At 74.9% G+C, this 57,332-nt stretch carries 50 protein-coding genes and 1 pseudogene (2 of these 51 cut by a window edge); 31 read left to right on the forward strand and 20 right to left on the reverse strand.

From position 1 onward, the window contains the following. Positions 1-204, reverse strand: partial view of a LytR C-terminal domain-containing protein gene (locus ACN27B_RS18010; RefSeq protein ID WP_172968013.1) — the beginning only. It extends 312 nt beyond the left edge of the window; only the first 204 of its 516 coding nucleotides appear in the window; its start codon is at positions 202-204; its stop codon lies off the left edge, out of view. A gap of 437 nt (positions 205-641) precedes the next feature. Between ACN27B_RS18010 and ACN27B_RS18015 the strand changes: the two genes are divergently transcribed. Both ACN27B_RS18015 and ACN27B_RS18020 read left to right on the forward strand, forming a co-directional pair. Continuing rightward, positions 642-938: a DUF4193 domain-containing protein gene (locus tag ACN27B_RS18015; RefSeq protein ID WP_013284790.1), complete on the forward strand. Its 297-nt coding sequence runs from the start codon at positions 642-644 to the stop codon at positions 936-938. A 269-nt stretch (positions 939-1,207) separates the two neighbouring features. Beyond that, on the forward strand, positions 1,208-1,936 hold the full coding sequence (locus ACN27B_RS18020; protein ID WP_172968012.1) for a hypothetical protein: 729 nt from the start codon (positions 1,208-1,210) through the stop codon (positions 1,934-1,936). A gap of 21 nt (positions 1,937-1,957) precedes the next feature. Here the strand turns inward: ACN27B_RS18020 and ACN27B_RS18025 are convergent, their stop codons facing one another. Beyond that, positions 1,958-2,449: a DUF3093 domain-containing protein gene (locus ACN27B_RS18025; RefSeq protein WP_422741051.1), complete on the reverse strand. Its 492-nt coding sequence runs from the start codon at positions 2,447-2,449 to the stop codon at positions 1,958-1,960. 85 nt (positions 2,450-2,534) lie between these two features. Here ACN27B_RS18025 and dut point away from each other — a divergent pair, with 85 nt between their 5' ends. The 4 genes from dut (at position 2,535) to ACN27B_RS18045 (ending at position 4,913) form a co-directional block, all read left to right on the forward strand. Next, entirely contained in the window at positions 2,535-3,032 is a 498-nt protein-coding gene (gene dut / locus ACN27B_RS18030) for a dUTP diphosphatase (protein ID WP_172968011.1), read from the forward strand. Between the two features lie 25 nt (positions 3,033-3,057). After that, the gene (locus ACN27B_RS18035; protein ID WP_099164709.1) at positions 3,058-3,693 is read left to right on the forward strand and encodes a DUF3710 domain-containing protein; all 636 of its coding nucleotides are present in this window, start codon (positions 3,058-3,060) and stop codon (positions 3,691-3,693) included. A 162-nt stretch (positions 3,694-3,855) separates the two neighbouring features. Further along, positions 3,856-4,236 (forward strand): OB-fold nucleic acid binding domain-containing protein, encoded by a 381-nt coding sequence (locus tag ACN27B_RS18040; RefSeq protein WP_091579534.1) that lies wholly within the window; start codon positions 3,856-3,858, stop codon positions 4,234-4,236. Continuing rightward, positions 4,233-4,913, forward strand: a complete 681-nt coding sequence (locus tag ACN27B_RS18045; RefSeq protein WP_099161986.1) for a DUF3159 domain-containing protein — start codon at positions 4,233-4,235, stop codon at positions 4,911-4,913. Before ACN27B_RS18040 ends, ACN27B_RS18045 begins: the two co-directional genes overlap by 4 nt. 15 nt (positions 4,914-4,928) lie before the next feature. On the opposite strand, the gene ACN27B_RS18050 is transcribed toward ACN27B_RS18045, so the two are convergent. Together ACN27B_RS18050 and ACN27B_RS18055 are read right to left on the reverse strand one after the other, a co-directional pair. Further along, positions 4,929-5,618, reverse strand: a complete 690-nt coding sequence (locus tag ACN27B_RS18050) for a potassium channel family protein (RefSeq protein WP_091579526.1) — start codon at positions 5,616-5,618, stop codon at positions 4,929-4,931. Between the two features lie 3 nt (positions 5,619-5,621). Then, positions 5,622-6,287, reverse strand: a complete 666-nt coding sequence (locus ACN27B_RS18055) for a potassium channel family protein (protein WP_091579521.1) — start codon at positions 6,285-6,287, stop codon at positions 5,622-5,624. 158 nt (positions 6,288-6,445) lie between these two features. Here ACN27B_RS18055 and ACN27B_RS18060 point away from each other — a divergent pair, with 158 nt between their 5' ends. From ACN27B_RS18060 to ACN27B_RS18080, 5 genes are all read left to right on the forward strand, one after another. Next, positions 6,446-8,494 carry an APC family permease gene (locus tag ACN27B_RS18060; protein ID WP_099161985.1) on the forward strand — a complete coding sequence of 683 codons (2,049 nt, stop codon included), beginning with the start codon at positions 6,446-6,448 and terminating at the stop codon, positions 8,492-8,494. A 43-nt stretch (positions 8,495-8,537) separates the two neighbouring features. Further along, the gene (locus ACN27B_RS18065; protein WP_422741052.1) at positions 8,538-9,779 is read left to right on the forward strand and encodes a class I SAM-dependent RNA methyltransferase; all 1,242 of its coding nucleotides are present in this window, start codon (positions 8,538-8,540) and stop codon (positions 9,777-9,779) included. Between the two features lie 44 nt (positions 9,780-9,823). Continuing rightward, positions 9,824-10,984: an anhydro-N-acetylmuramic acid kinase gene (locus ACN27B_RS18070; protein WP_422741053.1), complete on the forward strand. Its 1,161-nt coding sequence runs from the start codon at positions 9,824-9,826 to the stop codon at positions 10,982-10,984. Between the two features lie 48 nt (positions 10,985-11,032). Continuing rightward, on the forward strand, positions 11,033-12,979 hold the full coding sequence (dxs, locus tag ACN27B_RS18075; RefSeq protein ID WP_422741054.1) for a 1-deoxy-D-xylulose-5-phosphate synthase: 1,947 nt from the start codon (positions 11,033-11,035) through the stop codon (positions 12,977-12,979). 95 nt (positions 12,980-13,074) lie between these two features. Then, entirely contained in the window at positions 13,075-13,572 is a 498-nt protein-coding gene (locus tag ACN27B_RS18080; RefSeq protein ID WP_422741055.1) for a GNAT family N-acetyltransferase, read from the forward strand. 84 nt (positions 13,573-13,656) lie between these two features. Here ACN27B_RS18080 and uppS read toward each other — a convergent pair. Then, positions 13,657-14,355, reverse strand: a pseudogene (uppS, locus tag ACN27B_RS18085) (polyprenyl diphosphate synthase); the annotation flags it as partial. 37 nt (positions 14,356-14,392) lie between these two features. Continuing rightward, entirely contained in the window at positions 14,393-15,586 is a 1,194-nt protein-coding gene (locus ACN27B_RS18090) for a hypothetical protein (protein ID WP_422741056.1), read from the reverse strand. Positions 15,587-15,730: 144 nt separating this feature from the next. Between ACN27B_RS18090 and ACN27B_RS18095 the strand changes: the two genes are divergently transcribed. After that, positions 15,731-17,671 carry a hypothetical protein gene (locus ACN27B_RS18095; protein WP_422741057.1) on the forward strand — a complete coding sequence of 647 codons (1,941 nt, stop codon included), beginning with the start codon at positions 15,731-15,733 and terminating at the stop codon, positions 17,669-17,671. After that, positions 17,629-19,416: a hypothetical protein gene (locus ACN27B_RS18100; protein WP_422741058.1), complete on the forward strand. Its 1,788-nt coding sequence runs from the start codon at positions 17,629-17,631 to the stop codon at positions 19,414-19,416. Before ACN27B_RS18095 ends, ACN27B_RS18100 begins: the two co-directional genes overlap by 43 nt. 91 nt (positions 19,417-19,507) lie before the next feature. Here the strand turns inward: ACN27B_RS18100 and ACN27B_RS18105 are convergent, their stop codons facing one another. Then, positions 19,508-21,361 (reverse strand): hypothetical protein, encoded by a 1,854-nt coding sequence (locus tag ACN27B_RS18105; protein WP_172968010.1) that lies wholly within the window; start codon positions 21,359-21,361, stop codon positions 19,508-19,510. 91 nt (positions 21,362-21,452) lie between these two features. Between ACN27B_RS18105 and ACN27B_RS18110 the strand changes: the two genes are divergently transcribed. After that, positions 21,453-22,700: a PQQ-binding-like beta-propeller repeat protein gene (locus ACN27B_RS18110; RefSeq protein WP_422741059.1), complete on the forward strand. Its 1,248-nt coding sequence runs from the start codon at positions 21,453-21,455 to the stop codon at positions 22,698-22,700. Beyond that, positions 22,697-23,989, forward strand: coding sequence for a PQQ-binding-like beta-propeller repeat protein (locus tag ACN27B_RS18115; protein ID WP_099161977.1), 1,293 nt, complete (start codon positions 22,697-22,699; stop codon positions 23,987-23,989). The genes ACN27B_RS18110 and ACN27B_RS18115 overlap by 4 nt, the downstream gene beginning before the upstream one ends. Here the strand turns inward: ACN27B_RS18115 and ACN27B_RS18120 are convergent, their stop codons facing one another. Beyond that, a complete protein-coding gene (locus tag ACN27B_RS18120; protein WP_422741060.1) occupies positions 23,990-25,186 on the reverse strand; it encodes a C39 family peptidase in 1,197 nt (398 codons plus the stop codon). It abuts the gene before it with no gap. 158 nt (positions 25,187-25,344) lie between these two features. On the opposite strand from ACN27B_RS18120, the gene ACN27B_RS18125 reads away from it, so the two are divergent. The 4 genes from ACN27B_RS18125 to ACN27B_RS18140 all read left to right on the forward strand — a co-directional run bounded on the left by ACN27B_RS18125 (position 25,345) and on the right by ACN27B_RS18140 (position 30,530). Then, positions 25,345-26,010, forward strand: coding sequence for a response regulator transcription factor (locus ACN27B_RS18125; protein ID WP_099161975.1), 666 nt, complete (start codon positions 25,345-25,347; stop codon positions 26,008-26,010). Position 26,011: 1 nt separating this feature from the next. Continuing rightward, entirely contained in the window at positions 26,012-27,169 is a 1,158-nt protein-coding gene (locus tag ACN27B_RS18130; protein WP_172967828.1) for a sensor histidine kinase, read from the forward strand. Between the two features lie 207 nt (positions 27,170-27,376). Next, the gene (locus ACN27B_RS18135) at positions 27,377-29,917 is read left to right on the forward strand and encodes a malectin domain-containing carbohydrate-binding protein (RefSeq protein WP_422741061.1); all 2,541 of its coding nucleotides are present in this window, start codon (positions 27,377-27,379) and stop codon (positions 29,915-29,917) included. A 226-nt stretch (positions 29,918-30,143) separates the two neighbouring features. Next, positions 30,144-30,530, forward strand: coding sequence for a VOC family protein (locus tag ACN27B_RS18140; RefSeq protein WP_099161973.1), 387 nt, complete (start codon positions 30,144-30,146; stop codon positions 30,528-30,530). A gap of 55 nt (positions 30,531-30,585) precedes the next feature. Here the strand turns inward: ACN27B_RS18140 and ACN27B_RS18145 are convergent, their stop codons facing one another. From ACN27B_RS18145 to ACN27B_RS18160, 4 genes are all read right to left on the reverse strand, one after another. Then, positions 30,586-31,374 (reverse strand): hypothetical protein, encoded by a 789-nt coding sequence (locus ACN27B_RS18145; RefSeq protein ID WP_422741062.1) that lies wholly within the window; start codon positions 31,372-31,374, stop codon positions 30,586-30,588. A gap of 184 nt (positions 31,375-31,558) precedes the next feature. Then, complete coding sequence (locus tag ACN27B_RS18150; protein ID WP_422741063.1) at positions 31,559-33,622, reverse strand: 3-hydroxyacyl-CoA dehydrogenase NAD-binding domain-containing protein; 2,064 nt, start codon at positions 33,620-33,622, stop codon at positions 31,559-31,561. Then, positions 33,619-34,815 carry a thiolase family protein gene (locus ACN27B_RS18155; protein ID WP_099161970.1) on the reverse strand — a complete coding sequence of 399 codons (1,197 nt, stop codon included), beginning with the start codon at positions 34,813-34,815 and terminating at the stop codon, positions 33,619-33,621. The genes ACN27B_RS18150 and ACN27B_RS18155 overlap by 4 nt, the downstream gene beginning before the upstream one ends. A 118-nt stretch (positions 34,816-34,933) precedes the next feature. Then, on the reverse strand, positions 34,934-36,256 hold the full coding sequence (locus tag ACN27B_RS18160; RefSeq protein ID WP_099161969.1) for a ribonuclease D: 1,323 nt from the start codon (positions 36,254-36,256) through the stop codon (positions 34,934-34,936). 235 nt (positions 36,257-36,491) lie between these two features. On the opposite strand from ACN27B_RS18160, the gene ACN27B_RS18165 reads away from it, so the two are divergent. Continuing rightward, positions 36,492-38,012 (forward strand): trypsin-like peptidase domain-containing protein, encoded by a 1,521-nt coding sequence (locus tag ACN27B_RS18165; RefSeq protein ID WP_422741064.1) that lies wholly within the window; start codon positions 36,492-36,494, stop codon positions 38,010-38,012. Between the two features lie 52 nt (positions 38,013-38,064). Next, positions 38,065-38,895: a hypothetical protein gene (locus ACN27B_RS18170; protein ID WP_099161967.1), complete on the forward strand. Its 831-nt coding sequence runs from the start codon at positions 38,065-38,067 to the stop codon at positions 38,893-38,895. A gap of 78 nt (positions 38,896-38,973) precedes the next feature. On the opposite strand, the gene ACN27B_RS18175 is transcribed toward ACN27B_RS18170, so the two are convergent. Further along, positions 38,974-39,540, reverse strand: coding sequence for a DUF3000 domain-containing protein (locus tag ACN27B_RS18175; RefSeq protein WP_091579455.1), 567 nt, complete (start codon positions 39,538-39,540; stop codon positions 38,974-38,976). A gap of 173 nt (positions 39,541-39,713) precedes the next feature. Between ACN27B_RS18175 and hemE the strand changes: the two genes are divergently transcribed. From hemE to hemQ, 3 genes are read left to right on the forward strand one after another with little or no spacing between them, the layout of a single operon-like run. Beyond that, a complete protein-coding gene (gene hemE, locus ACN27B_RS18180) occupies positions 39,714-40,805 on the forward strand; it encodes a uroporphyrinogen decarboxylase (RefSeq protein WP_172967827.1) in 1,092 nt (363 codons plus the stop codon). A gap of 8 nt (positions 40,806-40,813) precedes the next feature. Then, entirely contained in the window at positions 40,814-42,220 is a 1,407-nt protein-coding gene (hemG, locus tag ACN27B_RS18185; protein WP_422741065.1) for a protoporphyrinogen oxidase, read from the forward strand. Next, positions 42,217-42,918, forward strand: coding sequence for a hydrogen peroxide-dependent heme synthase (gene hemQ, locus ACN27B_RS18190; protein WP_091579442.1), 702 nt, complete (start codon positions 42,217-42,219; stop codon positions 42,916-42,918). The genes hemG and hemQ overlap by 4 nt, the downstream gene beginning before the upstream one ends. 93 nt (positions 42,919-43,011) lie before the next feature. Here hemQ and ACN27B_RS18195 read toward each other — a convergent pair whose 3' ends face one another. From ACN27B_RS18195 to ACN27B_RS18215, 5 genes are all read right to left on the reverse strand, one after another. Beyond that, entirely contained in the window at positions 43,012-44,118 is a 1,107-nt protein-coding gene (locus ACN27B_RS18195) for a lytic polysaccharide monooxygenase auxiliary activity family 9 protein (RefSeq protein ID WP_422741066.1), read from the reverse strand. 115 nt (positions 44,119-44,233) lie between these two features. After that, complete coding sequence (locus tag ACN27B_RS18200) at positions 44,234-44,680, reverse strand: GNAT family N-acetyltransferase (RefSeq protein WP_422741067.1); 447 nt, start codon at positions 44,678-44,680, stop codon at positions 44,234-44,236. Positions 44,681-44,689: 9 nt separating this feature from the next. Continuing rightward, positions 44,690-45,613, reverse strand: a complete 924-nt coding sequence (locus tag ACN27B_RS18205) for a cytochrome c biogenesis CcdA family protein (RefSeq protein WP_422741068.1) — start codon at positions 45,611-45,613, stop codon at positions 44,690-44,692. A gap of 1 nt (position 45,614) precedes the next feature. Then, the gene (locus ACN27B_RS18210; RefSeq protein WP_099161961.1) at positions 45,615-46,193 is read right to left on the reverse strand and encodes a TlpA family protein disulfide reductase; all 579 of its coding nucleotides are present in this window, start codon (positions 46,191-46,193) and stop codon (positions 45,615-45,617) included. A gap of 58 nt (positions 46,194-46,251) precedes the next feature. Continuing rightward, the gene (locus ACN27B_RS18215) at positions 46,252-46,512 is read right to left on the reverse strand and encodes a Prokaryotic metallothionein (RefSeq protein ID WP_091579424.1); all 261 of its coding nucleotides are present in this window, start codon (positions 46,510-46,512) and stop codon (positions 46,252-46,254) included. Positions 46,513-46,665: 153 nt separating this feature from the next. On the opposite strand from ACN27B_RS18215, the gene ACN27B_RS18220 reads away from it, so the two are divergent. Further along, a complete protein-coding gene (locus ACN27B_RS18220) occupies positions 46,666-46,941 on the forward strand; it encodes an isoamylase early set domain-containing protein (RefSeq protein WP_091579420.1) in 276 nt (91 codons plus the stop codon). A gap of 6 nt (positions 46,942-46,947) precedes the next feature. Here the strand turns inward: ACN27B_RS18220 and msrB are convergent, their stop codons facing one another. Beyond that, positions 46,948-47,358 carry a peptide-methionine (R)-S-oxide reductase MsrB gene (gene msrB, locus ACN27B_RS18225; protein ID WP_091579416.1) on the reverse strand — a complete coding sequence of 137 codons (411 nt, stop codon included), beginning with the start codon at positions 47,356-47,358 and terminating at the stop codon, positions 46,948-46,950. A 47-nt stretch (positions 47,359-47,405) separates the two neighbouring features. On the opposite strand from msrB, the gene ligD reads away from it, so the two are divergent. The 6 genes from ligD (at position 47,406) to ACN27B_RS18255 (ending at position 56,961) form a co-directional block, all read left to right on the forward strand. Further along, positions 47,406-48,431 (forward strand): non-homologous end-joining DNA ligase, encoded by a 1,026-nt coding sequence (ligD, locus tag ACN27B_RS18230; protein WP_099161960.1) that lies wholly within the window; start codon positions 47,406-47,408, stop codon positions 48,429-48,431. Between the two features lie 27 nt (positions 48,432-48,458). Continuing rightward, the gene (locus ACN27B_RS18235; protein ID WP_157779105.1) at positions 48,459-49,208 is read left to right on the forward strand and encodes a hypothetical protein; all 750 of its coding nucleotides are present in this window, start codon (positions 48,459-48,461) and stop codon (positions 49,206-49,208) included. Positions 49,209-49,342: 134 nt separating this feature from the next. Then, on the forward strand, positions 49,343-52,501 hold the full coding sequence (locus ACN27B_RS18240; protein WP_422741069.1) for an FtsX-like permease family protein: 3,159 nt from the start codon (positions 49,343-49,345) through the stop codon (positions 52,499-52,501). 40 nt (positions 52,502-52,541) lie between these two features. Next, complete coding sequence (locus tag ACN27B_RS18245) at positions 52,542-55,256, forward strand: FtsX-like permease family protein (RefSeq protein WP_422741070.1); 2,715 nt, start codon at positions 52,542-52,544, stop codon at positions 55,254-55,256. Next, on the forward strand, positions 55,256-56,248 hold the full coding sequence (locus ACN27B_RS18250; RefSeq protein WP_091579393.1) for an ABC transporter ATP-binding protein: 993 nt from the start codon (positions 55,256-55,258) through the stop codon (positions 56,246-56,248). Before ACN27B_RS18245 ends, ACN27B_RS18250 begins: the two co-directional genes overlap by 1 nt. Then, complete coding sequence (locus ACN27B_RS18255; protein WP_099161956.1) at positions 56,248-56,961, forward strand: ABC transporter ATP-binding protein; 714 nt, start codon at positions 56,248-56,250, stop codon at positions 56,959-56,961. The genes ACN27B_RS18250 and ACN27B_RS18255 overlap by 1 nt, the downstream gene beginning before the upstream one ends. Positions 56,962-56,979: 18 nt before the next feature. Here ACN27B_RS18255 and ACN27B_RS18260 read toward each other — a convergent pair whose 3' ends face one another. After that, positions 56,980-57,332, reverse strand: the 3' portion of a protein-coding gene (locus tag ACN27B_RS18260; RefSeq protein WP_099161955.1) for a GNAT family N-acetyltransferase. It continues 100 nt past the right edge of the window; 353 of the gene's 453 nt are visible here — the last part of the coding sequence; the start codon falls outside the window, past its right edge; it ends in the stop codon at positions 56,980-56,982.

Genomic DNA, 57,332 nt, shown 5'->3' on the forward strand with positions numbered 1-57,332 from the left:
GCCGGCCCGCCCGGCCTCGTCGGTGGCGTTGTAGACGTTGAGCTTCACGTCCTTCTGCTCCCGCAACCGCAGGTCGACCAGCTGCCAGCCGTCCGGGCACCCGCCGGCCGTGCCCGCGTTGCTCTGGGTGTCGCGCACCACCGCGACGACCACGATGACCAGGGCGATGACCGCCAGCAGTCCGACGACAACGAGTGCCCGCACTCGCGCAAAACTCATCCTGGGCGCTCCCCCGGACAGTGATTGGGTGGCGGCGGCCGCCGCGGTCGGGCCGCGTCTGTGGCCGTCCAGTACGCCGCTGAGGTTAACCCTTGTCCGGCTCCCGCGTGGAAACAGTCCGACATGCCGGCGCGCCACCGGGGGAACGGGTAGGACTACCCCTATCTTCGTGTCGCCTGAGTCACATTGGGAACAACTTCGGGCGCAGGGGCGTACATCTCTCCCGCGAGGGCGGTATACATGCCTCGCCCAAAGGGGGGGTAAGGTTCCGCGCTCGCCGGGGGGTTCCGCTCCGGCGAGCCCGACCCAACGGTCGTCGGGTCGGGTGCCCGACACAGATGGTGGCCGGCCAGGGGAACCGAAACGGCGTCGTCCGGCGTTACAACCGGCAGCGACCATATCGATATTGGAGAGTGAAACCGATGGCCACCGACTACGACGCCCCGCGTCGCGACGAGGTCGACCTCGGCGAGGACAGCCTGGAAGAGCTCAAGGCCCGGCGGGTCGACTCACAGTCGGGCGCCGTGGACGTCGACGAGGCCGAGGTGGCCGAGAGCTTCGAGCTGCCCGGCGCCGATCTGGCCGACGAGGAGCTCACGGTCAAGGTCCTCCCGATGCAGCAGGACGAGTTCCGGTGCGCGCGCTGCTTCCTGGTCCACCACCGCAGCCAGCTGGCGGTCGAGCGCAACGGCGACCTGATCTGCCGCGAGTGCGTCTGATCCCGTCCGGGGAAACCGGCGGCGGCCCCGGTGCGGGGCCGCCGCTGTTCGAGCCGCCGTGCGCGGGTGGCCGGAAGCTGCTTGACTCGTAGCGGCGGCTGCCACGCCGCACGGAGCAGGAGGGCGGACGGGTGAGCGAGCGCAGCGAGCGTGCGGACGGGACCGACCGGACGCCGGCCCCGGAGCCGGGACCGGCGCCGACCACCCCGGACGCGGCCACCGCTCCGGCCGAGCCGGGCCGGGCGCCGTCCGGTGCGGACGGTGACGAGCTGGGCGCGACCGTCGCCGCCCTGACCGCCGACGACATCGCGCCGGCCCGACGCCGGCAACTGCTGGTCCGGATGGTCGGCCAGGCCCGGGCCCGCGGCATCACCGACCTGTTCAAGCCCAAGGCGGCGCTGCGCTGGATGACGGACACCGTCGCCGAGGTCGCCCCGCACGTGCCGATCCGGGACCTGGCCACGCTCCGGCGGCACTTCCCGGGGCTGGACGACGACGCGCTGGCCGACCGGCTGGTCCGCAACGCCTCCCGGGCCACCGCCGGGGTCGGCGCGGCCGGCGGCGGGGTCGCCGCGGTCGAGTGGGCGGTCACGCCCACGCTGCTCTCCGCCCCCGTCCTGCTGGCCGCCGAGACGGTAGCGGTGGTGGCGATCGAGCTGAAGCTGATCGGCGAGCTGCACGAGATCCACCGGATGCCGCTGCCCACCGGCGGCACCGCCCGCGCCGTGGCGCTGGTGCAGTCCTGGGCCGGGCAGCGGGGGATCAACCCGATGATGCCGGGCGTCGGGGTGAGCGCGGTGCTGGGCACCGCCGCCCGCCGCGAGCTGCGCGACAGCCTGCTGCGCCGGTTCGGTCGCAACCTCACCACGCTCGGGCCGTTCCTGACCGGCGCCGCGGTGGCCGGCTACCTCAACCGGCGGGCCACCCGCGCGCTCGGCGAGCAGCTCCGCAAGGATCTCCGGCACACCGCCCGCGGCCTGCCGCACAAGCGGGGCTGAGGGCCCGGCGGGAGACGACGGTCAGCCCGCGTCTCGGGCGGCCAGCAGGGCCGCCGCCAGCTCCACCGGACGCCGGGTGCTGACCACCCAGAACGGGGTCGGGTCCGCCGGGTCGTCCAGCACCACCTGGACCGCGCCGCCGACCCAGGGACGCTGGACCACGAAGGCGAGCGGGTCGGCGCCGACGCCGAGCACCTCGCGCCGGCCGGCCGCGTCCAGCGGCACCACGTCCGCGACGTGCCGCACCGGCAGGTGGGCGTCGTCGACCCGCAGCTCGCCGTCGCGCACCTCGACCCGGATCCGGCCCAGCCACCACAGAGCGGCCATCGTGCCGGGGATCAGCAGCACGAACGGCAGCCAGGCGCGGACCCCGGTCGCGCCCAGCCACAGCTCGGCGGCGAGCAGCCCGGCCACCGCCAGGCCGACCGGCCAGGCCCACCAGGGCAGCCCGAGGCGCTCCGCGTACGGCGCGGGGGTGGCCGTCGGGGCGGCCGGGGATGACGACTGACGCACACTGCGAGGGTACGGCGCGCGGCGGGTCGGCCAACCGGCAGGATGGCAGGGTCACCCCGCGAGGACCGGACGGAAGAGGATGACCGTGACAGACGTCGTACCCGTGCCCGTACGGCAGCTCGACCCGGAGCTGCCGCTGCCGGCGTACGCCCATCCCGGCGACGCCGGCGCGGACCTGGTGTCCGCCGTGGACGTGGAGCTGCCGCCCGGCGGCCGGGCCCTGGTGCCCACCGGCGTCGCGGTGGCGCTGCCCGAGGGGTACGTGGGCCTGGTCCACCCCCGATCGGGGTTGGCCGCCAGGCTCGGCGTGACGGTGCTCAACGCGCCCGGTACGGTCGACGCCGGCTACCGGGGTGAGATCCTGGTCAACCTGATCAATCATGATCGGGACACGCCGGCCACGATCAGCCGGGGCGACCGGATCGCCCAGCTGGTGGTCCAGCGGGTCGCCCGGGCCGAGTTCCGGCCGGTGGCCGAGCTGCCCGGGTCGCGGCGCGGCACCGGTGGGCACGGATCCACCGGCGGGCACGCCGGCCTGGTTCCGGCTCCGGCCGGTGGGCAGGACGAAGAGGTGGCAGGGTGAGTGCGAACAGCGGAGGGTGGGCGCAGTGATCTTCTCCCGGAAGCGGGCCGACGAGACGCGTGACGACGCGGTCCTCGACGTCGAGGAGGCCGCCGGGCCGTCCCGCGGCCCGTACGACGTCAGCGAGGCGCCCGACGCGCCCCGGCTGGACCTGGGCAGCCTCCAGATCCCGGCGGTGCCGGACGTGGAGGTGCGGGTGCAGGCCGACCCGCAGGGGGTGATCCAGCAGGTGGTGCTGGTGCACGGGCAGAACGCGCTGCAGCTCGGCGTCTTCGCCGCGCCCCGGTCCGACGGCATCTGGGACGAGGTGCGCGAGGAGATCCGCCAGTCGCTGTTCAACGACGGCGCCGCGGCCCAGGAGGTCGAGGGCGAGTACGGCACCGAGCTGCGCGCCCGGCTGCGCACCCCGGACGGCATGACCGACCTGCGGTTCGTCGGCATCGACGGGCCGCGCTGGATGGTCCGCGGCGTCTTCCAGGGCCAGGCGGCCACCGACCCGGCCGCCGCCGGCCCGCTGGCGGCCTGCTTGGACGGCCTGGTGGTCGACCGCGGGCAGGAGGCCAAGCCGGTGCGGGAGCCGCTGCCGCTGCGGCTGCCCCGCGAGGTCGCCGAGCAGCAGGCCGCCCAGGAGCAGGCCGCCGCCGGTCCGCAGGAGGTCTGACGCACCGTGCCGGGCCCGGTCCCGTCGGCCTCCGGGCCGGCGGCGCCGGGCCCGTCGCGTGCGCGCCCCCGCCGGTCCCGCCGGCGCGCCGGATCGGCGTACGCTGGCGGGACGGTTCCGCCGTCCGCGGAGCCCCGGCGTGGAGAGGGTGACGCGGAGGTCATGACGACCGACCAGGGCCGGGTGTCGCTGCGGCGGCTCCTGCAACGGCTCACCGCGAGCGAGGCCGAGATCGAGGCGCAGGAGCTGCGCCGGGAGAGCGCCGAGTCCGGCGGCACGCCGACCCACCAGTGCAACCGGGGCCAGGTGGTCTCGGTGGCCGGGCGGCTGCGCACGGTGGTCTACACGCCGCGCACCAACCTGCCCACGCTGGAGGCCGACCTCTACGACGGCAACGACGTGGTCACCCTGGTGTGGCTGGGCCGGCGGCACATCGCCGGGATCGAGCCGGGCCGGCACCTCACCGCCCGCGGCCGGGTGGCCGTGCGGGACGACCGCAAGGTGATCTACAACCCGTACTACGAGCTGGAGTCGCCGAAGTGACGACCGGACAGCAGCGCACCCCGTCGGGGCTCGACCCGCAGGACGACGAGCGGCTGCCCAGCATCGCCGAGCAGATGGCCGACCAGTTGGGCGGCTGGCGCGGCCTGGTCGAGTCGAGCATCCCGGTGGTGGTCTTCGTGATCGCCAACGTGGTGGGCGAGCTGCGTCCCGCGGTGATCGCCTCGGTCGCGGTGGCGCTGCTGATCGCCGTGCTCCGGCTGGTGCAGCGGCGGCCGGTGCGGCACGCGGTGAACGGGCTGTTCGGCGTCGGCATCGGCGCGGCCATCGCCTGGCGCACCGGCAACGAGCGCGACTTCTACCTGCCCGGCATCCTCTACGGCATCGGCTACGGGCTGGCGCTGCTGCTGTCGGCCGCGATCCGGCAGCCGCTGGTCGGCTGGATCTGGTCGGTGCTGGTGGCCAAGGGCCGCTCCGAGTGGCGCGACGACCCCAGGCTGGTGCGCACCTTCACCCAGCTCACCGTGCTCTGGGGCGTGGTGTGGCTGGCCAAGGTCGGCGTGCAGGCCGGGCTCTACCTGGCCCACCAGGACACCGCGCTCGGCGTGGCCCGGCTCGCCCTGGGTTACCCGCCGTACGCGCTGCTGCTCCTGATCACGGTCTGGGTGGTGCGCCGGGTCACCCGGGAGGGCGCCCCCGCCCCGCTGCCCGGCGCCTGAGGGTCCCCCCGCCCGTCAGGGGCGTCCGCGGTGCCGCTCGGTGCTCTCCGGGCCCAGGATGACGCCGCGCACCTCGTCCTCCACCTCCGCCGTGCACACGAAGACCAGCTCGTCGCCGGCCTCGATCGGGTCGTCCGGGGTGGGCACCAGCACCCGCTTGCCGCGCAGGATCGCCACCAGCGCCGCGTCCCGGGGAAGCGGCACCGCGTGGATCGGCTGCCCGACGTAGGGCGCGGTCGGCGGCAGCGTGATCTCGACCAGGTTCGCCTCGCCCTGCCGGAACGTCATCAGCCGGACCAGGTCGCCGACGGTGACCGCCTCCTCGACCAGCGCCGCCATCACCCGCGGCTTGCTGACCGCGACGTCCACGCCCCACTGGTCCGTGAAGAGCCACTCGTTCTCCGCCCGGTTGACCCGGGCGACCACGCGGGGCACCGCGAACTCGGTCTTGGCCAGCAGCGAGACCACCAGGTTGACCTTGTCGTCGCCGGTGGCCGCCACCACCACGTCGCAGCCGGCCACGTTGGCCTCCTCGAGGCTGGCCAGCTCGCACGCGTCGGCGAGCACCCAGTCGGCGGCCGGGACCCGGTCCGGCCGCAGCATCTTGGGCTGCCGCTCGATCAGCATCACCTGGTGGCCGTTGTCGATCAGCTCCTGGGCGATCGAGCGGCCCACGTTGCCGGCGCCGGCGATGGCGATCCGCATGGCTCAGTGCCCCCCTTCCGGCGGCGTCGCCGCCACCGACGTGACCGACGCGGTGATGTCGTCGGTCACCAGCATGAAGACCTGGTCGCCCTCCTGCACCACGGTGGAGGCGGTGGGCAGGGTGCCGATCCCGAACCGGGTCAGGTAGGCCACCCGGGCGCCGACGGCCTCCTCCAGCTGCCGCAGCGACCGGCCGATCCAGTCCTTGTGCACCGGCACCTCGATGATCGACACGGTGCTGGTCGGGTCGCGGAAGATCTCCACGTTGCCCTCGGGGACCAGGTGCCGCAGCATCCGGTCGGCGGTCCACCGGACCGTCGCCACGGTGGGGATGCCGAGGCGCTCGTAGACCTGGGCGCGGCGCTGGTCGTAGATCCGGGCCGCGACCCGGGAGACGCCGAACGTCTCGCGGGCCAGCCGGGCCGAGATGATGTTGGAGTTGTCGCCGCTGGAGACCGCGGCGAACGCGTCGGCCCGCTCGATGCCGGCCTGACGCAGCACCTCGCCGTCGAAGCCGGCGCCGGTGACCGTGATGCCCGCGAAGTCCGGCCCGAGCCGGCGGAACGCGTCCGCGTCCTGGTCGATCACCGCCACCGAGTGCCCCCGGGACTCCAGGCTGTGGGCCAGGGTCGACCCGACCCGGCCACAGCCCATGATCACGACATGCACGGTGTCCGCTCCTCCCACGGTGCCGCCCGCCGACCCGTCGTCTGCGAGCCTGCCACGTCCCCGCCCGCGACGGGGCACCGAACCGTACCGCGCGGTCGCGCGCGGGGGTGATCAGCCACCCCACCGTCCCGAGCCGGCTGGCCGTACGCTTGGCGGTTGTGGCCCGACCCACCTCGCTGCTGAAGCGACTCCTCCTCGGTCGACCGTTCCGGTCCGACCGCCTGCAGCACACCCTGCTGCCCAAGCGCATCGCGCTGCCGGTCTTCGCCTCCGACGCGCTCTCCAGCGTGGCGTACGCGCCGGACGAGATCCTGCTGACGCTCTCCATCGCGGGCGCCTCGGCGTTCTTCTTCTCGCCGTGGATCGCGCTGGCCGTCGTCGTGGTGATGCTCACCGTGGTGGCGAGCTACCGGCAGAACGTGCACGCGTACCCCTCCGGCGGCGGCGACTACGAGGTGGCCACCGTCAACCTCGGGCCGCGCGCCGGCCTCGCGGTGGCCAGCGCGCTGCTCGTCGACTACGTGCTCACGGTCGCCGTGTCGGTCTCCTCCGGCGTGGCCAACCTCGGCTCGGTGGTGCCGTTCGTGGCCACCCACAAGGTGCTCATCGCGGTCAGCGCGGTCGTGCTGCTCACCGCGATGAACCTGCGCGGCCTGCGCGAGTCGGGCACCGCGTTCGCCATCCCCACCTACGGCTTCGTCATCGTCATCGGCGGCATGCTGCTGACCGGGTTCGTGCGGATCTTCGTGCTCGGCGACGACCTGCAAGCCCCCAGCGCCGGCCTGGAGATCCACGCCGAGCACAGCGTGACCGGCTTCGCGCTGATCTTCCTGCTGCTGCGCACGTTCTCCTCCGGCTGCGCCGCGCTCACCGGCGTCGAGGCCATCTCCAACGGCGTACCGGCGTTCAAGTCGCCCAAGTCGAAGAACGCGGCGACCACGCTGCTGCTGCTCGGCACCATCGCGGTCAGCATGCTGGTCGGCATCATCCTGCTGGCCCGCCGGACCGGTCTGCAGTTCGTCGAGGACCCGACCACGCAGATCGTCGGCGGCCCGGCCGGGTACGTGCAGAAGACGGTCACCGCGCAGCTCGGCGAGACCGTGTTCGGCAGCGGCTCGGTGCTGCTCTACGTGGTCGCCGGCATGACCGCGCTGATCCTGTTCCTGGCCGCCAACACCGCGTTCAACGGTTTCCCGGTGCTCGGCTCGATCCTCGCCCAGGACCGCTACCTGCCGCGCCAGCTGCACACCCGGGGCGACCGGCTGGCGTTCTCCAACGGCATCGTCTTCCTCGCCGTCTTCGCGGTGGTGCTGATCGTCGGCTTCCAGGCCGAGGTGACCCGGCTCATCCAGCTCTACATCGTCGGCGTCTTCGTCTCGTTCACGCTCTCCCAGGCCGGCATGATCCGGCACTGGAACCGGCACCTGCGCACCGAGCGCGACCCGGAGGCCCGGCGGCGGATGATCCGCTCCCGGGCGATCAACACGTTCGGCATGGCCATGACCGGCATCGTGCTGATCATCGTGCTGGTCACGAAGTTCCTGCTCGGCGCGTGGATCGCGATCGTCGCCATGGCGGTGATGTACGTGGTCATGCTGGCCATCCGCCGGCACTACGACCGGGTCGCGGCCGAGCTGGAGCCGACCGAGCAGCGGGCCGTGCTGCCCGCCCGCAACCACGCCATCGTGCTGGTCAGCAAGCTGCACCAGCCGACCCTGCGGGCCGTCGCGTACGCCCGGGCGACCCGACCGGACACGCTGACCGCGGTGACCGTCAACGTGGACGAGAAGGACACCCGGGACCTCCAGGCCGACTGGGAGCGCCGGGAGCTGCCGGTGCCGCTGACCGTGATCGACTCCCCGTACCGGGAGATCACCCGGCCGATCCTCAACTTCGTCGCCTCGGTCCGCCGCGAGTCGCCCCGCGACGTGGTCACCGTCTTCATCCCCGAGTACGTGGTCGGGCGCTGGTGGGAGAACCTGCTGCACAACCAGAGCGCGCTGCGGCTCAAGGGCCGGCTGCTGTTCGAGCCGGGCGTGATGGTGACCAGCGTGCCCTGGCAGCTCGCCTCCACCGCCAGCAAGAACCTGGACCGCCTCGACGCCACGCTCAGCCGCGGTCCGGCCCGCGGCCCCCGGGTGGCGCCGCAGAGCACGCTGCCGCCGCCGGTCGGCACCACGGCCCCCGAGCAGGAGGGCCGACAGTGAGCCGGTGTCGCGAGCCCCGCAGTCGCGAACGAAGGAGGACGCCGTGAGCGCCGCGCCGGAACGCCCCGGGCTGGAGGAGGCCGAGCGGGTCGAGCTGACCGTCGACGCGGTCGCGCCGGGCGGGCACTGCGTGGCCCGGGTCGGCGGCCAGGTGGTCTTCGTCCGGCACGCGCTGCCCGGCGAGCGGGTGGTGGCCGAGGTGACCGAGCTGCACCGCGGCTTCGCCCGCGCTGACGCGGTGGAGATCCTCGACGCCTCCCCGGACCGGGTCGTCCCGCCCTGCCCGTACGCCCGGCCCGGCGCGTGCGGCGGCTGCGACCTCCAGCACGTCGCCCCGGCGGCCCAGCTCGACTGGAAGGTCGCCGTGGTGCGCGAGCAGCTCACCCGGCTGGGTCGGCTCACCGACGCCCAGGTGGACGCGCTCGGCGTCCGGGTCGAGGCGCTGCCCGGCGGGCCGCTGGGCTGGCGCTCCCGGGTCCGCTACGCGGTCGACGCGACCGGCCGGGCCGGGCTGCTCAAGCACCGCTCGCACGAGGTGGTGCCGATCGACAGGTGCCTGATCGCCCACCCGGCGATCCAGGAACTGCCGGTGCTGCCGTCCACCGGGGCGCGCTGGCCGGACGCCGACGCGGTGGAGACGGTCGCCAGCACCGGCGGGGACGTCGCCGTGGTCGCGTACGCCGAGGGGGTCGCCACGGCGGTGAGCGGGCCGGAGCGGGTCCGGGAGACGGCGGCCGGGCGGCCCTTCACGCTGCCCGCCTCCGGCTTCTGGCAGGTGCACCCGGCGGCGGCCGACGCCCTGGTCGGCGCCGTGATCGACCTGCTCGACCCGCGTCCGGGCGAGAGCGCCTGGGACCTGTACGGCGGGGCCGGGCTGTTCGCCGCCGCGCTCGCCGGCCGGGTCGACGGGGCCCGGGTGACGGTGGTCGAGTCGGCGCCCGACGGGGTGGCCGCCGCCCGCACCAACCTGGCCGACCTGCCCGCCGTCGAGGTCGTCGCGGCCCGGGTCGAGACCGCGCTGGCCCGGCGCCGGATCACCGGCCCGGTCGACCTGGTGGTGCTCGACCCGCCGCGCTCCGGCGCGGGCGCCCCGGTGGTGCGCGGCGTGGTGGCCGCCGGGCCGCGCGCGGTCGCGTACGTGGCCTGCGACCCGGCCGCCTTCGCCCGGGACGTGCGCACGTTCGCCGAGGCGGGTTGGCGGCTGGCCGCGCTGCGCGGGTTCGACCTGTTCCCGATGACCCAGCACGTCGAGCTGGTCGGCCTGTTCCTGCCCCCGGCGCGTTAAGCGGGGGCCCTTCCTCTACCGAATCCGTTAAAAGGGGCCCTTCCTTGCGCATCGTCGGGCTGATGTCGGGCACCTCGTACGACGGGGTGGACGTGGCGGCGGGCGAGTTCACCCTCGACGGGGACACGTTGCGCCTGCGTCCGCTCGGGCACCGCGAGCTGGCCTACCCGGACGACCTGCGGGCGCAGATCGGCGCGCTGCTGCCGCCGGCCGCGACCACGATCGAGGCGGTGTGCCGGCTGGACAACCGGCTCGGTGAGGTGTTCGCCGAGGCGGCTGCCGTCGGCATCGAGCTGGCCGGGGGCGCCGTCGACGCGGTCGTCTCGCACGGCCAGACCGTCTTCCACTGGGTCGAGGCGGGCCGGGTGCGCGGCACCCTCCAGCTCGGCGCGCCGGCCCGGGTCGCCGCCCGGGTGGGCGTACCCGTGCTGCACGACCTGCGCTCGGCGGACGTGGCGGCCGGCGGGCAGGGGGCGCCGCTGGTCCCGGCGTTCGACGCGCTGCTGCTCGACGGGAGCGCCGGGGCCCGCGCGGCGCTGAACCTGGGCGGCATCGCGAACCTCACCGTGGTCGCGCCCGGGGCGCCGGTCCTCGGGTACGACGTGGGCCCGGCCAACGCGCTGCTGGACGCCGCTGCCCGCCGCTTCCTCGACCGCCCCTGCGACATCGACGGGGCGCGGGCCGCCGCCGGCCGGGCGCACCCGGCGCTGCTGGCCCGGCTGCTCGCCGAGCCCTACTACGCCGCGCCGCCGCCCAAGTCGACGGGCAAGGAGCTGTTCCACGGCGGGTACCTGGACGCCGCGCTGGCCGCCCTGGGCGAGCCGGTGGCCGCCGACGACGTGCTGGCCACGCTCACCGAGCTGACCGCCCGCACGGTCGCCGACGCCTGCGACCGGCACGGGGTGACCGAGGTGGTCGCAGCCGGCGGGGGAGTGCGCAATCCCACACTCCGGGCCCGGCTGGCCGCGCTGGGCGCCGGGCGGTGGCGGCTGCGCACCACCGACGAGCTGGGCGTGCCGGCCCAGGCCAAGGAGGCGTACGCGTTCGCGCTGCTGGGGTGGCTGAGCTGGCACGGGCTGCCCGGCGCGGTCCCGTCGGTCACCGGCGCCTCCCGGGCCGCCGTGCTCGGCTCCTGGACCCCCGCCGGCCCGCCGTTCGGGGTGGCCCGGGCGACGCCGCCGCGCCGGCTGGTGGTCGCCGCCTGATCCACGGCTCGGCTGCGGACTGTGGCGCGGCCGATAGACTCTCCGGTCATGAGTGTTGAAGAGGGCACGGCCAACCACGGTCGGCTGCTGGGCACCGTCCGCGGCCCGCAGGACGTGAAGCGGATGACCGCCGAGCAGCTGGACATCCTCGCCGCCGAGATCCGTGACTTCCTGATCGCGAAGGTCTCCCGCACCGGCGGGCACATCGGTCCGAACCTCGGTGTGGTCGAGCTGACCCTGGCGATGCACCGGGTCTTCGACTCCCCGCGCGACCGGCTCCTCTTCGACACCGGTCACCAGGCGTACGTACACAAGATCCTCACCGGCCGGCAGGAGGGCTTCGACAAGCTCCGCCAGCGCGGTGGCCTCTCCGGCTACCCCAGCCAGGCGGAGAGCGAGCACGACCTGATCGAGAACTCGCACGCCTCCACCGCCCTGTCCTACGCCGACGGCCTGGCCAAGGCGTACGCGCTGCGCGGCGAGAAGCGGGCCGTGGTGGCCGTGGTCGGCGACGGCGCGCTCACCGGCGGCATGTGCTGGGAGGCGCTGAACAACATCGCCACCGCCGGCAACCCGCTGGTCATCGTGGTCAACGACAACGGCCGGTCCTACTCGCCGACCATCGGCGGCCTCGCCGACCACCTGTCGTCGCTGCGGCTCAACCCCGGCTACGAGAAGGTGCTCGACACGGTCAAGGACGCGCTGGGCAACACCCCGTTCGTCGGCAAGCCGATGTTCGAGGTGCTGCACGCGGTCAAGAAGGGCATCAAGGACGCGGTCGCCCCGCAGGCGATGTTCGAGGACCTGGGCATCAAGTACGTCGGCCCGGTCGACGGCCACGACGTGCCGGCGGTCGAGGCGGCGCTGCGCGCGGCGAAGAACTTCGGCGGCCCGGTGATCGTGCACGCGGTCACCCGCAAGGGCTACGGCTACCGCCCGGCCGAGGACGACGAGGCGGACTGCCTGCACGGCCCCGGCGGCGCCTTCGACGTCGAGACCGGCCAGCTGGTCGCCGCGCCGTCGGTGAAGTGGACCCACGTCTTCGCCAACGAGCTGGTGAGCATCGCCGACGAGCGTCCGGACGTGGTCGGCATCACCGCCGCCATGGCCGAGCCCACCGGCATCGCCACGCTGGCCCGCAAGTACCCGGAGCGGGTCTACGACGTGGGCATCGCCGAGCAGCACGCGGCCACCTCCGCCGCCGGCCTGGCCATGGGCGGCCTGCACCCGGTGGTCGCGGTCTACGCCACCTTCCTCAACCGGGCCTTCGACCAGGTCCTGCTGGACGTGGCCATGCACAAGCTGCCGGTCACGTTCGTGCTGGACCGGGCCGGCATCACCGGCCCCGACGGGCCGAGCCACTACGGCGTCTGGGACATGTCGGTCTTCGGCGTGGTGCCCGGCCTGCGCATCGCCGCGCCCCGCGACTCGGCCACGCTGCGCGAGGAGCTGCGCGAGGCGATCGCCGTGGACGACGGCCCGACCATCCTGCGCTTCCCGACCGGCACCGTCGCCGCCGACCTGCCGGCCGTGCGTCGGGTCGGCCCGGTGGACGTGCTGGCCGAGTCGGCGCGTACCGACGTGCTGCTGGTCGCGGTCGGCTCCTTCGGCGCCCTGGGCATGGAGGTCGCCAGCCGGGTCGCCGAGCAGGGCTACGGCGTCACCGTGGTCGACCCGCGCTGGGTCCGCCCGGTCCCGGCCGAGCTGGTCGAGCTGGCCGCCGGGCACCGCCTCGTGGTCACCGTCGAGGACGGCGTCCGGGTCGGTGGCGTCGGCTCCGCGCTGGCCCAGGCGATGCGTGACGCCGACGTCCGGGTGCCGGTCAAGGACCTGGGCGTACCGGCCGACTGGCACCCGCACGGCACCCGCGCGCAGATCCTGGCCGACCTGCGGCTGACCGCGCAGGACGTGGCGCGTGACGTCACCGGCTGGATCTCCGGCCTGGACGCCGCGCCGGTCGACCCGGCCACCGACGGGGCCACGGCGCAGAACTGATCCGGATACGGTGCTCGGGCGGTCCCGCTTCCCGCGGGGCCGCCCGAGCGCCGTTCCGGGGCTTCCCGGGGCCGTCTGCCTGAATGGGGTGTGCCGTGGACGTGCGTGAGGCCGCGCCGGCCGACCTGGACGACATCGTCGACCTGCACACCCGGGCCCGCGTCGCCTACTACGGCGCGGGCGGGCTGCCCACCGGGGAGATCGTCGACCCGGAGCTGGCCCGGGAACAGCGGGACGGCTGGACGGCGGCCATCGCCGCGCCGCACAAGCACGTCCGCTGCGCCGTGGTCGACGGGCGGGTGGTCGGTCTCCTGGCCATGGGCCCGCCGCACTCGTCCGAGGTGGACGCCGCGCAGCTCTACCAGATCCACGTCGACCCGGACTGTTGGGGCCGTGGCGTCGGCAGCACGTTGCACGGGCTGTTCCTGCGCCACCTGGAGACCGAGGGGCTGGCGGTGGGGGTGCTGGAGGTGTGGGAGCGCAACACCCGGGCCCGCGCCTTCTACACCCGGCACGGCTGGCGCCCCGACGGCACCACCCGTCCCGGCCCCGCCGACGCCCCCTACCTGGGCATGCGCCTCCACCACCCCTGACCCCGCCTCGAGGCACGGTGGGGGGCGGGCGGTGCGGGTGGCGTAGGTGCGCAGGGCCCGGAGGAAGTCCACCTCACGGAAGCCGGGCCAGTACACGTCGCAGAAGTACAGCTCCGAGTGGACGGCCTGCCAGAGCAGGAAGCCGGACATCCGCCGTTCCCCGCTGGTCCGGATGACGAGGTCGGGGGCCGGTCGGTCGCCGGTGTAGAGGTGCGCGCCGATGGCGTCGGCGGTGAGGCGGTCCGCCACGTCGGTGAGGGTGGCCCCGGCCTCCGCCTCGTGGTGCAGCAGGCGCCGGACCGCGTCGGCGATCTCGGTACGACCGTCGTAGCCGATCGCGACGGTCAGGTCGAAGCCGCCGGCCCGGTCCCGGGTGTCGTCCTCGGCCAGCTTCAACGCGTACCGGGTCGAGTCGGGCAGGACGTCGGTCCGGCCGGCCACGTGCAGCCGCCACGGGCTGTCCGGTCGCCGCAGCGGCTCGGCGATGACCTCCTCGACCAACCGCATCAGGTGCGCCACCTCGGCGGAGCCGCGCTTGCGTACGTTGTCGACCGAGGCGACGAACAGGGTGATCTGCCGGATGCCCAGCTCGGCGCACCAGCCGGCCACCTCGTGCAGGTGCGCCGCGCCGTACCGGTGGCCCACCGAGGGATCGTCGAACCCCATCTGCCGCGCCCAGCGACGGTTGCCGTCCATCACCATCGCGACGTGCCGGGGCAGCGTCGCGTCGACGAGTCCGGCCCGTAGGCGACGGGCGTAGAGCCGACGGATCATCTCGACCATGGCGTCTCCTCCGACGCGGGCGCGCGGTTGCTCGCCGTCAGCGGGGGGCGGACAGGGAGCGGTACCAGGTCTTCTCGGTGCCGGCCAGGCTGAACGTCTGCTTGGCGTCGGTCTGCTCGACCACCACCAGGCCGGGTCGGTCGACCAGGCGGGTGGTGCCGGGCGGGGCGGCGAACGACGCGTCCCGGGTACGCCAGGTCAGCACCGCGAGCGGCTGCCCGGGCACCGGCAGGTGGTAGGCCTGCAGCGTGGTGGACCGGTCGGCGGGGGAGACCACCGGGGTGCCGCCGCCGGCCGGGCGGTAGACCACCGCGGTCATGGTGCCGGTGGCCGTCTCCCAGCTCAGCTGCTCCAGGTCGCCCGGCTCCCCACCGCCCAGGGCCACCTCGCCCAGCGACCGGGTCGCGATCTTCGCCATCGGCCAGGACTCGGGCGCCGAACGGGGCGCCTCGCGGTCACCGAGGCGGCGGGGGAGGCTGCCGAACGGGCCCCGCTCACCGGCCAGCGCGCAGGTGTCCAGCCCGGCGAGGGCCCGCTTGCCGGCGCCGCTCTCGTCGCGCACCAGCGGGTAGCGGGGCGCCTCGGTGGCCGTACCCAGGTCGAGGACGCGGTCCGCGGCCCGGCCGCGCGGCAGCGACGGGGTGGGTCGCAGCGTCGCGGTCAGCTCGACCGCCCGGCAGGCCGGCACGGCGACCGGGTCGGTCACGCCGTCGGCGCCGCCCAGCACCCGGCCGTCGGGGCCGAGCAGGCGTTCGACCCGGGCGGAGGTGAGGTAGCGGCGGCCCTCGGCCTGGCGCACCGGCAGCACGTCGGAGTAGACCAGGTAGCCGGGGTCGGTGTACTCGGTGGCGTGCGCCACCCGCCAGCGCTGCCCGTCCCGGTCGAGTTGCAGCAGCCAGGAGGCGGCCTCGCCGGGCACGTCCGCGGCGACCAGCGCCAGCGCGGAACCGGCGACCTGGCCGGAGAAGAGGATGCCGGAGGAGGGCACGTGCACCCGGTCGTCCACCGGGGACCGCCAGTCCCGCACCGCCTCGGTGATCCCGGCGGTGGCGGCGGCGTCGCGGGCCAGGCTGCCGCGCGGCGGCCAGACCGCCAGCGTGCCGTCCAGGCTGTCGTAGCCGACCCGCAGGTCCTTCGGCTGCCGGTCGGCGACCGGTCCGCAACCGACCGTGACCAGCAGCAGCGCGGCCAGCGCGGTGCCCGTCGTAGCGCCTCGGCGGGCTGAAACCACCCTGATCCCCTCGCCGGTCGTCGGTCGGAAGCCCACATGGTACGAGACGACCGGTCGCCCGGCCGAGCCCGGCTCACCCGTTCGTCGCGGAACGTGACGCGCGATTCGTGCGCCAATATCCGGCTCCGGTAGACTCCGCCGACTGTGACGCCTGCCGAGACCCGCGGCGCCTCGACGCCGGCCGCCGACGCCCCGACGGGACCCCGCTCCGTCACCCTCGACCGGCCTCCGGTCACCCGGCCGGACCCGCCGGCCCCGGCCGACCCGTCGGCCCCCGCCGATGCGCCGCCCCCCGCCGACCCGGCGGACGGGGCCGCGCCCGCCGCGCGTCGCCGGTGGCGGTGGCGCTGGACGCGCCGCCGGATCGACCTCGTCGTGTACGGCGGTTTCCTGCTCGCCGCGATCTGGGTGACCAGCGGCATCTGGGCCGACCCCGCCGGCCGGGTGGCCGCGCTCTACAGCAGCGACCCGGCGCAGGTGCAGTTCTTCCTCGCCCACTCGGTGCGGGTGGTGCTGCACGGCGAGTTCCCGTTCTTCACCGAGCAGTTCAACTACCCCGACGGGGTCAACCTGATGGCGAACACCGCCATCCTGGCGCTCGGCATCCCGATGGTGCCGGTGACCCTCCTGTTCGGACCGGCGGTCTCCTTCGTCACGCTGGTCACGCTCGGCCTGGCCGGCACCGCCGCCGCCTGGTACCGGGTGCTCTCCCGGCACCTGGTGCGCCACCGGCCGGCCGCCGCCGTCGGCGCCTGGTTCTGCGGGTTCTCACCGGCCATGCTGTCGCACGCCAACTGGCACCCGAACATCATCAGCCAGTTTCTGCTGCCGTTCATCGTCTGGCGGGTGCTGGTGCTGACCCGGTCGACCCGCCCGGTCCGCGACGGCGCGCTGCTCGCGCTCCTGGTCACCGCGCAGGCGTTCATCAACGAGGAGATCCTGCTCTTCACCGCCATGGCGCTGGGCGTGTTCCTGCTCGCCGTGCTGGCGCAGCAGCGTGCGCGGTGGGCCGCCGCGTGGCGGCCGCTCGGCGCCGGACTCGCGGTCTGCGCGCTGCTCGCCGGCGCGCTGCTGGCGTACCCGCTCTGGGTGCAGTTCGCCGGGCCGATGGCGTACCACGGGCTCAGCGACACGGTGCGTGACTACGGCAACGACATCGCCGCGTTCTTCGCCCCCGGCTCGCCCACCTTCGGCGGCAACGAGCGGGCCAACGTCAACCTCGCCCCGAACTACTCGGAGGAGAACGCCTTCTTCGGCTGGAGCCTGTCGCTGCTCGCCGTGGGCATCGTGGTCTGGCTGCGCCGGGACGTGGTGGTCCGGGCGCTGGCCGCGACCGGGCTGTTCTTCGCCGTGCTCTCGCTCGGCGAGCGGATCTCCTGGTGGGACCGGGAGCTGGTCACCGGGCCGTGGGAGCTGCTGGTGCGGCTGCCGCTGCTGGACGCCGTGGTGCCGACCCGGTTCGGCATGATCACCGGCGTGACGGTCGCGGTGCTGCTCGCGTACGCGGTGCGCAGCGCCTGGGTGCTGCGGGGCGTGGACCGGCGCACCGCCCGCACGCTGACCGCCGCCGGCCTGGTCTTCGCGCTGCTGCCGATCGCGCCGATGCCGCTGCGGGTCACCACCCGACCGCCGGTGCCGGAGTTCATCACCGCCGACCGGTGGCGGCAGTACGTCGGGCCGGACCAGACGCTGGTCTCCGTGCCGGTGCCGGCGATGGGCAACACCGACCCGATGCGCTGGGCGGCCAGCACCGACCTCGACTTCAAGATCCCCGGCGGCTACTTCCTCGCCCCGCGCAACGGCGTCACCGGCGACCCGGGCCGCTTCGGCGGCCGGCCCAGCGGCATCGGGGACCTGCTGGAGGAGGTGGCGTCCACCGGGCGTACGCCGAAGCTCGACGACCGGCAGCGCCGCCGCTTCCTCGACGAGCTGCGGCACTGGAACGCGGCGGTGGTGGTGCTGCCGCTGAACGAGCAGAACGCCGAGCCGCTGCGCCGGACCGTGGAGCAGCTGGTCGGCCCCGGCCGGCAGGAGCTGGACGTGTGGTTGTGGGACGTCCGGACACTGACCAGCCGCTCCGTCTGACCGCGGCGGACCGCTCCGGCCGCCCGCCCCGGCGCCGGTGGCGGCCCCGCCCGGTCGACGCGCTCGTGGTGGCCGGCTACCTCGGCCTGGCCGTGCTGCTCACCACCGACCAGTGGCGCCGGCCGGAACGGCTGTTCCACCAGGCCGGCGACCAGATGCTGTTCGAGTGGATGCTGGCCCGGGCGGCCCGCGCGGTGACCGGCGGGGAGAACCCGCTGTGGAGCGCCGCGCTGAACGCCCCGGACGGCGTGAACCTGATGGCGAACACCTCGGTGCTCGGGCTGGGCGTGCCGCTCACCCCGGTCACCGTGGCGTTCGGCTCCCAGGTGGCGTTCCTCGTCGCGGTGACGCTCAGCCTCGCCGGCACGGCCGCCGCCTGGTACGCGCTGCTCGCCCGCCGGCTGGTCCGCTCCCGGGCCGCCGCCGCGGTGGGTGGCCTGGTCTGCGGCTTCGCCCCCGGCATGGTGGCCCAGGCCGGCGCGCACCTGCACATGGCCGCCCAGTTCCTGGTGCCGGTGATCCTGGCGCTGGTGTTCCGGCCGGCCACCGACCGGGTCCGCCGCGACGGCGTGCTGCTCGGGCTGGCGGTCGCCTACCAGGTCTTCCTCGGCGAGGAGGTGCTGGTGTTCCTGGCCCTCGCGGCCGGGGTGCTCGCCGGGGCGTACGCGCTGGCCGACCGGGCCGCCGCCCGCCGGCTGGTCCCGGTGGTGGCCCGCCGGCTGGGCATCGGCGCGCTGGTCGCCGGCGTGCTGCTGGCGTACCCGCTGTGGTTCCAGTTCTTCGGGCCGGGCCACTACAGCGGGATGCCGTTCCACACCCTGGGGTACCGGCTGGACCTGGCCTCGTTCACCGCGACCGCGCGGCAGACCGTCGCCGGGGACGCCCACCGCGCCGGGCTGCTGTCGCCGAACCCGACCGAGCAGAACTCGTTCTTCGGGCCGTTCCTGCCGCTGCTGGCGCTGCTCGTGGTGGTGCGGCTGTGGCGCCGACCGCTGGTGCGCGCGCTCGCCGCGTGCGGGCTGCTGTTCGCGCTGCTGTCGCTCGGCGCGAGCGTGGTGCTGAACCGGCACGACACCGGGGTGCCCGGCCCCTACCGCCTGCTCACCGGGGTGCCGCTGCTCGACCTGGTGGTGCCGGCGCGGTTCGCCCTGGTGTGCGTACCGGTGTGCGGGGTGCTGCTGGCGTTGGCCGTGGACCGGGTCCGGCGCTCCGGCACGCGCGCCTGGGCGCCGTGGGCCGGCGCGGTCGCCGCCGCGCTGCTGCCGCTCACCCCGACGCCGATCCGCACGGTGCCGGTGACGCCGGTGCCGGCCGTGGTGTCCGGCGGCGGCTGGCAGGCGTACGTCCCGCCGGGCCGGACGTTGGTGCCGGTGCCGCCGGTGACCGGGGCGGCGGTCAGCCCGGCCATGTTCTGGTCGGCGCGCACCGGGCTGGCGTTCGACGCGCCCGGCGGCTACTTCATCGGTCCGCGCTCGGCGACCGACCCGACCGCCCGCTGGGGCGCGCCGGACCGACCCACCTCGCTGCTGCTGCGCCGGGCCGCCGAGACCGGCCAGGTGCCGCCGGTCGGCGACGTGGAGCGCCGGCAGGCGGTCGAGGACCTGCGGCACTGGCGGGCGGCGGCGCTGGTGCAGGCCGACTCGTCGCCGACCGACCCGGTGCGCGCCACCGTGGACGCCCTGGTCGGCCCGGGCCGGGACGTGCCCGGCGGGCACCTGTGGGACGTCCGCCCCCTGCTCGGCTGACGCACCCGGTGCAAGGAGGGGCCCCCTCTTAACGCGCCTGTGTTAAGAGGGGGCCCTTCCTCTACCGAATACGTTAAGAAGGGGCCCTTCCTTACACGCGGTCGCGCACGTCCCAGAGCCAGACGTCGTCGACCCGCTGGGCGGGGCCGAGCAGCGCCGTCATCAGGTCGCGCAGCACCGCCTCGCGCGGGTTCGCCCCGAGCACCACCACCGACGCCCGCCAGAAGCGCAGGTCCTCGACGGCCTGCCGGCGGTTCTCCTCGGTGATCTCCGGGACCCGGTCGGCGTCCATGGTGGAGTAGATCAACGTGCTGGTGGGGCGGTTCGGGGCGCCGAAGACGCCCTCGCCCCGCTCGTTCGGGCCGATGAAGTAGCCGCCCGGGATCGGGAACTCCTGCCCGGTCAGCGCGCTCCAGCGCAGCGTCGGCAGCCCGTGCACGTTGCTCGGGATCGGCACCGGGACGAGAGTTCGGCCGTCCGGCACGTAGGGGCGCCAGCCGCCCGAGGTGACGAAGTGCGGCGGCGGGTCGATCTGCTGCGCCGGCAGCGGGCGCGGGAACAGCGGCAGCAGGGCGGCCACGATCGCGGCGTACCCGACCAGGCGCAGCCCGCGCCGCCGACGGGGCCCGGCGCCCGGCGCGGAGGTCTCGTCGCCGGCACGCGGGGCGGGCACCGGCGACCGGCCGGCGCGGGCCAGGGCGTCCCAGGCCAGCGCCAGCAGCACGCCGACCGCGCCGACCACCACCAGGCTCAGTCGGGTCGGCATCATCATCTCGACCAGCGGCAGGTCGTCCGGCACGTACGCCCACGGGCCGTCGACCCCGGTCTCCACCCCGTCGAAGCGCACCTTCGGCCCGATCGAGGCGACCGTGAACACGACCACCAGCACGGCCAGGATCCGGGCCGGCACCGACCGGCGCACCAACAGCGCCAGCGCGACCAGCCCGACCAGCACCAGCGGCCAGCCGAACCAGGTGTTCTGCTCGGTCAGCCCGATGGTCTTCTCCACCGCCTCGTCCCCGGCGACGGTGTCCCGGGCGAAGGTGACGAAGGCCATCAGGTCCTCGCCCCAGTTGTGGAAGACCCCGCCCTGCAGGCCGCGGTAGGACTGCGGGCCGTTGAACTGGAACCAGATCGGGTACGCGGTGAGCAGCAGCGCCACAGCGCCACCGACCCCGATCGCGGCCAGGAACGCGCCCGCCCGCTCCCGCGTGGCGCGCGGGCGTTGCACCGCGTACGCCACCACGACGACCAGGCAGGCCAGCGCGGTGAGCAGCAGCATCTCCTCGTTGATGAAGATCTGGTACGCCACCAGCAGCCCGAGCGCCACGCCGTTGCGCCGCCAGCGGCCCGGCTCGCCGAGGCGCAGCACCCGGGAGACGATCAGCGGGAGCAGGAAGTTCGACACGAAGTTGGGCTGCCCGTTGGCGTGGTGCACGATCCCCGGGGCGAAGCCGAGGAACGCCCCGCCGACGAAGGCCGCGCCGCGGGAGCGGACCAGGTGCCGCGACAGCGTCCAGTACGACGTGGCGGCGGTCGCCGACAACGCCGCGCCGAGGTAGAGCGCGTACATCACCTGCGGGCCGAGCAGCATGGTCAGCGGCGCCAGCGGCAGCGTCACCCCGAGCAGCGAGGTGTTCGCCATCATGTTCACCCCGTCCGGCGCGTTCTGCCGGGCGGTGAACAGCGGGTTCTCCAGGTGTCGCACCGAGTAGGCGCCGTGCGCGAACAGCCACTCGAACCAGCTGTGGTCGGTCGGCAGGTGCGAGGAGACCCGGTGCTGCACGTCGCCCCAGTAGTTGAGGCAGACGAGAACACCGAGCAGCGCATAGGCTCCGATGGCCAGCACGTCGGCACGGGCCGGTCGGCGACGCGGCCGACGCGGCGGGTCGGACACGCCGGTGTCGACCTCGACGGACGAGGAGTTCAGCGAGGGGTCCACCACCGGCACGGCCACGACGGGCCATCGTACAGGCGGTCCGGGCGTGGTCCGGTCACGACCGGGCGACGGTCCGGCGGCGCGGAGAGGGGTGCTCGTGACCGTCATCGATCTGGGTGAGCTGCGGGACGACACGGTGTCCGACGTGCCGGGCCGGGCGCCGCGTGCGGTCGGTCGGCCGTTCCGCGTCCTGGTGGTCCTGCTGGTGGCGCTGGTCACGCTCGCGTCCGCGACGCCACCGGCGCGTCCCGCGCGGTGGACGGTGCCGGGTGGCACCGGGGCGTCCGCGTTCGTCGCCGGTGACCGGGTGTACGTGGTCCGGCCGTTGGACTGGCGGCCCGGCGCGCTCCGGGAGGTGGTCGCCTACCGGGACGGGCGGGAACGCTGGCGCAGCCGGCTGCCGACCCCGGGCGACGTCGTCTCGGTGTGGGAGATGGGCGACCGGGTGCTGGCCGCCGGGCCGAACGGGCCCGACCAGGCGTGGCAGACGGTGGCCCTGGAGGCGGCGACGGGCCGGCTCAGCTGGCGGCAGAACGCGCTCGGCTACCCGGCCGGTGACGCGCTCCTGCTCCAACCGACGACCGCGTCGGGCCCGCAGGAGGTACGCCGGGTGGCGGTCGCCGACGGCCGCACGCTGTGGACCGCCCCCGAGACGCCGGATCTGCGGTTCGTCCTCGGGCCGGCGGGGGTCGAAGGGCTGCTGGTGGTGCCGGAGAGCGGCGAGACCGTGGTGCTGGACGCGGTCACCGGTGAGCGGCTGGCCGCCCGTGACCTGCATCCGGGGGAGCTGCCCACCCAGCGGCGGGTGCTGACCGCCGGCGACCTGGTGCTGGAGATCCGGGAGGACGGGTTCGCGGCCTACCAGCGGGACACGCTCCGGTCGCGGTGGACCGCCGACCTGCCGCTGCTGGACTATGTGGACAGTTGCGGCGACGTGCTCTGCGCCAGCCGGCAGACCGGCGGCATGTGGGGGCTCGACCCGGCCACCGGCGCGGTCCGGTGGGCCACCGACCGATGGGCGGGTGTGTGGAAGGCGGACGGCGGGCGGCTGCTCGTCGGGGCCGGTGAGAGCGACGACGGTCACCTGGCGGTGCTGGACGCCGACGACGGGCGGCTGGTCGCAGATCTCGCAGGGTGGACGGCGGTCCCGCCCAACGAGGTCGGCGGCCCGCTGTTCCTGACCCGGCCGCTGGGTGGCGGGCGACTGCTCCTCGCCGAGCTGGACCTGCCCGCCGGCCGGCTCCCGGTCCGGGGCGTGCTCTCCGGCGTCGACTGCTCGGCCGGGCGCGCGCTCGTGGTGTGCCGGGACCGCGACGGCGACTTCGCGGTGCGGCGGCTGCCGTGAGCGCGCTCATCGACCTGGGTGAGATGCGGCACGGCGGGGACGGCGACGAGCCGCTTCCCGCGTCGCCCCGGCGCCCTCCGGGTCGGGTCGCCCGGGTGGTGGCGCTGGGTTGCCTGGCGCTGCTCGCGGTGACCGGCGCGGCCGCGCCGGCCCGGCGGCCGGCGCCGGTGCGGGTGCCCGCACCGCAGGGAGCCGCGTTCGTGGTCCTCGCCGACCGGCTGATGGTGGCCGACGGGCCGGGCACCGTCGGCCGGGGCGGCCGGGTGGTGACCGGGCACCGGCTGCCCGGTGGGGAGCCGCTCTGGCGGTTCAGCCTGCCCGCCGGCGACCACGTGCTCGGGCTGGGCGTCGCCGCCGGTGGGCTGCTGGTCACGAGCAGCCCGGCCGGCGCCGGCGACACGCTCTCCACGCTGCTCGACCCGGCCACCGGCGCGTCGCGCTGGCGGCAGCCCGGCTACCCGGTCGCGACCGCGTCCGGCGGCCTGCTGCTGGAGAGTCCCCGGGCGGCCGGCGCGGGCAGCGTGCTGGCCGTCGACCCGGGCTCCGGGGCGGTGCGGTGGACGCTGCCGATACCGGCTCAGGGGGTGGGCTACCGGACGGACGGCCACGGGGTGACCCAGCTCGTGCTGGTGGCGCCGGACGGGCGGGTGGCCGTGCACGACGCGGACACCGGCGCGCTGGCGCACACCGGGCGGGTGCCGGCCGCGCCGGACGGCGTCTCCTACCGGTACGCGCAGGTGGTGGCCGACCTGCTACTGGTCGACGGCGGTCCCGGCACGGTCACCGCGTACGGGCTGGACCGGCTCGACGCCCGGTGGACCGTGCCGGTGCAGGAACGCGCCGGGCTCTGGTTCACCGACTGTGCCGGCATGGTCTGCCTGCGCGACCAGGTCGGCGGCGCGCGGACGCTCGACCCGGCGACCGGGCGCCCGGCGTGGACCGACGAGCGGTGGCTCGGGGTCTACCCGGTGGGTGGCCGCCTGCTCGCGGCCACGCCCGGGATCGGTCTGGAGCTGGACCGGTGGGTGCTGGAGCCGGCGACCGGCCGGGTGCTCGGCCGGCTCGGGCGCTGGCGGATCACCGGCACGGACCGGGAGGCCGGCCGGCTGCTCGGGCTGCGTCACCTCAGCGCGGACCGGACGCTGGTCGGCGTGCTGGACGTGCCGGCCGCGGAGGCACGGATCCGCGCGGTCCTGCCCGGCTCGTGGGACGAGTGCGCCGACTCGGGCACCGTGCTGGTGTGCCTGCGTCCGGACGGCGGGCTGACGATCTGGCCGGTCGGCCGCTGATCACCAGTTGCGCTGTGCGGGCGGCGCGGGCAGCGGCACCGACTCCGGGCGCAGCACGTACGCGATCCCGCCGCTGCCGCCCTGCCAGGCCGCCTCGAACGGCGCCCGGGGCACGGTCCGGCGGACCCGCTCGTCGTCCGGCGCGTACGGGTCGTTGAGCACCGGGTCGCCGTCGTCGGTGAAGCCGACCAGCACGACGAGGTGCCCGCGGGTGTCGTAGTCCAGCCCGGGGACCTGCCCGGCGGTGAACGCCGCCGAGACGATCAGCGGGATGCCGGCGGCGACGAACCGTTCCGCCTCGACCAGCGAACGCAGCCGGGTGACGAACGCGTCCACCCCGTGCGTCGCCGCGTACGCGGTGTTGAACGGCCAGTTCCCCGCCCCGGCGTACGCGTGGTCGTAGCAGTGCCGGGCGGCGTGCACCACCACCGGGCGCGGGCCGGGCGGGTCGACCCAGGCGTAGCGCTCCGGGGTGGGGCCGGCGCCCCAGAAGTCGAGCACCATCGACACGCAGGTGGGGCTGCACCAGGAGTCCCCGCCGCCGCCCCAGCGGGTCTCCCCGCCGGCGTGCAGCCGCTGCGCGTACCGCGGCACGTCCAGCACCCGACCCCGGGCCCCGGTCTCCTCCGCCGCGCCACCGTGGGCGTCGGGGTCGCCGTCGGTGTCGGCGGACGCGACCACGCCGACCGTGCGCAGCACCGGGCCGGCGGGCGCGTCGGGCCGGCGGAACAGGGTCACCCGGGCCTGCCAGCCGGTCACCGTCGCGTCGGTGACGCGGAGCGTGTCGGCCAGCACCCGGGCGTGGCCGTCGGCCTGCCCGGGCACGGACGAGCGGTGCACCGCGCTGTCGTCGGCCGCCCAGCGGCCCAGCTCGTACCAGCCGGTGGTGGCGGCGTCACCGGCCCAGCCGCGCAGCTCCACCCGCATCCAGCAGCCGGGGGGCGTGTCCGCGGTCCAGGAGGGCACCAGCTCGGCGGCGGCGAAGCCGACCGGCACCACCGGGGAGGTCCACGTCCCCGCGGCGTAGTCGACGGTGGTCCCGGAGTGCGGATCGGTGTGCGTGACCGGGCCCGCGGTCCCGTCGGGAGTCAGCCCGCCCGGCTCGGCGCGCAGTCCGTCCACGCGGCCCCGGTCCCGGTCCGCCGGGAAGCGGAACCGGTGGTACGCCACGTCGCGGCCGGGGTGGACGGCGGTCATCGGGGCTCCGCTCGGCTCGGGTCCGGCCGTCGGCCGGCGCGCTGGTCGATTCTTGTCGGGGAGCATCGCGTACCCGAAGGTTTTCTGCAACGGCGGCGCGTGCCGGCCGTTTGGTCCCCGCCAGTAGGTTGTGGGAGGTCACGAGGCGGGAGGCCGGGATGCGGGTACTGGTGGTCGAGGACGAGCGGAACCTCGCCGACGCGATCGCGCGCGGGCTGCGCAAGCGCGGGATGGCGGTGGACGTCGCCTACGACGGGAACGCCGGGCACGAGGCGGCGTTCGTGACCCGCTACGACGTGGTGATCCTGGACCGCGACCTGCCCGGCGTGCACGGCGACCGGATCTGCGCGGACCTGGCCGCCTCCGGCGCGTTGACCCGGGTGCTCATGCTCACCGCCAGCGGGACCGTCGCCGACCGGGTCGAGGGGTTGCAGCTCGGCGCCGACGACTACCTGGCCAAGCCGTTCGCCTTCGACGAGCTGGTGGCCCGGGTGCAGGCGCTGGGCCGGCGCGCCACCCCGGCCGCGCCCCCGGTGCTGGCCGTCGCCGACCTGGAACTCGACCCGGCGCGCCGGGTGGTGAGCCGCGGCGGGGTGCCGCTGGAGCTCACCAACAAGGAGTTCGGCGTGCTCGCCGAGCTGCTCAAGGCGCGGGGGGCGGTGGTGTCCAGCGAGGAGCTGCTGGAACGGGTCTGGGACGCCAACACCGACCCGTTCACCACCATCGTCCGGGTCACCGTGATGACCCTGCGCAAGAAGCTCGGCGACCCGCCGCTGATCGACACCGTGGTCGGCGCCGGCTACCGCGTCGGCGGGGTCTCCTGACATGGCTACGCGGCGGGTGCGCCCCACGCTGCGGCTGCGACTGACCCTGCTCAACGGCGTGCTGCTGGTCGGCGCCGGGGCGATCCTGGTCCTGCTGGCCTGGCTGCTGGTCCGCGACGCGTTGCGGCCCACCGACGAGCTGCTGCCCGGCACCACCGTGGTGCTCACCGACGGCCGCACCCTCAACGCCGGGCAGTGGCAGCGGCAACTGGTCGACGCCGCCTCCCGGGAGCTGCTGGTCAAGGGGCTGCTGGCGCTGCTGGCCGTCGGCGTGGTCGGGGTGGCCGGGGCGTACCTGGTGGCCGGGCGCGCGCTGCGCCCGCTGCACCAGGTCACGGCCACCGCCCGCCGGCTCGGCGAGACCACGCTGGACGAGCGGATCGGCTGGTCCGGCGCGGACGACGAGGTGGCCGAGCTGGCCGAGACGTTCGACGCGATGCTGGACCGGATCACCGCCGCGTTCGAGGCGCAGAAGCGGTTCGTCGCGAACGCCTCGCACGAGCTGCGCACACCGCTCGCGGTGATGCGTACCGAGATCGACGTGACGCTCAGCGACGACGACGCCGACCTGGCCGAGTACCGGCGGATGGCCGGCGTGGTGCGGGAGGCGTCGGAGCGGGCCAACGGCCTGGTCGACGCGCTGCTGGTGCTGGCCCGCAGCGAGGCGCAGACCGGCCGGCGGCTGGCCCGGCGCGCGGAGAGCGACCTCGCCGTGGGCGCCGCCAACGCGCTCTCCGCGGTCGCCCGGGAGGTCGAGCGGATCGGCCTGCGGGTGCAGACCTCGCTGCGGCCGGCGCCGGTGGTCGGCGACCCGGGGCTGCTCGACCGGCTGGCCGGGAACCTGGTGGAGAACGCGGTCCGCTACAACCACCTGCACGGGCGGATGTGGGTGCGCACCGGCACCGACGGGCAGCGGTCCTGGCTGGTGGTGGGGAACACCGGCTTCGAGGTCGCCCCGGCCGAGGTGCCCGGACTGTTCGAGCCGTTCCGGCGGGGCGGCCAGGAACGCACCGGCGCCCGTGGCTCCGGCCTCGGCCTGTCCATCGTGCGGGCCGTCTGCGACGCGCACGGCGGCACGGTGACGGCGGTCGCCCAGTCCGGCGGCGGCCTGGAGGTGACGGTCACCCTTCCGTCGGCCGACCCGCCCGCGGCCACCTGACCGCCGATCCCGCGCCGCCCGCCCGGCCACGGGTCCCCACCTTTTCGTGCGGCCCGGCCCGGCTGTCCCGCCCGCCCGCGACGGGTGCTCGGCCGTGGCGACGCGGTGGTCGGTCAGAAAGCTTGCCCGGCGCTGGACGACGGCTGAGCGGTGGCCCAGGGTGAGCGGAGCGACACGCCTCACCCCGCTCACCTCACGGAGCTGCCAGTGACCCACCCCTCCGCCCCGCGCCGCCGGGCCCTCGCGGCCCTCGCCGCGGTCGCGCTCACCGCCGCCGGCCTGGCCCCCGCCGCCCCCGCGAACGCCGCGCCCGACCACACCGCCGTGGTCAAGGCCGTCCCCTCCACCGCCTCGCCGGACATCGTGGACGGCAGCGTCGACGCGATCCACGACGCCGGCACGAAGATCATCGCGGCCGGCTCGTTCACCACGGTGCAGAACCGCGGGTCCGACGTCGACATCACCCGCAACTACCTGCTCGCCTTCGACAAGGCCACCGGCGCCGTGGACACCGCGTTCGTGCCCGTGGTCGACAACGAGGTGTACGCGGTCGTCGCCGGCCCGACCGCCGGTACGGTCTACGTCGCCGGCAAGTTCAACACCGTCAACGGCGTCACCCGGCGCAAGGTGGCCCTGCTCGACGTGGCCACCGGCGCGCTGGTCACCAGCTTCACCGGTCCGGCGTTCAACGGGTTGGTCAACGACATCGCCCTGGTCGGCAACCGGCTGCTGGTCGGCGGCATCTTCACCACGGCCGGCAACAGCAACCCGCGCGGCGGCCTGGCCTCGCTCAACGCCACCACCGGCGCGCTCGACAGCTACCTCACCACCGCGCTGACCGAGCACCACAACTACGACGGGGTCAGCGGGTCCAACGCCGGGGTCGGCCCGGAGAAGCTGGCGGTCTCCCCGGACGGCACGACGCTCGTGGTGATCGGCAACTTCAAGAAGGCCGACGGGGTGCTGCACGACCAGATCGTCAAGCTGGACCTGGGCGCCACCGCCGCCACCGTGGCCGACTGGAACACCAGCCGCTACACGCCGCGCTGCAAGTGGCAGGCGTTCGACTCGTACATGCGGGACATCGCGTTCGCCCCGGACAGCAGCTACTTCGTGGTGGTCACCACCGGCTCGCCGTACGGCGGCACGCTCTGCGACGCCGCGGCGCGGTGGGAGGCCGCCGCGACCGGCCCGGACCAGCAACCGACCTGGGTGGACTACACCGGCGGCGACACGTTCCTGTCGGTCGGCGTCAGCGAACAGGCGGTCTACGTCGGCGGGCACTTCCGCTGGCTGAACAACAGCACCGGCGCCGACAACGCCCGGGCCGGCGCGGTCGGCCGGGCCAGCATCGCCGCGCTGGACCCGCGTACCGGCCTGCCGCTGTCCTGGAACCCGGGCCGGCACCCGCGCGGCGTCGGGGCCACCGAGATGCTGGTGACCCCGACCGGGCTCTGGATCGGCGGGGACACCTCGTGGATCGGCAACTTCCAGTACCGGCGGGAGCGGATCGCGTTCTTCCCGCTGGCCGGTGGCGCGGCCCCGCACCCGACCACCTCGGCGACCCTGCCGGGCCGGGTCTACCAGGCCGGCGTGCCGAAGCCGACGAACGTGCTCTACCGGGTCAACGCCGGCGGCCCCGCGGTCACCGCCACCGACGGTGGGCCGGACTGGGCGGCCGACGACGGCGGCAACCCGAGCCCGTACCACAACAGTGGCAGCGCCACCGCCGGCTTCGCGCCGGTCGGCACGCTGGACGCGACCGTGCCGGCCGGCACCCCGGCCGCGCTCTACAGCGACGAGCGGTACGACCCGGCCGGCGCCCCGGAGATGGCCTGGCAGTTCCCGGTGCCCGCCGGGACCGAGGTGCAGGTGCGGCTCTACCTGGCCAACCGCTACGACGGCACCGGCACCGCCGGCAAGCGCGTGTTCGACGTGGCGCTGGAGGGCGCCACCGTCCTCGACGACCTGGACCTGTCCGCCAGCGTCGGGCACAACGTCGGCACCATGCGGGAGTTCACCGTGGTCAGCGACGGCACGGTGGACCTGGAGTTCCGGCACGTGGTGGAGAACCCGCTGGTCGACGGCGTCGAGATCGTCAGGACCGGGGCGCCGCCGGCCGGCACCGGCGACGAGGTCCAGGCCCGGCCGTACGACGGCGCCACCACCGTCGGTGCGGCGACGCCGGTGGCGAACCCGGACGCCACCGCCTGGTCCACCGTCAAGGGTGCGTTCTGGGTCGGCGGCACGCTCTTCTACGGTCTGAACGGCGCGCTCTGGCGGCGCACGTTCGACGGGACCACGTTCGGCGTGCCGGCGCTGGTCGACCCGTACCACGACGCCTACTGGGACACGGTGGAGACCGACTCCGGCCCGGCCGGGCAGACGTACGTCGGGGTGACCACCGGCTTCTACGCGGAGATTCCCAACGTGACCGGGATGTTCCACCTCGACGGGCGGCTCTACTACACGCTCGCCGGGCAGAGCGGCCTGTTCTGGCGCTGGTTCACCCCGGACAGCGGCGTGGTCGGCGCGGACCGGTTCACGGTGGCCGGGTCGGGCGGTCTCGTCGACGCCGGTGGGGTCTTCGTCTCGGGCAGCACCCTCTACAAGGTCAACCGCAACACCGGCGACCTGTCGGCCACCGACTGGGCGAACGGCGCGCCGACCGCGACGTTCACGGTGCGCAGCGGTCCGGCGGTCGACGGCGTCGACTGGCGGGCGAAGGCCGTCTTCGTCGGCCCGTAAGGAAGGGCCCCCTGTTAACGCCTCCGGTAGAGGAGGGGCCCCTTGTTAACACCCGGGTGTTAACAAGGGGCCCCTCCTTGTCAGGGGCGGTGGAGGGTGGAAGGATCATGACGTCAGCCGGGTGTGGAAGGGGGTGTGGTGATGTCCGTTCCGAATCGTCCCGCGCCCCGCGTTCCCCGCTGACCTCGCACTCCGGCGGGGCGCACTCCCCATTGGAGGATGCACCGTGAGCGCACGGATGCACTGCATGACCGTCGAATCCGACGACCCGTACGCGCTGGCCAGCTGGTGGGGCCGCGTGCTCGACCGCGAGCTGCACGACGACGACCACCCCGGTGACCCGGAGGCGGTCCTCGTGGCGCCCGACGGGCACGGCACCGACCTGCTCTTCGTCCGGGCCGAGGAGCGCCACGGCAAGGGCGCGTTCCACCTCGACCTGCACGCGGCCGAGGGCACCCGGGACGAGGAGGTCGTGCGGCTGCGCGACCTCGGCGCCACGGTGGTCGCCGACCGTCGCCGACCGGACGGCACCGGCTGGGTCGTGCTCGCCGACCCCGAGGGCAACGAGTTCTGCGTCTGCCGCAGCCCGGCGGAGCGGGCCGCGTCGGCCTGACCCGGAAACGGCACCGGGCCCCCGCCGTCGGCGGGGGCCCGGTGTGCGAGCGGTGTCAGTCCTGCTTCTCGATCTCGCCGCGCAGCGAGACGAACTCCGACTGGAGCTCGGCGGCGGACTTGAAGTAGATCACCACCATGCCCAGGCTGCCCTTGTCGACCCAGATGCAGACGCCGACCGGGATGCCCTCGGTCTTGCCGTCGCCACACTTGGCGTCGCCGCCCAGCGGGCCGGCGTCGACCGTCTTGAACTCCTTGGCGCCCAGCTCGGGGGTGATCGCCGTGATGGCGTCCGCCATCTCCTTCTTCGGGTCGGCGATGACGCCGGAGACGCCGGCGATCATGACCAGGTCCTTCTTGGCCGGGTCGCCGTAGAACGCGCCGGCCGTGCTGGTCGCGTTCGGCACGTCCTTGCTGAACTCGGACTTCATCTGCAGCGCGGCGCTCTGCAGCTCGGGCTGGCTCACCTTCGGCCGGCCGCCGAGCGTCGTCGGCTCGACGACCCGGGTCTTGGTGGCGGTGACGACGTCCTTGACGTCGTCACCCGCGGCGAGCCAGAAGGCGACGCCGCCGCCGACGCAGAGCACCAGGACGACGGCGAGGACGATCAGCAGGATCTTGCCGACCCCGGACTTCTTCTTCGGCGGCACCGGGGCACCGAGCTGGTCGCCGCCGTACTGCGGCTGCTGCGGGACCTGCGGGTAGTCACCGCCGTACTGCGGCTGCTGCTGCGGAGCCGGCGGGTAGCCGCCGCCGTACTGCTGCTGCTGCGGCTGGTAGCCGCCGGGCTGCTGCGGGGGAGGGGGGTAGTTGCCGGGGTAGGGATTGGACGGCGGCTGGGACATGAAGGCAGCTCCTGTGAAGATTCTGGACGCGTGATGGTAGCCATGACCACCGACGTGCCGCTGTCCGCCCAAGGCCGGTGTGACGAAACCGGGACCCAGCCGTGACCGGGCCCGCAACGCCGATCGCGGTGGCCGGAGCCGCCCCGAGGGGCGGCCCGACCACCGCGATCGATGTTCCGGTCGGTCAGCGCAGGCTGGCCGCGCCGCGCGGCAGGAACCGCTTGCCGGTCACCCGCTCGGAGGTGCCGGTCCGGTCCAGGTACGGCGTGACGCCGCCCAGGTGGAACGGCCAGCCGGCGCCGAGGATCATGCACAGGTCGATGTCCTGCGCCTCGGCGACGACGCCCTCGTCGAGCATGAGCCGGATCTCCTGCGCGAGCGCGTCGAGCGCGTTCTGCCGGACCTGCTCGGCGGTGAGCGGCTGGTCGCCGACCACGAGCAGCTTCGCGACCTCGTCGTTGATCTGGTCGTCGACCACGATCGGCTGGCCCGAGTCGGCGATCCGCTTGAGGTTCTCGCTGACGCCGAACCGGTCCGGGAACGCCGCGTGCAGCGTGCCGCCCACGTGGTAGGCCACGGCCGGGCCGACCAGCTGGAGCAGCGCCAGCGGACGCATCGGCAGACCCAGCGGGTCCAGCGCGCTGTTGGCCACGTCCAGCGGGGTGCCGGCGTCGACGGCGGCGAAGACGGTGCCGAGGAAGCGGGTCAGCAGTCGGTTGACCACGAACGCCGGGGCGTCCTTGACCAGCACGCTGGACTTCTTCAGCTGCTTGCCGACCGCGAACGCGGTCGCGAGGGTGGCGTCGTCGGTCCGCTCGCCGCGGACGATCTCCAGCAGCGGCAGCACCGCGACCGGGTTGAAGAAGTGGAAGCCGACGACCCGCTCCGGGTGCTCCAGCTCGGCGGCCATCTCCGTGATCGACAGCGAGCTGGTGTTGGTGGCGAGCACCGCCTCCGGCTTGACGATCTTCTCCAGCTCGGCCCAGACCTGCTTCTTGACGCCCAGGTCCTCGAACACGGCCTCGATGACGAAGTCGGCGTCGGCGAACACCGACTTGTCGACCGAGCCGCTGACCAGGCCGTACAGCTTGGCGGCCGTGCCCTTGTCCATCCGGCCCTTGCTCACGGCCTTCTCGATCTGGCTGTGCACGTAGCCGACGCCCTTGTCCACCCGGGACTGGTCCAGGTCGGTCAGCACGACCGGCACCTGGAGCCGCCGGGCGAACAGCAGCGCGAGCTGGCTGGCCATCAGGCCGGCGCCGACGATGCCCACCTTGGTGACCGGCCGGGCCAGGCCCTTGTCCGGCGCGCCCGCCGGGCGCTTGGCCCGCCGTTGCACCAGGTCGAAGGCGTACAGGCCGCTGCGCAGCTCCTCGGAGAAGACCAGGTCGGCGAGGGCCTCGTCCTCGGCGGCGGTGCCGGTGGCGAAGTCGGCGTCCTTCGCGGTCTCCAGCAGGTCCAGCGCCTTGTACGCGGCCGGGACCGCGCCGTGCAGCCGCTGGTCGAGGGTCTGCCGGGCGAAGTAGAGCACGCCCGCCCACATGTCCTTGTCGACCTCGGGCCGGGTGACGGTGACCTCGCCCCGGACCACGCCGGCGGCCCACTCCAGGGACCGCTCCAGGAAGTCGGCCGGCTCCAGCAGCACGTCCGCGATGCCCATCTCGGCGGCCTGCTTCGGCTTGAGCATCTTGTTCTGCATCAGCGGGTTCTGCAGGATCACCTGCGTGGCGGCCGGGATGCCGATCAGGTTCGGCAGCAGCTGGGTGCCGCCCCAGCCGGGCACCAGGCCGAGCGAGACCTCGGGCAGCGCCAGGGCCGCCGCGCCCGCGGACAGCGTCCGGTAGTGGCAGTGCAGCGCCAGCTCCAGGCCACCGCCCATGGCCGCGCCGTTGACGAACGCGAAGGTGGGTACGGCGCTGTCCTTGAGCCGGGCGAAGACCCGGTGGCCGAGCCGGCCGACCTCCAGCGCCTGGTCGCGGTCCGCCAGCTGGGGGAGGCTGGTGATGTCCGCGCCGACACAGAAGATGTACGGCTTGCCGGTGACCGCGATGAACGACGGCTCCGCCGCGAGCGCGGCGGTGATCGCCTCGTCCAGGCTGGTCAGGCCGCCCGGGCCGAAGCTGTTCGGCTTGGTGTGGTCGAACCCGTTGTCCAGGGTGATCAGGGCGGCGGGCCGGTCCAGTCCCGGTACGTTCACCGCGCGCAGCAGCGCCTTGGTGACGACCTCGTTCGGTGCGGCGAGGCTCACTTGTCTCCACCCTCCCAGTTCGGGTTCTCCCAGATCACGGTGCCGCCCATGCCGATGCCGATGCACATGGCGGTGAGGCCGTAGCGGACCTCGGGGTGCTCGGCGAACTGCCGGGCGAGCTGGGTCATCAGCCGGACGCCGGAGGACGCGAGCGGGTGGCCGATGGCGATCGCGCCGCCCCACGGGTTGACCCGCGGGTCGTCGTCGGCGATGCCGAAGTGGTCGAGGAACGCGAGCACCTGCACCGCGAACGCCTCGTTCAGCTCGAACAGGCCGATGTCGTCGATGCTCAGGCCGGCGATGCGCAGCGCCTTCTCGGTGGAGGGGATCGGGCCGACGCCCATCACCTCCGGCTCCACGCCGACGAAGCCGTACGACACCAGCCGCATGCCGATCGGCAGGCCCAGCTCGCGGGCGGTCTCCTCGGCGACCAGCAGCGCGGCGGTGGCGCCGTCGTTCAGGCCGGCCGCGTTGCCCGCGGTGACCTTGCCGTGCGGCCGGAACGGGGTCTTCAGGCCGGCCAGCTTCTCCATCGAGGTGTCCCGGGGCGCCTCGTCCACGGTGGCCAGGCCCCAGCCGCCCTCGGCGTCGCGCACGGCCACCGGCACCAGGTCGCCCTGGAGCTTGCCGTTGGCGTACGCCTTGGCGGTCTTCTGCTGGGAGGCGAGCGCGAACGCGTCGGTGCGCTCCTTGGTGATGTGCGGGACCCGGTCGTGCAGGTTCTCCGCGGTGGAGCCCATCACCAGGGCGGACGGGTCGACCAGCTTCTCCGCGACGATCCGCGGGTTGGGGTCGACGCCCTCGCCCATCGGGTGGCGGCCCATGTGCTCGACGCCGCCGGCGATGGCCACGTCGTAGGCGCCCATGGCGATGCCGCCGGCCACCGTGGTGACGGCGGTCATCGCGCCGGCGCACATGCGGTCGATGGCGAAGCCGGGCACGGTCTTGGGCAGGCCGGACAGCAGGGCGGCGGTGCGGCCGATGGTCAGGCCCTGGTCGCCGATCTGGGTGGTGGCGGCGATGGCCACCTCCTCCACCTTCTCCGGCGGCAGCTGCGGGTTGCGGCGCATCAGCTCACGGATGCATCGGATCACCAGGTCGTCGGCGCGGGTGTTGGTGTACATCCCACCCGCCTTGCCGAACGGGGTACGGACGCCGTCGACGAAGACGACATCCCGAACTTCACGGGGCACTTGGAGCCTCCTGACCGGCACTGGCATTTCCCCGGATGCTACTCGCCAGTAACCAAGCGCGTCACCACCCCCCGTGTGGCCCGTCCCACACCCGGCCGGGCCGCACGGGGGCGCGACGTCAGGACGACGGGACGCGCAGCGCCTCGGTCAGCGCGGGCAGAAGCAGGCCGAGCTGCCACTCCCGGGCGCCGAACGTCCGCAGCGTCTCCGCCACGGTCGCGTCGGTGATCTCCTCCGGCGGCTGCCACGCCAACCGGCGGATCGAGTCGGGCGCGACCAGGTTCTCCGCCGGCAGCCGATGCGCCGACGCGGTGCCGACCACCACCTCCCGGCAGCGGGCCAGCCGGCCCGCCGCGACCGGGTCGCGCTCCGCCCACCGGTGCGGCGGGGGCGGGCCCTCGACCGCCGGGCTCACCGGCAGCGCGTCGTCCGGCAGCTGGCGTGCGTCGTCCAACGCCGCCAACCAGGTACGCGCCAGCCGGCGCACCGACCGCCCGCCGAAGCCGGGGAGCGTCAGCAGCGTCTTCTCGTCCTTCGGGTCCAGTTCGGCGGCGGCCACGATGGCCGAGTCGGGGAGCACCCGGCCCGGGGCGGCATCCCGCCGGGCGGCGATCTGGTCCCGGGCGTACCAGAGGGACCGCACCCGCGCCTGGGCGCGGGCGCCGCGGACCCGGTGGATGCCCGACGTGCGGCGCCACGGTTCGGCGCGGACCCGGGCCGGGCGGGCGCCGCCCCGCACCAGTGCGGCGAACTCCTCCGCCGCCCAGCCGGACTTGCCCTGTCGGTCCAGTTCCTCGTCGAGCGCGTCGCGCAGGTCGACCAGCAGCTCCACGTCCAACGCCGCGTACGTCAACCAGGACTCCGGCAGCGGCCGGCTGGACCAGTCCGCGGCGGAGTGGTGCTTCTCCAGGCTGAAGCCGAGCAGCTGTTCGGTCAGCGCGGCCAGGCCGACCCGCTCGAACCCGGCCAGCCGGGCGGCCAGTTCCGTGTCGAACAGCCGACGCGGGCGCAGCCCCACCTCGGCCAGGCAGGCGAGGTCCTGGCTGGCCGCGTGCAACACCCACTCGGCCTCGGCGATGGCCGCGTCGAGCGCGGACAGGTCGGGCAGCGGCAGCGGGTCGACCAGCGCGGTGCCGGCCCCCTCGCGGCGCAACTGCACCAGGTAGGCCCGCTGGCTGTAGCGGTATCCGGAGGCGCGCTCGGCGTCCAGGGCCACCGGGCCGGTGCCCGCCGCGAAGCGGGCCACGACCTCGTCGAGCTCGGCCGGGGTGGCCACCGGGGCGGGCGTGCCCTCACGCGGGGCGGTCAGCGGGACGGCTGCGCCCGTGTCGGTCTCGGTCCCCGCGTCCGCCGGCTCCGGCACGGCCGACGACGGATGTGGGGACACCTCTCCCGTACGGCTTTCGGCGGCCCGACGGCGCAGGGGTGGTTCGTCGGTCACCTGACAACCCTAGTAGGCCGGACGATCCGGTGTGCGCAGCCGGTCGGGCGCGTGTCGGCGGGATGTCGGTCAGGTGTCCGGAACGGGCCGCCTTGCGCGCACGTGAGAGGGTCGGACAACGGGGGAGACAAACCCCGTTCCCGCCGGTACGGTCCATCGGGCCGTGAGCGGCGCACGGCCGCCGGACGGGCGGTCGGGGGGTCGTCGGCGGAGCCGACGGGGAGGACGGACGATCATGGCAGGCGGGTACGGAACCGGCGAGCCGGGGCGGGACGGTGACGGCACGGCCGACCGGCCGGGGCCGCTGCCCCCGCGGATGGCCCCGCCCGGCGCGGCGGCCCCGTTCCCCGGACCTCCGGCCCCGCATCCCGCGACCGCCGGTCCCGATCCGGCCCGGGACGCGGCCGCCGGATACCGGCCGGCGTCCGGCGCCACCTACCCGGACCCGGCGGGCCAGCCCGGACACGACGCTGGTCACCGGCCCGCCGGTGGGACGTATCCCGGCCGGCCCGACCTCCCGGGTCCGGCCCACCCGTCGGCCCGCGCGGCGGCCTCCGTCGTGCCGGTCCAACCGACCCCGGCCGCGCCCCACCCGACCGGCGCCTCCTACCCGGGGCAGCCGAGCCCGGGGTCCTCCTCGTCGACCCAGCCGGCCTTCGGGCCCTCCTACCCGGGGCAGCCGACGTCGGGGCCGGTCTTCGCGGGCGGGCCGTCGTCAGGCCCGGCCCACTCGGCTCAGCCGACGTCGGCCCCGGCCTATCCGGGGCAGCCGACCTCAGGCCCGGTGTATCCGGGGCAGTCGGGGTCGGGTTCGGCGTATCCGGTGCAGCCGACCTCGGGCCCGGCGTATCCGGGCCAGCCCGCCTCCGCGCCGGCGTATCCGGGGCAGTCGGCGTCGGGGCCGGGGTATGCGGCGTACCCGGGTCAGGCGCCCGGCGGGTTCGGCGTGCCGCCCGTCGCGCACCCGGACCGGTCCGGCCGGCGCGGCCGGCTGCCGGTGGTGGCGCTGGTCCTGGCCGGCGTGCTGGCCGTGGTCACCGGCGTGCAGGCGTACCAGATCCACCGGCTCGACGACCGCCTCGCCGCCGCCGACCGGCGGACGGCCGAGGCGCAGGGGGCCGACGCCCGCCGGCTGGACGGGCTGGAGCAGCGCGCCGGAAGCCTGGAGAAGCAGGCCGGCGCCGCCTTCAACCCGGAGGCGGTGGCGAGCGCGGTGCTGCCCAGCGTGTTCCGGGTCCGGGCCGGGCAGTTCACCGGCACCGCGTTCGCGGTCGGCAAGGCGCCGGCCGGCGGCGGCACCACGCTGCTCACCAACTTCCACGTGGTGGAGGCCGTCTTCACCGCCGGCGAGCGCAAGGTGTTCCTGGAGCGCACCGACCAGCGGTTCGAGGCGACCATCGTCGCCACGGACAAGGAGAAGGACCTGGCGCAGCTGCGGACCACCGCGAAGTTCAGCGGCCTGGTCGCGGCGCGGACGCCGGTCAAGTCCGGCCAGCAGATCGTCGTGGTCGGCGCCCCGCTGGGTCTGCAGGACAGCGTCACCACCGGCGTGGTGAGCGCGTTCCGCAAGGACGAGGGCGGCTCCGGCCCGGTGATCCAGTTCGACGCGCCGATCAACCCCGGCAACTCCGGCGGTCCGGTGATCAACGGCTCCAAGGAGGTCGTGGGCATCGCCACGGCCAAGGCCCGCGACGCCGAGGGCATCGGTCTGGCGGTGCCGATCAAGACCGCCTGCGACCGGTTCAAGCTCTGCTGACCGATCGGTCCGGGTCGCCCCACGGGGGGCTCAGCACATCTGGAGGAACGACATGTCCCAGCCACCGATCGGAGCGGGGGACAACCCGCCCCCGCCGCCGGGCGGCACGGTCTACGGCAACCCGTACGGGGGCCAGGCCACGCCCCCGTCGTACGGGCCGGCCCAGCCCGACCCGACCCGACCCCAGCCGCCCGTGCCGGGCCAGTACGCGCCGGAGGCCGCTCCGGGCCAGTACGCGCCGGGCGCCGCCCCGGTCCCGGCCCCCGGCCAGCCGATGTCGGCGCCGCCGGTCTCCGGACCCGGGTACGGCCCGCAGCCGATGTCCGCGCCGCCGGTCTCCGGCCCGGGTTACCCGCCGATGTCGGCCCCGCCGGTCTCCGGACCCGGGTACGGGCCGCAGCCCATGTCCGGGCCGCCCGGCACCGTGCCGCCGTACGCCCCGACCGGGTTCGGTCCGCCGGCGGGCGCGCCGGCCGGCGGGGGCCGGGGACGGACGGCGCTGATCCTGGGGATCGTCGCCGGCCTGCTCCTGGTCCTCGGCGGCGTGATGACCGGCCTCTACGTCACCACCAACGGCAAGCTGGACAAGGCCGAGCGGCAGGTCAGCCAGCGCGACGGCACGATCGCGGCCAACTCGCAGGAGATCGAGAAGCTCAAGGGTGAGCTGAAGACGGTGCAGGAGCGGCTCGCCGACACCGAGCAGGACCTCACCGGCACCAAGAACGACCGGGACGAGCAGGCCCGGCAGAAGAAGGTCATCGCCAACTGCCTGGACAAGCTGACCACCGCGATCACGGCGGCGTCCCGCGGCGACAAGGCCGGCTTCGAGGCGGCCAACAAGGGCCTCGACAAGGTCTGCGACGAGGCCGAGAACTACCTCTGACCGCGCTTCACCCGGTCGATCACGAGGTGGGCGGCGTTCTGGATCTCCGGGATCGCCGTCGACCTCGTGGTCGACGGGTCAGGCGGCGCCGGCGCGGCGGGGCAGCGCCGTGACGCCGGGCGGCGGCAGGCCGGCGGTGGAGGCCAGCAGGGTGCACCAGCCGAGCAGGTGCGGGGCCAGGTCGGCGCGCAGCGGCGTCCAGGAGGCGCGGATCTCGATGTCGCCGGCGGCGGGCGGCCCGGCCAGCTCGCCGAACCGGGTGGAGAGCGTCTGCGTGACCGTGCCGCCGATCGCCCGGTGGCCGGCGCCCTGCGCGTCCAGCGCGTCGGTCAGCCAGGTCCAGCCCACGCTCGGCAGCAGCGGGTCGCTGGCCAGGTCGACCTCCAGTTCGGCGGTGACGTAGGTGACCAGCCGCAGCGTGCCCTGCCAGGCCTCGTGCCCGGCCGGGTCGTGCAGCAGGATCAGCCGGCCGGTGGCCACCTCGTCGTCGTCGCGCAGCACCGCGGCGGAGAGCGCGAACGCGTACGGGGCCAAGCGCTGCGGGGCGCCGACCTCCTCCAGCACGATCTCCGGGCGGGGTGTCGCCGACCGCAGCCCCGCGACCGCGCGAGCGAACGTTTCCGGGAGCGCGATCGGGGGGGCCATGCGGGCAGCCTATGCCGCCCCCGCCGTGCCGCGCGTGACGGCGCGCCGGGTGATCGACGGTTAAGAAGGGGCCCTTCCTCTACCGCAGGCGTTAAGCGGGGGCCCTTCCTTCTACGTCACAAATGCGGATGGTGAGCGTGGGCGCGGACGGGGCGCGTGGCACGATTGCCGCGATGACCACCGACACCACGGGCACTGCCGCCCGAGACGGAGAACCCCGCCGCGGCGGGCCGGCCGACTCGCCCTTCGTGCGCGCCTGCCGGCGCGAGCCGGGCCCGCACACCCCGGTCTGGTTCATGCGCCAGGCCGGCCGGTCGTTGCCGGAGTACCGGGAGATCCGGGCCAGCGTGCCGATGCTGGAGTCGTGCCGCCGGCCCGAACTGGTCACCGAGATCACGCTCCAGCCGGTCCGCCGGCACGGGGTGGACGCGGCGATCCTGTTCAGCGACATCGTGGTGCCGGTGGCGGCGGCCGGGATCGACCTGGACATCGTGCCCGGAACCGGGCCGGTGGTGGCCGAGCCGGTGCGGACCGCCGCCGACGTCGAACGGATCTCCCCGATCGGCCGCGACGAGGTGTCCTACGTGGACGAGGCGGTCCGGCAGCTCGTCGTCGAGCTGGGCGACACCCCGTTGATCGGCTTCGCCGGGGCGCCGTTCACGCTGGCCAGCTACCTGGTCGAGGGCGGGCCGTCGCGGACCCACGCGAAGACCAAGGCGCTGATGTACGGCGACCCGGACCTGTGGCACGCGCTCTGCGCCCGGCTGGCCGAGGTGACGCTGTCGTTCCTGCGGGTCCAGATCGACGCCGGCGTCTCCGCGGTGCAGCTCTTCGACTCCTGGGCCGGCGCGCTCTCCGAGGCCGACTACCGCCGCTTCGTGCTGCCGCACTCGACGTACGTGCTGGGCGGCCTGGCGGATGCCGGCGTGCCCCGGATCCACTTCGGGGTGGGCACCGGCGAGCTGCTCGGCGCCATGGGCGAGGCCGGCGCCGACGTGGTCGGCGTGGACTGGCGGACCCCGCTGGACGTGGCCACCGAGCGGATCGGGCCGGACAAGGCGGTGCAGGGCAACCTCGACCCGACCGTGCTGCTCGCCCCGTGGCCGGTGGTGGAGACCGAGGTGCGGCGCATCGTCGAGCAGGGCCGGGCCGCCCCCGGCCACGTGTTCAACCTGGGCCACGGCGTCCTGCCGGAGACCGACCCCGACGTGCTGACCCGGGTGGTCGCGCTGGTGCACGAGCTGTCCGCGCGACCGGCCCGCTAGGAGGAGCCGTGGCGCGACCGTGGCGGGTGGCGATCGTCGGTGGCGGGATCACCGGGCTGGCCGCCGCCGTCCGGTTGCGCGACCGCGCGCCCGCCGGCACCGAGATCACCGTGTACGAGCAGTCCGGTCGGCTCGGCGGCAAGCTGCGAACCGGTGAGCTGGCCGGTGGTCCGGTCGAGTTCGGGGCCGAGTCGTTCCTGATGCGGGACCCGGCCGGCGGCGAGTCGGCGGCGGTCACCCTGGCCGGCCGGCTCGGGCTGGACGCCTCGATCGTGCACCCGACCGTCGGGCAGGCCGCCCTGCTGGTCGACGGCGGGCTGCGCCCGGTGCCGGGCGGCACGCTCGTCGGCGTACCCGGGGATCTGGAGAAGGTGGCGGCGGTGGCGCGGCCGGCGGACGCCGACCGCGACGCGGGCCGCCCGCTGCTGGCGCCGGACGAGGACGTCGCGGTCGGGGCGCTGGTCCGCGAGCGGCTCGGCGACGCGGTGGTGGACCGGCTGGTCGACCCGATGCTCGGCGGCGTCTACGCCGGCCGGGCCGACGACCTCTCCCTGGTCACCACCATGCCGGCGCTGGCCCGCGCGGCCCGCGCCGAGCACACGCTCGTCGGTGCGGTACGCGCGGCGCAGGCCGCCGCGCCGCGCGCCCCCGGCGCCCCCGTCTTCGGCACCCTCGCCGGCGGGCTGAGCACGCTGGTCGAGGCCGCGGCGCGGGCGAGCGGGGCGACGATCCGCCGGGACGCGGCGGTACGCGAGCTGCGCCGCACCCCGACCGGCTGGCAACTCACCGTCGGGCCGACCCGCGACGCCGAACAGGTGGACGCCGACGCGGTGCTGCTCGCGGTGCCGGCCCGACCGGCCGCCCGGCTGCTCGCCGGCGCGGCGCCGGCCGAGGCGGACACCGTCGGCGCGTTGGACTACGCCAGCGTCGCCCTGGTCACGCTCGCGCTGCCCGGCCCGGACCTGCCGGAGCTGTCCGGCTTCCTGGTGCCGGCCGCCGAGGGCCTGCTGATCAAGGCGTCCACGTTCTTCACCACCAAGTGGGGGCACCTGCGCCGACCGGACGGGCTGGCGCTGGTGCGCGCCTCGGTGGGTCGCTACGGCGACGAGACGTCGCTCCAGCTCACCGACGACGACTTGGCCGCGGCCGTGCACCGGGAACTGTCGGCGGTGCTGGGCGCGCCGCTGCCCACCCCGGTGGCCCGGCACGTGCAGCGGTGGGGCGGGGCGCTGCCGCAGTACGCCCCGGGGCACGCCGACCGGGTGGCGGCGGTCCGGACGGCGCTGCGCGCCGCCCACCCGACGCTGGCAGTGGCCGGCGCCGGTTACGACGGCGTCGGCATCCCGGTCTGCGTCCGCTCCGGCGAGACGGCGGCCGAAGAGATCATCACGGCACTGGGAGGATCGGCAGCATGACCGAGCAGACCAACGCGGCGCGGCTGCGGGAGCTCAACGAGACCATCCGCTACACCATGTGGTCGGTGTACCGGGCCACCAGCCCGCTGCCCTCGTTGCGGGAGAACGTCGTCGACGAGGTCGAGTCGCTCTTCGCGGAGCTGGCCGGCAAGGACGTGACGATCCGGGGCACCTACGACGTGGCCGGCCTGCGCGCCGACGCGGACCTGATGATCTGGTGGCACTCGTCGTCCAGCGACGCGCTCCAGGACGCGTACCTGCGGTTCCGTCGCACCACGCTGGGGCGGGCGCTCACCCCGGTCTGGTCGCAGATGGCGCTGCACCGGCCCGCCGAGTTCAACAAGAGCCACATCCCGGCGTTCCTGGCCGACGAGGAGCCCCGCGCCTACCTGTGCGTCTACCCGTTCGTCCGCTCCTACGAGTGGTACCTGCTGCCCGACGCCGAGCGGCGCGAGCTGCTGGCCGAGCACGGCAAGATGGCCCGGGGCTACCCGGACGTGCGGGCCAACACGGTCGCGTCGTTCGCGCTCGGCGACTACGAGTGGATGCTCGCGTTCGAGGCCGACGAGCTGCACCGGATCGTGGACCTGATGCGCGACCTGCGGGCCTCGGGGGCCCGCCGGCACGTCCGCGAGGAGATCCCGTTCTACACCGGCCGGCGCCGCCCGGTCGCCGACATCGTCACCTGCCTGGTGTGAAAGGAAGGGCCCCCTTTTAACGCCTCCGGTAGAGGAAGGGCCCCTTCTTAACACCGACGTGTTAAGAAGGGGCCCTTCCTTGATGCGGGGTGGTCAGGTGGCCGTGGTGCAGGAGAGGATGCCCGGCACCGGGTTGGTGCCGGTCGTGGTGCCGGTGAAGCCGAACGAGGTGCTCGCCCCCGGGGCCAGCGCACCGTTGTAGGACACGTTGCGGGCCGTGACCAGGGTCCCGCTCGTGGTCACCGTGGCGTTCCACGCCGAGCTGACCTGCTGCCCGTTCTGGTAGTTCCAGCTCACCGACCAGCCGCGGATCGGCGACCCGCTGCCGTTGGTCACCTTCACCTCGGCCTGGAAGCCGCCGCCCCACTGACCGGTGATCTGGTAGGTCGCGGTGCAGCCCCCGGCCGGGTTCGGCGTGCTCGGCGGCGTGGTCGGACCGCCCGTCGGCGAGGTGGTCGGCGAGGAGGTGGGCGACGCGGTGGGCGTGCTGGTCGGCGACGGGCCGGCACCGCCGAAGTCCACGTCACTGCACAGGTAGTAGGACTGGTCCAGGTGGCTGGCCTGCCAGATGGTGTAGACGATGTGCCGGCCGGTGCGGCCCGGCGCGTTCGCCGGCACCTGGATGGACACGCCCGAGGTCTCCGGGGTCCACTGGCTGGCCGGGGTGTTGCCGATCTGGCCGACCTGCTCCAGGTCGCTCCAGCGCAGCGGCGTGGTCAACGCGTTGAAGCCCTGCTTGGTCACGTACACCCGGATGTAGTCGGCGCCGTGGCTGGCCTGGTCGAACAGCTTGATCCGGAAGTTGTTGGAGATGGACGTGGTCTTCCAGGCGCCGACCGTGTCGAGCGCGTTGTAGCGGCCGGCGGAGGTGCGCCCGCCGCTGCACAGCTGGCCGTCCGGGATGGCGCCCTGGTGGTTGCCGGCGACGCCCTCGCGGAACAGGCCGTTCCAGTTCCACATGGCGCTCGGGTCGGCCTGCCAGGCCTGCCAGCACATCGGGTCCTGGGTGGCCATCGCCGGGTTCTGGAAGTCGCCGCCCCAGCGCTGCCAGCAGCCGTAGTTGCGCGACGCCGGGTCGACCACCGACCCGTGCGCCGACGCCGGGCCGGAGAACGCGGTGGTGAGCAGCGCCGCGACGACCGCGCAGACGCCGAGGATCGCCGCCGCGAGCGGGACGCGACGGCGGTACGGAGTGGACATGTGAAGCCTCCGGGGTGGTGGGGATGTCGGTGCCCGACGCCCGGACTGTCGGGAGTTGCCCTCTCCCGCGTGGCGGCTCCGTCCGCACGGTGCCACATGAAGCGACAGACGTCAATTAGTTGGGATTCCGGCGCATCGGGGTGTGCGGGATGCCGTCCTCCACGTAGCCGGGGCCGTCGACCGCGAAGCCGTGCCCGGCGTAGAACGCCACCAGGTGCGTCTGCGCCTCCAGCACGCACGGCCGCTCGCCCACCTCGGCCAGCGCCCCGGTCATCAGCGCGCCGGCCAGGCCCGCGCCGCGGGCGGCCGGCGCCACCACCACCCGCCCGATCCGGGCCACGCCGTCGGGGTCGGCCAGGATCCGCAGGTACGCCAGCACGGCGCCGTCGCGGGTCAGCCAGAGGTGGCGGGTGCCGGGCTCGACGTCCCGGCCGTCGAGTTCCGGGTAGGGGCAGGACTGCTCGACCACGAACACGTCGATGCGCAGCCGGAGCAGGTCGTGGAAGGTGCGGGCGTCCAGTTCGGTGAACGCCGCGACGTGTGAGTCGACGGACGGCGCCATCCCGCGATGTTAGGTCGCGTCCACCTCGGCGGTGGACTCGACGTCGGGCCGCGTCGGCGCGGCGACCCCGGCGGAGCGGGCGGCGCCGACGCGGCGGGCCACCGTGCCGACCACGCCCACCGCCACCAGGGCGGCGACCACGGTGGCCACCCCCCACGGTCCGAGGCGGGCCAACCCGTCGCTCACCCAACCCTGCACCCGGCCGGCCGCGGCGATCACCGGGTCGTCCGCGCCGCCGCCGGCGAACAGGCGCACCTCGTACCAGCCGTACCAGGCCACGTAGCCGCCGGTGAGCACGAGCAGCACGCCGGCGAGCCGGCCGAGCAGCGGCGCGGCGCGGCGGGTGCGCCGGACCAGCGACTCCCGGGCCAGCGCCACGGCGAGCGCGGCGGCGCCGACCGCCAACCCCATGCCCAGGGCGTACGCCACGAAGAGGCCCATGCCGGCGAGCGGACTGCCGGCCCGGAAACCGGCGACCACCACGGCCAGGAACGGGCCGATCGTGCACCCGAGCGACGCGACCGCGTACGCCGCGCCGAAGAGGGCCATCGAGCCGAACCGGGCCCGTACCGCGGGACCGGCCGCCGGACGCGGGGTGAACGCCGGCAGTTGTCGGCCCGTGAACAGCCAGACGCCGGCCGCCACCAGCGCCACCCCGATCAGCACCGACACCCAGGGCAGGCGACGCGCCACCGCGTCCGCGGCCGGGCCGGCGAGCAGGCCGAACGTGCCGAAGACCGCGACGAAGCCGACGGTCATCGCGGCGGTCAGGGCCAGCGCCCGGCCCACCGGCGCGAGCGGCCCCCGGGCGGCCGCCGGGCCCTCGCCCGACACCAGCACCGACAGGTACGCGGGCAGCAGCGCGAAGCCGCACGGGTTCACCGCGGCGAGCAGGCCGGCGGCCAGGGCCAGGCCGTAGGGGGCGTCGGGCATGTCAGGTCAGCCCGGCGACGCGACGGCGCAGCTCCGCCTGGGACAGCGCGCCGGAGTGCGTCACCCGGCCGGCGGAGTCCAGCAGCACGTACCACTCCTGGCTGCGGACACCGAACCGGCGCCACACCTCGCCCTCGTCGTCGGCCAGGTTGGGGAACTCCGCGATGCCGGTGTCGCCGGCGAACCGTCGCATCGCCTCGTCGCCGCTGCCCAGCCCGGCCACCCCGATGAGGTTGACCCGGTCGGCGTGGTCCCGGCGCAGCGCGGCCACGTCCCCGGCGACGCCCCGACAGCGGCCGCACCAGGCCGCCCAGAACCACAGCACGGCCGGCTTCCCGGCCAGGGCGCTGCCGGCGAAGGGCTTCCCGTCGATCGTGCGTACCGTGAAGTCCAGCACGGCCGGGACCGGCGCGGCGGCGGAGCCGGTGGGCGCGGCGGTCGTCCCGGCGGGTGTCGTGGGCGCCGACGTCGGGGTGGCCGGGGCCGACTCGGCGGCCGGGCGGTCGGCCCCGGCGCAGCCGGCGAGGGCGAGAACGGCGGTCAGTGTCAGTGGCAGCAGCGACGATCCGGTGGCGGGCATGGCCGGATGCTAACCAGGCCCGACCGGCGGCGACCCTTACTGCTCACTTACGGCTCGTCTAGGCGGGGCGGGCGCCGACCGCGTCGCGGATCTCGGCGCCCTGGTCGCCCTCGACCGCCCGCGCGCAGTGGGCGCAGCAGAAGAAGCGGCCGGAGACCTCGACGCCGTGCCCGACGATCTTGATCTGGCAGTGCTCGCACACCGGCGCCATCTTGTGCACCGCGCACTCGAAGCAGTCGAACGTGTGCCGGGACCCGTCGACCGTGCGCACCTCGAACGCCATCCAGTAGTCGTTGCCGCAAACTTCACAGGTAGCCATGCGAAACCCCCCGAAAACGGACCTGTCACCCCAGGGTCGCGTGATCGACACACCAGGGCAACCGGAACGGGCGAACCTGGTCCGGCCCGACGGCGAGTCGCTCCCGGCGTGTCGTGCGTTGACAGTGGTGACCGCTGCAAATCCGGAGGATCCGTGATCAAGCGCAACAAGCTCTTCGGCAACCAGACCCGGGTGACCTTCTCCCTCCCGCGGGACGCCCCGGCCGGCACCGTCAGCGTGGTCGGCTGCTTCAACGGGTGGGAGCCGGGCCGGCACGAGCTGGTGCCGCGCCGCGACGGCACCCGGACCGTGACCGTGCGGCTCGGCCCGGGGGAGTACCGCTTCCGCTACCTCGCCACCGGTGGCGTCTGGCTCGACGACGAGGCCGCCGACCAGGTGGACGAGGCCGGCGGCCTGCTGCGGCTCTGAGCGCGGTCAGCCGCCGGTCGGCTCCAACCGCACCGAGATCGAGTTGACGCAGTGCCGGGTGTCCTTCGGGGTGAAGCCCTCACCCTCGAAGACGTGCCCCAGGTGACTGTCGCACCGGGCGCAGCGGATCTCCGTGCGCCGCATGCCGAGCGTGTTGTCGGGGATCTCCTTGACCGCACCCGGGATGGCGTCGTCGAAGCTCGGCCAGCCGCAGTGCGAGTCGAACTTGTCCTGGCTGCGGAACAGCTCCAGCCCGCAGGCCCGGCAGTGGTAGACGCCGGGGGTCTTGGTGTCGACGTACTCGCCGGTCCAGGGCGCCTCGGTGCCGGCCTCCCGGAGCACCCGGAACTCCTCCGGGCTCAGGCGGACGCGCCACTCGTCCTCGGTGCGGGGCAGTTCGTTGTCGGAAAGACTCACCCGTCAACGGTACGTCGGCTGTCGGTGCCATCGCATATGGTCGCGGGATGGCGGGCAGGAGTGCGGTCGAGGAGATCGAGGTCGCCGGGCACACCGTCCGGCTCAGCAGCCCCGACCGGGTGATCTTTCCCCAGCGTGGCTTCACCAAGGCCGACGTCTTCCGCTACTACCTGGCGGTGGGCGACGGGATCAGCCGCGCCCTGCGGGACCGGCCGACCACGCTCCAGCGCTTCCCCGAGGGCATCGAGGGGGAGATGTTCTTCCAGAAGCGGGTGCCCACGCGTGGCGTACCCCCGTGGATCCGCACCGCGGAGATCAGCTTCCCCAGCGGCCGGAAGGCCGACGAGCTCTGCCCGGCCGACCTCGCGCACGTCGCCTGGGCAGCGCAGATGGGCACGGTCGTGTTCCACCCGTGGCCGGTGCGCGCCGCCGACACCGACCGGCCGGACGAGCTGCGCGTCGACCTCGACCCGCAGCCCGGCACCGACTTCGCCGACGCGGTGACCGCCGCCGGGGAACTGCGCGGGCTGCTCGACGAGCTGGGGGTGCCCGGCTGGCCGAAGACCTCCGGTGGTCGGGGCGTGCACGTCTACCTGCGCATCCAGCCGCGCTGGACGTTCGTGGAGGTGCGCCGGGCCACCATCGCGCTGGCCCGCGAGCTGGAACGACGCCGGCCCGAGCTGGTCACCACCGCCTGGTGGAAGGAGGAGCGGGGCCGGCGCGTCTTCGTCGACTTCAACCAGACCGCCCGCGACCGCACCATCGCCTGCGCGTACTCGCTGCGGGCCAACGCCCGCGCCACCGTCTCCACCCCGGTCGAGTGGGACGAGCTGCCCGAGGTCGACCCGGACGACTTCCACCTGGGCACCGTGCCGGCCCGGTTCGCCGAGCGGGGCGACCCGCACGCCGGCATCGACGACGCGCCGTGGGACATCACCCCGCTGCTGGAGTGGGCCGAGCGGGACGCCGCCGACGGCCTCGGCGACCTGCCCTACCCTCCGGAATACCCCAAGATGCCCGGCGAGCCGAAACGGGTCCAACCCTCCAAGGACCGCGACCGCCCGCGCCCCTGAGCCGCCCGTCGACGAGGGAGGCCGCCGATGAGAGCCGTGAAAACGGGAGCGCCGGGCCGACGACGGCGACGCTGGCCCTGGGCCCTGGCCGGGGTGGTCGTCCTGCTGCTCGTCGCGGGCGCGGTGCTGGTCCGGGCCTACCCCTCGGTCGCCGCGACCACCTGCCCCCGCTGCTACGGGATGGTGCCGGTGCGGGACCGCCTCTATGTCGAACCCGGCCGGTCGGACGCCGACCGGCAGCGGCTCGTCGACGTGTACGACGCGGCGACCCGGCGGGTCGACGACTTCTACCGGGGGCGCCGGAGCGACCCGACGGTGCTCGCCTGCTTCACCCCCGGTTGCTACGAGCGGATCGGTGGCGGTGGCGAGCGGGGGATCGCCATCCTCGACCAGGCGCTGATGCTCTCGCCCCGCGGCATCGACCCGGTGATCGCCGCGCACGAACTGTCGCACGTCGAGTTGCACGTACGGCTCGGCGCCCGCGCCGGCGACGTTCCCCAGTGGTTCGACGAGGGTCTCGCCGTCCTCGTCGCCGACGACCGGCGCTACCTGTTGCCGCCCACCGAGCCGGACCGCTGCCGCGACGCCTCGCCGGGGCCGCTGCCGGAGACGCTGGACGCCTGGTTGCGGGCCGCCGGGGCGGACGAGCAGGTGTACGCCCGGGCCGCCTGCCGGGTCCACCGGTGGGTAATTGCGCACGGCGGGCCGCGGGCCGTGCTCGACCTGATCGACCGGCTCCGCGCCGGGGACGACATCGCCACGCTCGTCACCGACTGACCGGACCCGACCGCACGACGGGTGGGGTGGGCGGAGGTGGCAGGGGTAACGATCATGTAACGGGCGCGAACCTTTTCCGGCCCTTCACCGCTCTTCCTGGTCATCGGCCCGTCGGGGGCCACGGGAGGGGTCGGATGAGACTGGTATGGAGGCGGGCCAGGGCGGCGCGGGGGCTGCTGGTCGCCGCGATCGCCGCGGCGCTGGTCGCGATCGCCCTGGTGGCCGGTCTCACCGAGTACAACCGCAGGGCGGTCGAGGCCGGCCAGCAGGCGTTGCTCAACGGCGCCCCGCTGGAGGAGCGCAGCCTGCTGCTGACCGGTCCCGCCGGACGCGACGCCGCGGAGGCGGCGGAGCGCGACCGGAAGGTCCGTGACGGCTTCGCCGACGGTTTCGGTGGCGCCCGGGTCGACGTGTACGGGGCCCGGTACGGCTCGGGGCGGCAACTCACCGGCGATCTCGGGCCGAGGCCCCAGGACGACGATCTCGTCTTCGCCAACCTGGCCACCCTCGACGACCTCGCGGCGCACGCCGAGCTGACCGCCGGGGCCTGGCCGGCGGCCGGCGCCCGCCCGCTCCAGGTCACGCTGCCGGAGAAGGTCGCCGGCGCGCTCGGCATGGCCGTCGGTGACCGGGTGCCGATGCTCGACCGGAGCACCGACCGGGCCGGCGAGGTGGTGCTCGTCGGCACCTGGCGGCCCCGCGACGCCACGGAGGCCTACTGGCAGTTGGCGCCCGGTGTCGGCGCCGGCAGTGCCCCGGCCTCGGACACCTCGTACGGCCCGTTCGTGCTGGACCCGGCGGACTTCACCAGGACCTTTCCGAGCCTGGTGTCCGCGTGGTGGGTGGTGCGGCCCGACCTCCCCGCGGTGGCCGGACAGGGCCGGCTGCTGGACGTCCGGGACGCGCTACCGGCGGCCGTCACCGGAGTGCCGGCGGCGGCCGGGCTCGGCGACTCCGCCCAGGTCGTCACCGCGATGGACCGGCTGCTCGGGCGGGCGGCCGGCGCCGACCTGGTGGGCCGGTCCTCGCTGGCCACGCCGGTCCTGCTGATCGTGGTGCTCGGCGGGTACGCCTTGATCCTGGTGGCCGCGCTCCTGCACGCCGACCGGCGCAACCAGACCGCCCTGCTCCGGGCCCGTGGCGCCGCCCGACACCAGTTGGCCGGCTTCGCGGCCCGGGAGGCGGCGCTCGTCGTGCTGCCGGCGGCCGTGGTCGGCCCGTTGGTCGCCGACGCCGCCCTGCAGCGGGTCGGCGCGTCCGCCGACGGCGGCCTCACGGCGCTCTGGCTGGCGGCCGCGCTGACCGGGGCCGGATGCCTGGTCGCGATGGTCGCCCCGACGCTGCGGAGCACCGGCACCTACGTCGCGGACATGGCGGCCCGGTCGCGGCCCACCCGGTCCGCCGCCGTGCAGCGGGCCAGTCTGGATCTGGTGCTGGTGGGCTTCGCGGTGCTCGCCTGGACCCAGCTGCGGCAGTACTCCTCGCCGATCTCGGGCGCGGCCGGACGACTGGGCATGGATCCGCTGCTGGTCGCCGCGCCGACACTCGGCGTCCTGGCCGGCGCCGTGGTGGCGCTGCGGCTGCTGCCACCCGCGACCCGCTTCGCCGAACGGTTCGTCGACCGCCGGCTGTGGACCGCGACGATCCTGGGCATGTGGCAGGCGGGCCGCCGCCCGCACGCCGGTCCGGTGCTGCTGCTCGCCCTCGCGGTCGGCGGCAGCACACTGGCCTGGTCGCTGGTGGCCACCGGCGAGCGTTCCCAGGTCGACCAGGCCGACCACGTGGTCGGCGCCGATCTGCGGCTGACCGAGCGCGGCGGGGTCGCTCCGCCCGGTCGGCCGGCGGAGGTCGCGGCGCTGCCGGGCGTGCGGGCGGCCCTTCCCGGGTGGCGGGACGAGATCCGGGTCGGCCGGGCGGACCTGCCCGCCACGGTGGTCAGCCTCGACGCGGCGGGCGCCGCGGGCGTGGTGCGCCTGGACGACCGGCTGGTCACCGAGCCGGTGCCGGCGTTGTTCGACCGGATGGTCCGGTCGCGCGGCCCGGCTGCCGGCGTCGTGCTGCCCGAGGACGCCCGGTCGATCACCGGCTCCGTCCGCACCTGGGTACGCGACGCGGTCGCCCCCCAGCGGGTGCAGGTCTGGCTGCTCGTGACCCGCGCGGACGGACTCGCCCTGCGGCTGCCGGTGGGCACCGGGGACGAGTCGGGTCGACGGGTGCCGTTCCGCATCCCGCTCCCCGCCGCCGGTGAGCTGCGGCTCGCCGGTTTCGAGGTCGACGGCGGGGACGTGGCCGGGACCGCGTACCGACTCGGGGTGAACGACCTGCGCGTGGTCGACGCCGCCGGCACGGCCCGGCCGCTGTCCCTGGGCGCCGACTGGAAGGCGATCGGGGCGGCGGCCGGCCCGAGGACCAGGGTCGACGCCACGGCTACCGGCCTCACCGTCGAGAACGACGTCGTGCTGGTGGCCGGCGGGCAGTTCGCGTACCAGGAGTCCTCACGCTTCGCCGTGGTGCCGACGGGTGAGGCCCGTCCGGTTCCCGCGCTGTTGACCCCCGGGGTGCGCGAGGCGCTCAGCCTGCGCCCCGGGGAGACGGTCACCCTCTCGTTGTCGGGGGTGTCGCTGCCGGTGACCGTGGCCGGCGAGGTGGACGCCGTGCCGTCGGCCACCGGCGAGGGCGTGCTGCTGGACATGCCGGCGGCGACCGACTGGCTGATCCGCGAGAGCGGCGCCGTGCGGCCGGTGCAGGAGTGGTGGCTCGGCGCCGACGAGGGCACCCGGCAGGCCGCCGGCGAACTGGCCGACGTGACCGTGCTCGATCGCCGGCAGACGGCGGAACGGGCCGCGGCCGATCCGTACTGGCAGGGGGCCCGCACGGGGTTGCTCGTCGCGGCGCTGGGCGCGGTGCTGCTGGCGCTCGTCGGGCTGCTCGTGGACGTGTGGGCCACCGCCCGGCGTCGCCTGGGCGAGTTCGCCGTACTGCACACGCTCGGCGCCACGCCCCGCCTGCTGGCCCGGGCGCTGCTGGCCGAGCAGACCTTCCTGGCGGGCATCGGGGTGGGCGTCGGGCTGCTGCTCGGGGCCGGTGTCGGCGTGACGATGGCCCCGCTGGTCATCCTCACCCCGTCGGCCACCCGGCCGGTGCCCGAGGCGGCCTTCGTCCTGCCGTGGCTGCCGGTCGGGCTCACCGCGGCGGGCCTCCTGCTGGCGGCGCTGGCCTTCAGCGCGTTCATCGCCTTCGGCATCCGGCAGCGGGTGGCGGCGGCACAGCTGCGAATCGGGGGAGACCAGTGACCGGTTGGAGCAGGGCGGCCCGCGACGCGGAGGAGGCCCGATGAGCATCGGCGCGGTCGTCCGCCGGGTCCGTGCGTACGGCGGACAGTTCCTGTTGCTCGCCGCCCTGGCGGCGGTCACGTTGGCGCTGATCGCCGGCGTGCCGCGGTTGGTGAACGGACGCACCGAGGTGGGCCTGCAGAGTTTCCTGCGGAGCCAGCCGGCCACCGTCCGCGACGTGACGTACGCGACCGACACGATCTTCAACGCGGGTAACGGCACGTCCCTGATGGAGGCGTTCGCGGCCGACCTGCCGCGGCTGCAGGACGAGATGCCGCCGCCGGTGCGGGCGCTGGTCGACCGGCGGTGGTTCACCGCGGAGACCGATCCGGGCCGGCTGACCGGGCCGGACCTCGCCGCGCGGAACCTCCTGGTCGATCTGAGCCTGCGGAGCATGCCGGGCGTCGCCGAGGCGGGCCGCCTGACCGGCGGGCGCTGGCCGGACCCGGCGGCGACCGCCGAGGACCCGGTGGAGGTCGCGCTGGCCGCCGAGGTGGCCGGCAAGCTGAACCTGCGGGTCGGCAGCACACTCACCCTCGCCGGGCCCCAGTCGGCGACCCCCGAGGGCGCCCCGGATCCGGTCCGGGCGCTGGTGGTGGGCGTCTTCGAGCCCCGCGACCGCGCCGGGGGGTTCTGGGACGGGCTGCCCCAGGCACTTCGCGTCATCGAGCCGACCGGCGACGCGGAACCCTTCGTCGCGCTCGGCGTGGTCGACCCGGCGACGCTGGACCGGCTCTCCGCCGACGGGTGGGGCCTGCGGTTCGCCTGGCGCTACCGGATGGGCGCGAGCGGGATCCACGCGGTGGACGCGGACCGGCTCATCGGCGACGTCGACCGGATGGGCCGGCAGGCCCAGGGCCGCGCGTTCACCCAGGGACTCGACATCCCGCTGCGGCAGTTCCAGGACCAGGTGGCGTCCGTCCGTACGGTCCTCGCGGTGTCCGCCACCGGCGCGCTGGGTGCGCTGGCCGGCCTGGTGATCCTGGCGGCCGGGCTGACCGTACGCCGCCGGCGTACCGAGTTCACCCTGCTGCGGGCGCGCGGCGGCACCGCCCTCGTCGGAGCCCGGCGCAGTCTGTCCGAGTCGTTGCTGGTGCTGCTGCCGGCAGCCGGCGCCGGCTTCGCGCTCGGGAACCTCGCGCCCGGCCCGGCCGCGGAGTCGGCGCCCGCCGCCGCCGTGGCCGCCACCCTGCTGATCGTCCTGGCGCTGCCGCTGGCGACCCTCGCCCTGCCGACCGGCGTCGCGCAGCGGCGGGACCTGGTGACGATGCGTCCGTCGGCACGACGGATCACCATGGAGGCCGGGCTGGTGCTGCTCGCCGTGATCGGCGTGCTGCTGCTGCGCCGGCGTGGTCTGGTACCCGGCGTGGTGGACCCGCTCCTGGTGTCGGTTCCGGTGCTGCTCGCGGTCGCCGCGGCGGTGCTGACGATCCGGCTGTACCCGTGGCCGCTGCGACTGCTCGGCCGACTGGCCGCCCGGACCCGGGGCAGCGTCGCCTTCCTCGGCTCCGCGCGCGGCGCCCGCGCCGTGGTCACCACACCGCTGGTGGTCGTGGTGCTGGCGGTCGCCAGCGCCGCGTTCTGCGGTGTGGTCGCCGCCGGGGTGGAGGCGAGCCGGGACCGGGTGGCCGCGCGGCAGGTGCCGGCGGACGGGCTGATCCGGGGTGAGCGGCTCGCCCCGGACACCGGTGCGGAGCTGGCGCGGCTGCCGGGCGTACGGCGGGCCTCCCCGATCCTGCAGGAGGCGGGCCAGCGGCTCGCCACCGACGAGGACGGCACCGACCTGCGGGTCGGTGAGGTGAGCGTGCTGCTGGTGAACGGGCCGGAGCTGGACGCCCTGGTCCGGGACGCCGACGTGCCGGTCGGGGTGCCGGACGCGCTGCTCGGCAGCGGCGACGCGGGACCGCTGCCGGCGGTCGTGTCGCCGGCGGTCGCGGCGGATCTGGCCGCCGCCGGCCGCGACGGCTCCGCCTTCGTCGGTGTGCAGGGGCAGCGGTACGAGTTCCGGGTGGCCGCGCGGGCGGACAGCTTCCCGCTGCTGCGCGGCGAGACGACCCGGTTCGTCGTCCTGCCCTGGCAGCAGCTGCCCCGCCGGACGACCGACGTGACGCCGACCGGCTTCCTGGTGGCCGGCGACCGGCTCGACGTGTCGGAGCTGCGCCGGGTCGGCAACGAGGGGCAGCGCCGCTTCGCGCGGGGCGGGACGATCGTCGGACGGGAACAACCGCTCGACGTCGAGGTGACCACCTGGACGCAGGCGCGTCGGCAGGTCGGCGAGGGCGGGGTGAACGCGGTCCTCGGCTTCGGCTTCACCGCCGGCGCCGTCGTCGGGACGGCGTTGGGCCTGCTGGCCGTCGCGTTCGTGGTGCTGGCCGGCGCCCGCGCCCGGGGGCAGGCGCTGTCCCAGCTGCGCACGCTGGGCCTGTCCCGGGGCCAGTCGCGTGGGCTGCTGCTGGTGGAGCTGGGTCCGTTGGTCGGCGTGGCGGTGGTCACCGGCGCGGTGGTCGGGGCGCTGCTGCCGCTCCTGCTCAATCCGGTGCTCGGCCTGTCCGCCTTCACCGGCGGCGCACCCGTCGAGGTGGCGTTCGAACCACGCCTGGTCGTCGGCGTCGTCGTGCTCGGTGCGGTCGCCCTCGGCTTCGCGATCGTCGTCGAGGCCCTGAACAACCGTCGGACGCGCCTCGGCGAGGCGCTCCGGCTCGGAGAGGAGAGCTGATGACCACTACCGCGAGCACCGCGGCGGTGCCGGACCTGGCCGCGCTCCAGCGGCAGGCCGCCCGCCGGGCGGCCGAGCGAGCCGGCGGAGAGGACCGCCTGCGCGGGCACATCGTCTGCGACGGCCTGGTCCGCATCTTCAAGACCGAGGGCGTGGAGGTCGTCGCCCTGCAGGGACTCGACCTGGTCATCGACCGGGGTGAGCTGGTCGCGATCGTCGGCGCCTCCGGCTCCGGCAAGTCCACCCTGCTGAACATCCTGTCCGGGTTGGACACGCCGACCGCCGGCATCGCCCGGGTCGCCGACTACGACCTGCTCGCGCTGTCACACAAGAAGCGGCTGGCGTACCGGCGGGAGATGGTCGGCTTCATCTGGCAGCAGACCGGCCGCAACCTGCTGCCGTACCTGAGCGCGGTGGAGAACGTGGAACTGCCGATGAAGCTGGCCGGGCGGCACGGCGGCCGGCGGGAGCGGCGGGAGCGGGCACGCCGGCTGCTCGACCTGGTCGGGGTCGGCTACTGCGCGGACCGTCGACCAGGTCAGATGAGCGGCGGCGAGCAGCAGCGGTGCGCGGTGGCCGTGGCGGTGGCCAACGACCCGGAGATCCTCTTCGCCGACGAGCCGACCGGCGAGCTGGACGAGGCCACCGGCGCGGAGGTGTTCGCCGCGCTGCGCACCATCAACGCCGAGCTGGGGGTGACCATCGTGGTGGTCACCCACGACCACGCCGTGGCCGGGCAGGTCCGCCGGACCGTCGCCATCCGCGACGGGCGGACCGCCTCCGAGGTACGCCGGACCGCGCGGGCCACCGCCGACGGCGGCACCGAGCTGGTCAGCGAGGAGTACGCGGTGCTCGACCGGACCGGCCGGATGCAGTTGCCGGCGCCGTTCGTGGAGGCGCTGTCGCTGCGGGACCGGGTCCGGCTCAACCTGGAGCCCGACCACGTCGAGGTGCGGCCCGGCGACCGGACGCACGCCGAGGAGAGTGAGTGATGACCGAGCGGACCGTGGTGCTACCGGCGACGAGCGTCGAGGACGTGGTGCGGGTCGAGGGGGTGAGTCGCACCTTCGGCCGGGGCGAGCACGCGGTGCACGCCGTGCGGGACGTGTCGTTCACCGCCGGGCGCGGCGAGCTGGTCGCGGTGCGCGGCCGCTCCGGGGCCGGCAAGACCACGCTGCTGAACCTGATCGGCGGCCTGGACCGGCCGGACGCCGGGCGGATCGAGGTGGCCGGGCACGAGGTCACCGCCGCCGGGGAGAAGGAGCTGCTGGCGCTGCGCCGGGGCACCGTCGGCTTCGTCTTCCAGACGTTCGGGCTGGTGCCGATCCTGTCCGCGGCCGAGAACGTCGGGGTGCCGCTGCGGCTGGCCAAGGTGCCGGCGGCCGAGCGGGAGCAGCGGGTGGCGGTGCTGCTGGAGCTGGTCGGGCTGGGCGGGCACGCCGCGCAGCGCCCGTACGAGCTGTCCGGCGGGCAGCAGCAGCGGGTGGCGGTCGCCCGGGCACTGGCCAACGAGCCGGACCTGCTCATCGCCGACGAGCCCACCGGCCAGCTCGACTCCGAGACCGGCCGCTCGATCATGGACCTGCTCCGGGCCGTGGTACACGCCCGGGGCATGACCGCGCTGGTCGCCACGCACGACCCGGCGCTGATCGAGATGGCCGACCGGACCCTCACGCTGCGCGACGGCCGGCTGGTGGTCGACTGATCCGTCCGGCCGGGCGGGTCAGAGCGCCAGCTTCATGCCCTCGTGGCTGGCGACGAAGCCGAGGCCGCGATAGAACCGGTGCGCGTCGGCGCGCCGCTTGTCGGTGGTGAGCTGCACCAACGCGCAGCCGCGCGCCCGAGCCTGGTCGATCGCCCAGCGCATCATGGCCCGGCCCAGCCCCCGGCCGCGCAGGTCGGAGCGGACCCGCACGGACTCGATCAGGCACCGTTCCGCGCCGTGCCGGCCCAGCCCGGGGATGTACGTGAGCTGGAAACAGCCGGCCGGCTCGCCGTCGACCTCGGCGACGACCAGGTGGTTACGGGGGTCGGCGTCGAGGTCGGCGAAGGCCCTCTCGTAGGCGGCGTCCACCT

It is taken from the genome of Micromonospora sp. WMMD754, assembly GCF_049315235.1.
Classification (GTDB): domain Bacteria; phylum Actinomycetota; class Actinomycetes; order Mycobacteriales; family Micromonosporaceae; genus Micromonospora; species Micromonospora sediminicola.

Coding starts and splice junctions, on each gene's coding strand:
- ACN27B_RS18015 (WP_013284790.1), top strand. CDS start 642: ATGGCCACCGACTACGACGCCCCGCGTCGCGACGAGGTCGACCTCGGC.
- ACN27B_RS18040 (WP_091579534.1), top strand. CDS start 3,856: ATGACGACCGACCAGGGCCGGGTGTCGCTGCGGCGGCTCCTGCAACGG.
- ACN27B_RS18050 (WP_091579526.1), bottom strand. CDS start 5,618: ATGCGGATCGCCATCGCCGGCGCCGGCAACGTGGGCCGCTCGATCGCC.
- dxs (WP_422741054.1), top strand. CDS start 11,033: ATGAGTGTTGAAGAGGGCACGGCCAACCACGGTCGGCTGCTGGGCACC.
- ACN27B_RS18120 (WP_422741060.1), bottom strand. CDS start 25,186: ATGACCGCCGTCCACCCCGGCCGCGACGTGGCGTACCACCGGTTCCGC.
- ACN27B_RS18125 (WP_099161975.1), top strand. CDS start 25,345: ATGCGGGTACTGGTGGTCGAGGACGAGCGGAACCTCGCCGACGCGATC.
- ACN27B_RS18130 (WP_172967828.1), top strand. CDS start 26,012: ATGGCTACGCGGCGGGTGCGCCCCACGCTGCGGCTGCGACTGACCCTG.
- ACN27B_RS18145 (WP_422741062.1), bottom strand. CDS start 31,374: ATGTCCCAGCCGCCGTCCAATCCCTACCCCGGCAACTACCCCCCTCCC.
- ACN27B_RS18165 (WP_422741064.1), top strand. CDS start 36,492: ATGGCAGGCGGGTACGGAACCGGCGAGCCGGGGCGGGACGGTGACGGC.
- ACN27B_RS18170 (WP_099161967.1), top strand. CDS start 38,065: ATGTCCCAGCCACCGATCGGAGCGGGGGACAACCCGCCCCCGCCGCCG.
- ACN27B_RS18175 (WP_091579455.1), bottom strand. CDS start 39,540: ATGGCCCCCCCGATCGCGCTCCCGGAAACGTTCGCTCGCGCGGTCGCG.
- hemE (WP_172967827.1), top strand. CDS start 39,714: ATGACCACCGACACCACGGGCACTGCCGCCCGAGACGGAGAACCCCGC.
- hemQ (WP_091579442.1), top strand. CDS start 42,217: ATGACCGAGCAGACCAACGCGGCGCGGCTGCGGGAGCTCAACGAGACC.
- ACN27B_RS18195 (WP_422741066.1), bottom strand. CDS start 44,118: ATGTCCACTCCGTACCGCCGTCGCGTCCCGCTCGCGGCGGCGATCCTC.
- ACN27B_RS18200 (WP_422741067.1), bottom strand. CDS start 44,680: ATGGCGCCGTCCGTCGACTCACACGTCGCGGCGTTCACCGAACTGGAC.
- ACN27B_RS18205 (WP_422741068.1), bottom strand. CDS start 45,613: ATGCCCGACGCCCCCTACGGCCTGGCCCTGGCCGCCGGCCTGCTCGCC.
- ACN27B_RS18210 (WP_099161961.1), bottom strand. CDS start 46,193: ATGCCCGCCACCGGATCGTCGCTGCTGCCACTGACACTGACCGCCGTT.
- ACN27B_RS18215 (WP_091579424.1), bottom strand. CDS start 46,512: ATGGCTACCTGTGAAGTTTGCGGCAACGACTACTGGATGGCGTTCGAG.
- ligD (WP_099161960.1), top strand. CDS start 47,406: ATGGCGGGCAGGAGTGCGGTCGAGGAGATCGAGGTCGCCGGGCACACC.
- ACN27B_RS18235 (WP_157779105.1), top strand. CDS start 48,459: ATGAGAGCCGTGAAAACGGGAGCGCCGGGCCGACGACGGCGACGCTGG.
- ACN27B_RS18240 (WP_422741069.1), top strand. CDS start 49,343: ATGAGACTGGTATGGAGGCGGGCCAGGGCGGCGCGGGGGCTGCTGGTC.
- ACN27B_RS18245 (WP_422741070.1), top strand. CDS start 52,542: ATGAGCATCGGCGCGGTCGTCCGCCGGGTCCGTGCGTACGGCGGACAG.
- ACN27B_RS18250 (WP_091579393.1), top strand. CDS start 55,256: ATGACCACTACCGCGAGCACCGCGGCGGTGCCGGACCTGGCCGCGCTC.
- ACN27B_RS18255 (WP_099161956.1), top strand. CDS start 56,248: ATGACCGAGCGGACCGTGGTGCTACCGGCGACGAGCGTCGAGGACGTG.